This window comes from Streptomyces sp. NRRL WC-3742, from assembly GCF_000720635.1.
GTDB lineage: Bacteria > Actinomycetota > Actinomycetes > Streptomycetales > Streptomycetaceae > Kitasatospora.
Window position 1 is genome coordinate 1 of sequence record NZ_JOCF01000034.1, and the last position, 57257, is coordinate 57257.

At 74.0% G+C, this 57257-nt stretch carries 47 protein-coding genes; 32 read left to right on the forward strand and 15 right to left on the reverse strand.

Annotation, left to right across the window (positions count from 1 at the left end; translation table 11 throughout):
- Positions 1 to 263 precede the first annotated feature (263 nt).
- The 5 genes from IH61_RS43040 to IH61_RS0119605 all read left to right on the forward strand — a co-directional run bounded on the left by IH61_RS43040 (position 264) and on the right by IH61_RS0119605 (position 6042).
- Positions 264 to 920: a hypothetical protein gene (locus tag IH61_RS43040; protein WP_051837468.1), complete on the forward strand. Its 657-nt coding sequence runs from the start codon at positions 264 to 266 to the stop codon at positions 918 to 920.
- Positions 921 to 1012: 92 nt separating this feature from the next.
- Complete coding sequence (locus IH61_RS0119590) at positions 1013 to 2638, forward strand: multicopper oxidase family protein (protein WP_031071522.1); 1626 nt, start codon at positions 1013 to 1015, stop codon at positions 2636 to 2638.
- A 258-nt stretch (positions 2639 to 2896) separates the two neighbouring features.
- Positions 2897 to 4834 carry an amino acid transporter gene (locus IH61_RS0119595; RefSeq protein ID WP_234327249.1) on the forward strand — a complete coding sequence of 646 codons (1938 nt, stop codon included), beginning with the start codon at positions 2897 to 2899 and terminating at the stop codon, positions 4832 to 4834.
- A 256-nt stretch (positions 4835 to 5090) separates the two neighbouring features.
- Positions 5091 to 5621, forward strand: coding sequence for a TetR/AcrR family transcriptional regulator (locus IH61_RS0119600; protein ID WP_031071525.1), 531 nt, complete (start codon positions 5091 to 5093; stop codon positions 5619 to 5621).
- Positions 5611 to 6042, forward strand: coding sequence for a DUF5360 family protein (locus IH61_RS0119605; RefSeq protein WP_234327250.1), 432 nt, complete (start codon positions 5611 to 5613; stop codon positions 6040 to 6042). Before IH61_RS0119600 ends, IH61_RS0119605 begins: the two co-directional genes overlap by 11 nt.
- Before the next feature lie 74 nt (positions 6043 to 6116).
- Here IH61_RS0119605 and IH61_RS49980 read toward each other — a convergent pair whose 3' ends face one another.
- Positions 6117 to 6767: a transglycosylase family protein gene (locus IH61_RS49980; RefSeq protein WP_051837470.1), complete on the reverse strand. Its 651-nt coding sequence runs from the start codon at positions 6765 to 6767 to the stop codon at positions 6117 to 6119.
- A 415-nt stretch (positions 6768 to 7182) separates the two neighbouring features.
- Here IH61_RS49980 and IH61_RS41105 point away from each other — a divergent pair, with 415 nt between their 5' ends.
- The 3 genes from IH61_RS41105 to IH61_RS0119625 all read left to right on the forward strand — a co-directional run bounded on the left by IH61_RS41105 (position 7183) and on the right by IH61_RS0119625 (position 10848).
- The gene (locus IH61_RS41105) at positions 7183 to 8790 is read left to right on the forward strand and encodes a purple acid phosphatase family protein (RefSeq protein ID WP_158845092.1); all 1608 of its coding nucleotides are present in this window, start codon (positions 7183 to 7185) and stop codon (positions 8788 to 8790) included.
- Between the two features lie 126 nt (positions 8791 to 8916).
- The gene (locus tag IH61_RS0119620) at positions 8917 to 9711 is read left to right on the forward strand and encodes an MBL fold metallo-hydrolase (protein ID WP_031071533.1); all 795 of its coding nucleotides are present in this window, start codon (positions 8917 to 8919) and stop codon (positions 9709 to 9711) included.
- A 213-nt stretch (positions 9712 to 9924) separates the two neighbouring features.
- Entirely contained in the window at positions 9925 to 10848 is a 924-nt protein-coding gene (locus tag IH61_RS0119625) for a tectonin domain-containing protein (RefSeq protein ID WP_051837474.1), read from the forward strand.
- A 67-nt stretch (positions 10849 to 10915) separates the two neighbouring features.
- Here the strand turns inward: IH61_RS0119625 and IH61_RS0119630 are convergent, their stop codons facing one another.
- The 3 genes from IH61_RS0119630 to IH61_RS0119640 all read right to left on the reverse strand — a co-directional run bounded on the left by IH61_RS0119630 (position 10916) and on the right by IH61_RS0119640 (position 13420).
- On the reverse strand, positions 10916 to 11338 hold the full coding sequence (locus IH61_RS0119630; protein ID WP_158845095.1) for a hypothetical protein: 423 nt from the start codon (positions 11336 to 11338) through the stop codon (positions 10916 to 10918).
- Between the two features lie 203 nt (positions 11339 to 11541).
- Positions 11542 to 12750 (reverse strand): protein kinase domain-containing protein, encoded by a 1209-nt coding sequence (locus IH61_RS43045; RefSeq protein WP_051837476.1) that lies wholly within the window; start codon positions 12748 to 12750, stop codon positions 11542 to 11544.
- An 85-nt stretch (positions 12751 to 12835) separates the two neighbouring features.
- Entirely contained in the window at positions 12836 to 13420 is a 585-nt protein-coding gene (locus tag IH61_RS0119640) for a TetR/AcrR family transcriptional regulator (protein ID WP_031071540.1), read from the reverse strand.
- Positions 13421 to 13477: 57 nt separating this feature from the next.
- Here IH61_RS0119640 and IH61_RS0119645 point away from each other — a divergent pair, with 57 nt between their 5' ends.
- Together IH61_RS0119645 and IH61_RS43050 are read left to right on the forward strand one after the other, a co-directional pair.
- Positions 13478 to 14359: an alpha/beta fold hydrolase gene (locus tag IH61_RS0119645; RefSeq protein WP_031071542.1), complete on the forward strand. Its 882-nt coding sequence runs from the start codon at positions 13478 to 13480 to the stop codon at positions 14357 to 14359.
- An 82-nt stretch (positions 14360 to 14441) separates the two neighbouring features.
- Positions 14442 to 19430: a glycosyl hydrolase family 18 protein gene (locus tag IH61_RS43050; RefSeq protein WP_078911246.1), complete on the forward strand. Its 4989-nt coding sequence runs from the start codon at positions 14442 to 14444 to the stop codon at positions 19428 to 19430.
- 69 nt (positions 19431 to 19499) lie between these two features.
- Here the strand turns inward: IH61_RS43050 and IH61_RS0119655 are convergent, their stop codons facing one another.
- Both IH61_RS0119655 and IH61_RS0119660 read right to left on the reverse strand, forming a co-directional pair.
- Positions 19500 to 20177 carry a sirohydrochlorin chelatase gene (locus IH61_RS0119655; RefSeq protein WP_051837481.1) on the reverse strand — a complete coding sequence of 226 codons (678 nt, stop codon included), beginning with the start codon at positions 20175 to 20177 and terminating at the stop codon, positions 19500 to 19502.
- Positions 20174 to 21313: a uroporphyrinogen-III synthase gene (locus IH61_RS0119660; RefSeq protein ID WP_031071547.1), complete on the reverse strand. Its 1140-nt coding sequence runs from the start codon at positions 21311 to 21313 to the stop codon at positions 20174 to 20176. Before IH61_RS0119660 ends, IH61_RS0119655 begins: the two co-directional genes overlap by 4 nt.
- 327 nt (positions 21314 to 21640) lie before the next feature.
- Between IH61_RS0119660 and IH61_RS0119665 the strand changes: the two genes are divergently transcribed.
- The 7 genes from IH61_RS0119665 (at position 21641) to IH61_RS0119695 (ending at position 30767) form a co-directional block, all read left to right on the forward strand.
- Positions 21641 to 23701 carry a molybdopterin oxidoreductase family protein gene (locus IH61_RS0119665; RefSeq protein ID WP_051837484.1) on the forward strand — a complete coding sequence of 687 codons (2061 nt, stop codon included), beginning with the start codon at positions 21641 to 21643 and terminating at the stop codon, positions 23699 to 23701.
- On the forward strand, positions 23698 to 25098 hold the full coding sequence (locus IH61_RS0119670) for an NAD(P)/FAD-dependent oxidoreductase (protein ID WP_051837486.1): 1401 nt from the start codon (positions 23698 to 23700) through the stop codon (positions 25096 to 25098). Before IH61_RS0119665 ends, IH61_RS0119670 begins: the two co-directional genes overlap by 4 nt.
- On the forward strand, positions 25095 to 27818 hold the full coding sequence (gene nirB, locus IH61_RS0119675; protein ID WP_078911248.1) for a nitrite reductase large subunit NirB: 2724 nt from the start codon (positions 25095 to 25097) through the stop codon (positions 27816 to 27818). Before IH61_RS0119670 ends, nirB begins: the two co-directional genes overlap by 4 nt.
- A complete protein-coding gene (nirD, locus tag IH61_RS0119680) occupies positions 27815 to 28174 on the forward strand; it encodes a nitrite reductase small subunit NirD (protein ID WP_031071551.1) in 360 nt (119 codons plus the stop codon). The genes nirB and nirD overlap by 4 nt, the downstream gene beginning before the upstream one ends.
- The gene (locus IH61_RS0119685; RefSeq protein WP_031071552.1) at positions 28171 to 29508 is read left to right on the forward strand and encodes a nitrate/nitrite transporter; all 1338 of its coding nucleotides are present in this window, start codon (positions 28171 to 28173) and stop codon (positions 29506 to 29508) included. Before nirD ends, IH61_RS0119685 begins: the two co-directional genes overlap by 4 nt.
- Positions 29509 to 29601: 93 nt before the next feature.
- Complete coding sequence (locus IH61_RS0119690) at positions 29602 to 30042, forward strand: hypothetical protein (RefSeq protein WP_031071553.1); 441 nt, start codon at positions 29602 to 29604, stop codon at positions 30040 to 30042.
- Positions 30043 to 30131: 89 nt separating this feature from the next.
- Positions 30132 to 30767 (forward strand): hypothetical protein, encoded by a 636-nt coding sequence (locus tag IH61_RS0119695; protein ID WP_031071554.1) that lies wholly within the window; start codon positions 30132 to 30134, stop codon positions 30765 to 30767.
- A 57-nt stretch (positions 30768 to 30824) separates the two neighbouring features.
- Here the strand turns inward: IH61_RS0119695 and IH61_RS0119700 are convergent, their stop codons facing one another.
- Positions 30825 to 31268: a hypothetical protein gene (locus IH61_RS0119700; RefSeq protein WP_031071555.1), complete on the reverse strand. Its 444-nt coding sequence runs from the start codon at positions 31266 to 31268 to the stop codon at positions 30825 to 30827.
- A gap of 298 nt (positions 31269 to 31566) precedes the next feature.
- Between IH61_RS0119700 and IH61_RS0119705 the strand changes: the two genes are divergently transcribed.
- Positions 31567 to 32691 (forward strand): alpha/beta hydrolase, encoded by a 1125-nt coding sequence (locus tag IH61_RS0119705; protein WP_031071556.1) that lies wholly within the window; start codon positions 31567 to 31569, stop codon positions 32689 to 32691.
- A 30-nt stretch (positions 32692 to 32721) separates the two neighbouring features.
- Here the strand turns inward: IH61_RS0119705 and IH61_RS0119710 are convergent, their stop codons facing one another.
- Positions 32722 to 33207 (reverse strand): universal stress protein, encoded by a 486-nt coding sequence (locus IH61_RS0119710; protein ID WP_031071557.1) that lies wholly within the window; start codon positions 33205 to 33207, stop codon positions 32722 to 32724.
- Positions 33208 to 33497: 290 nt separating this feature from the next.
- On the opposite strand from IH61_RS0119710, the gene IH61_RS0119715 reads away from it, so the two are divergent.
- The 4 genes from IH61_RS0119715 (at position 33498) to IH61_RS0119730 (ending at position 36519) form a co-directional block, all read left to right on the forward strand.
- A complete protein-coding gene (locus tag IH61_RS0119715) occupies positions 33498 to 33716 on the forward strand; it encodes a hypothetical protein (RefSeq protein ID WP_031071558.1) in 219 nt (72 codons plus the stop codon).
- 27 nt (positions 33717 to 33743) lie between these two features.
- Positions 33744 to 35078 (forward strand): diaminopimelate decarboxylase, encoded by a 1335-nt coding sequence (gene lysA, locus IH61_RS0119720; protein ID WP_031071559.1) that lies wholly within the window; start codon positions 33744 to 33746, stop codon positions 35076 to 35078.
- 101 nt (positions 35079 to 35179) lie between these two features.
- Entirely contained in the window at positions 35180 to 35758 is a 579-nt protein-coding gene (locus tag IH61_RS43055) for a hypothetical protein (protein ID WP_031071560.1), read from the forward strand.
- Positions 35759 to 35994: 236 nt separating this feature from the next.
- A complete protein-coding gene (locus IH61_RS0119730) occupies positions 35995 to 36519 on the forward strand; it encodes an isochorismatase family protein (RefSeq protein WP_031071561.1) in 525 nt (174 codons plus the stop codon).
- Positions 36520 to 36611: 92 nt separating this feature from the next.
- Here IH61_RS0119730 and IH61_RS0119735 read toward each other — a convergent pair whose 3' ends face one another.
- A complete protein-coding gene (locus tag IH61_RS0119735) occupies positions 36612 to 37703 on the reverse strand; it encodes a hypothetical protein (RefSeq protein ID WP_031071563.1) in 1092 nt (363 codons plus the stop codon).
- A 278-nt stretch (positions 37704 to 37981) separates the two neighbouring features.
- Between IH61_RS0119735 and IH61_RS0119740 the strand changes: the two genes are divergently transcribed.
- The 4 genes from IH61_RS0119740 to IH61_RS0119755 are packed head-to-tail and all read left to right on the forward strand — an operon-like array spanning position 37982 to position 42928.
- Positions 37982 to 39322, forward strand: coding sequence for an extracellular solute-binding protein (locus tag IH61_RS0119740; RefSeq protein ID WP_031071564.1), 1341 nt, complete (start codon positions 37982 to 37984; stop codon positions 39320 to 39322).
- Positions 39319 to 40275: a carbohydrate ABC transporter permease gene (locus IH61_RS0119745; protein ID WP_031071566.1), complete on the forward strand. Its 957-nt coding sequence runs from the start codon at positions 39319 to 39321 to the stop codon at positions 40273 to 40275. Before IH61_RS0119740 ends, IH61_RS0119745 begins: the two co-directional genes overlap by 4 nt.
- Complete coding sequence (locus tag IH61_RS0119750; protein ID WP_031071567.1) at positions 40272 to 41099, forward strand: carbohydrate ABC transporter permease; 828 nt, start codon at positions 40272 to 40274, stop codon at positions 41097 to 41099. Before IH61_RS0119745 ends, IH61_RS0119750 begins: the two co-directional genes overlap by 4 nt.
- 2 nt (positions 41100 to 41101) lie before the next feature.
- Positions 41102 to 42928 (forward strand): glycoside hydrolase family 36 protein, encoded by a 1827-nt coding sequence (locus IH61_RS0119755; RefSeq protein WP_234327251.1) that lies wholly within the window; start codon positions 41102 to 41104, stop codon positions 42926 to 42928.
- A gap of 53 nt (positions 42929 to 42981) precedes the next feature.
- Here IH61_RS0119755 and IH61_RS0119760 read toward each other — a convergent pair whose 3' ends face one another.
- Positions 42982 to 43791, reverse strand: coding sequence for a DeoR/GlpR family DNA-binding transcription regulator (locus IH61_RS0119760; protein WP_031071571.1), 810 nt, complete (start codon positions 43789 to 43791; stop codon positions 42982 to 42984).
- Between the two features lie 151 nt (positions 43792 to 43942).
- On the opposite strand from IH61_RS0119760, the gene galT reads away from it, so the two are divergent.
- Both galT and galK read left to right on the forward strand, forming a co-directional pair.
- A complete protein-coding gene (galT, locus tag IH61_RS0119765; RefSeq protein WP_051837488.1) occupies positions 43943 to 45055 on the forward strand; it encodes a galactose-1-phosphate uridylyltransferase in 1113 nt (370 codons plus the stop codon).
- Positions 45052 to 46215 carry a galactokinase gene (gene galK / locus IH61_RS0119770; protein WP_051837489.1) on the forward strand — a complete coding sequence of 388 codons (1164 nt, stop codon included), beginning with the start codon at positions 45052 to 45054 and terminating at the stop codon, positions 46213 to 46215. The genes galT and galK overlap by 4 nt, the downstream gene beginning before the upstream one ends.
- Positions 46216 to 46306: 91 nt before the next feature.
- On the opposite strand, the gene IH61_RS0119775 is transcribed toward galK, so the two are convergent.
- The 3 genes from IH61_RS0119775 to IH61_RS0119785 all read right to left on the reverse strand — a co-directional run bounded on the left by IH61_RS0119775 (position 46307) and on the right by IH61_RS0119785 (position 48536).
- Positions 46307 to 47509 (reverse strand): MFS transporter, encoded by a 1203-nt coding sequence (locus tag IH61_RS0119775; RefSeq protein ID WP_078911249.1) that lies wholly within the window; start codon positions 47507 to 47509, stop codon positions 46307 to 46309.
- A gap of 69 nt (positions 47510 to 47578) precedes the next feature.
- Positions 47579 to 48052, reverse strand: coding sequence for an RrF2 family transcriptional regulator (locus IH61_RS0119780; RefSeq protein WP_031071580.1), 474 nt, complete (start codon positions 48050 to 48052; stop codon positions 47579 to 47581).
- 70 nt (positions 48053 to 48122) lie between these two features.
- Entirely contained in the window at positions 48123 to 48536 is a 414-nt protein-coding gene (locus IH61_RS0119785; protein ID WP_031071582.1) for a Fur family transcriptional regulator, read from the reverse strand.
- 189 nt (positions 48537 to 48725) lie between these two features.
- Here IH61_RS0119785 and katG point away from each other — a divergent pair, with 189 nt between their 5' ends.
- Positions 48726 to 50942 (forward strand): catalase/peroxidase HPI, encoded by a 2217-nt coding sequence (katG, locus tag IH61_RS0119790; RefSeq protein ID WP_031071585.1) that lies wholly within the window; start codon positions 48726 to 48728, stop codon positions 50940 to 50942.
- Positions 50943 to 51059: 117 nt separating this feature from the next.
- On the opposite strand, the gene IH61_RS0119795 is transcribed toward katG, so the two are convergent.
- Complete coding sequence (locus tag IH61_RS0119795) at positions 51060 to 51752, reverse strand: response regulator transcription factor (protein ID WP_031071587.1); 693 nt, start codon at positions 51750 to 51752, stop codon at positions 51060 to 51062.
- A complete protein-coding gene (locus IH61_RS0119800; protein WP_420713971.1) occupies positions 51749 to 52981 on the reverse strand; it encodes a sensor histidine kinase in 1233 nt (410 codons plus the stop codon). Before IH61_RS0119800 ends, IH61_RS0119795 begins: the two co-directional genes overlap by 4 nt.
- A 269-nt stretch (positions 52982 to 53250) precedes the next feature.
- On the opposite strand from IH61_RS0119800, the gene IH61_RS0119805 reads away from it, so the two are divergent.
- The 3 genes from IH61_RS0119805 to IH61_RS0119815 all read left to right on the forward strand — a co-directional run bounded on the left by IH61_RS0119805 (position 53251) and on the right by IH61_RS0119815 (position 57190).
- On the forward strand, positions 53251 to 53955 hold the full coding sequence (locus IH61_RS0119805; protein WP_031071590.1) for an ABC transporter ATP-binding protein: 705 nt from the start codon (positions 53251 to 53253) through the stop codon (positions 53953 to 53955).
- On the forward strand, positions 53952 to 56357 hold the full coding sequence (locus tag IH61_RS0119810; protein ID WP_031071592.1) for an ABC transporter permease: 2406 nt from the start codon (positions 53952 to 53954) through the stop codon (positions 56355 to 56357). Before IH61_RS0119805 ends, IH61_RS0119810 begins: the two co-directional genes overlap by 4 nt.
- A gap of 86 nt (positions 56358 to 56443) precedes the next feature.
- Positions 56444 to 57190: a hypothetical protein gene (locus IH61_RS0119815; protein WP_051837491.1), complete on the forward strand. Its 747-nt coding sequence runs from the start codon at positions 56444 to 56446 to the stop codon at positions 57188 to 57190.
- Positions 57191 to 57257: the final 67 nt, after the last annotated feature.

Genomic DNA, 57257 nt, shown 5'->3' on the forward strand with positions numbered 1-57257 from the left:
GCTCGGACCCGTCGGCACGCCGCCCTGCCCGTGCTCCACGCCCCGGCCGCGGGCCCCCGGCCGGGGGGCGCCGCCCGCTCCGTACCCCGCCCGCCCGCCGCTCGGACCCGTCGGCACGCCGCCCTGCCCGTGCTCCACGCCCCGGCCGCGCGCCCCGGACCGGGGCGCGCGGCATGCTCGGGAGGGCGGCCCCGGGTGGGGGAGGGGTGTGAGGCGGGATACCCTGCGGGGGTACGTGGCCGATAGGGCGAGGAGGTGGGTCGATGGGGCGGGAATCCCGGCTGGTCGGCCCAGCGATGCCCTGGGCGCTGCGGCTGCTGCTGTTGGCCGCGCTGGTGTTGGGCATCGCGACGATGCACACCCTCGGCCACCCCTCCGTCGCGCACGGCGGCCACGGCGAGCCGATGGCGCCCGTTGCACAGTCGGCGGACGGTGAGGGCGTCGCCCCCGCAGCGCTGCCCGCTGCCGTCGTGCAGGAGCGGCCGGTGGCGCCTGTGGCGCTGCCGCCGGGTGGTGGTTTCGTCCGGTCGCTGGCTGCTGCGCACGGCCGGTCGATGCTTTCCGCCGTGCCGCCCGCAGCTGTCGTGCAGGAGCGGCCGGTGGCGCCTGTGGCGCTGCCGCCGGGTGGTGGTTTCGTCCGGTCGCTGGCTGCTGCGCATGACTGGCCGATGCTTTCCGCCGTCGTCGCGCACGACGTGCGGCCCGCCATGCCCGCCCATGGCATGGACCCCATGGTCGTCTGCCTCGCCGTCCTGGCCGGGTGGAGCCTCGTGCTCCTCGCCGTCGGTCCGCTGCTGCTGCGCCGCAGCGGGGACGCGGCCGCCGCTGTGCGGGCCCAGGTGCTGCGGGCCGTGCGGGCGTTGCCGCCGCCCGGGGGTGGGCGGGTACTGCTCAACCGGTTGTCGGTGCTGCGTCAGTAGGCGTGCGCCCGGCCGCTTCGCGCCCCCGCGCGTGGTGCGGCAGATGCGCCCTGCTCGTTCACACCACCACACCGCACGAGGTGCACTCCGTCATGCGTACTCCCACCCGCCGTACCGTCCTCGGTGCGGCGCTCGCCGCCGCGTCCACCGGGCTGCTCGCCGCCTGTTCCTCCGACCCGATGTCGGGAATGAACCACGATGCCGGCGGGGCGAGCAGTCCCGCCGCCGTCCCGCCCGCCGGGTTCCTCGCGCCGAACGGTCCCGAGGTCGCCGCCGCCGAGGCGCGCCGCAACCCCGGGCCGGAGCGTAAGGTCGCGCTCACCGCCACCGAGTCCACCGTCGACCTGGGCGGACGCAGCGTCCGCACCTGGACGTACGGGGACCGCCTGCCCGGCCAGGAGGTCCGGGTCAAGGCGGGCGAGAAGCTCGCGCTCACCCTCGCCAACCACCTGCCGCAGCCCACCTCCCTGCACTGGCACGGCCTCGCGCTGCGCAACGACATGGACGGCGTCCCCGGCGTCACCCAGGACCCGATCAGGCCGGGCGCCTCCTTCGACTACGGCTTCGCGCTCACCCACCCGGGCACGTACTGGTTCCACCCGCACTCCGGCGCCCAGCAGGACCGGGGCCTGTACGCGCCGCTGATCGTGGAGGACCCGAAGGAGCCGCTGGCCTACGACAAGGAGTGGGTCGTCGTCCTGGACGACTGGGTGGACGGCGTGGACGGCAGCACCCCGGACGCCGTGCTCGCCGAACTCGCCAAGGGCATGGGCGGGACGGGAGGCGGGGACCACTCCGGGCACACCATGCCGGGAATGCCGGGAATGCCCGGGATGCAGGGGGCGCCGGGCACGGCCGCAGGCGCGGGCGGCGCCACTCCCGCCACCGGCCCGTCGCGCATGCTGATGGGCGCCCGCAGCGAGCTGCTCGGCGGCGACGCGGGCGATGTCGCGTACCCGTTCCACCTGGTCAACGGTCGGCTGCCCGCCGCCCCCGAGACCTTCGCCGCCAAGCCCGGCGACCGCGTCCGCATCCGGCTGATCAACGCGGGCGGCGACACCGCCTACCGGGTCGCGCTCGGCGGCCACGAGCTGACGGTCACCCACACCGACGGCTTCCCCGTCGAGCCCGCCACCACCCAGGCGCTGCTGCTCGGCATGGGCGAGCGCTACGACGTGCTGGTCACCGTCAAGGACGGCGTCTTCCCGCTCACCGCCCTCGCCGAGGGCAAGAACGCGAGCGCCCTGGCCGTGCTGCGCACCGGTGGCGGCGCCGCGCCGGAGGCTTCCGTCCGCCCGTCCGAACTCGACGGGAGGCTGTTGACCGCCGACCGGCTCAAGGCCCACGCGAGCGTCCGCCTCCCGGCCAGGCAGCCGGACCGCACGGTGAAGCTGGAGATGACCGGCGGCATGGCCAAGGCCGACTGGGCGTTCAACGGCCGCCGCTACGACCCCGCGCAGCGCTACCCGGTGGCGGCGGGGGAGCGCGTGCGGCTGGAGTTCCGCAACGCGACCGAGATGTGGCACCCCGTCCACCTCCACGGGCACTCCTTCGCGCTGCCCGGCGACGGCCCGCGCAAGGACACCGCGATCGTGCTGCCGGGCGCGACGCTCGCCGTCGACTTCGACGCCGACAACCCGGGCCTGTGGATGGTGCACTGCCACAACGTCTACCACGCGGAGACGGGCATGATGACGGTCCTCGGCTACCGAGCGTGACGAGCTGAACCCCCGGGGCGGGAGCGCCCCCGCCCCGGGGCTGGCCCTGACGTGAATCTCACTGACGTTTTCTTAACGCGGGGTGATGACGTGTCCTTAACGCCTGTCGCATAGCCTGTCGCACTGCTGTCGTTCGACGGCGTTTTTACGGGGCCTTTAAACAAGAGGTGCAAGGTGGTTTCGTCGGGTTCGACGGACACGACGACGGCGGAACCGTCGTCGGCGCGAATACGCATTCGCAACTGGCTGCTCGAGGACGTGAGCGCGGAGAAGCCCGCGCCGAAGTCCCAGCGGACCGCGGGCGGCACGGAGCCGGGGGACTCCGCCGCCGACAGCGGGACCGAGGCGCACGGCGCGCACACCGGACAGCGCTGGTGGCGGGTCATGTGCCTGACGGGCCTCGACTACTTCTCCACCCTCGGCTACCAGCCCGGCATCGCCGCCCTCGCCGCGGGCGTCCTCTCGCCGATCGCCACGATCGTGCTGGTGATCGTCACCCTGCTCGGCGCACTCCCGGTCTACCGGCGCGTCGCCCAGGAGAGCCCGCGCGGTGAGGGCTCGATCGCGATGCTGGAACGGCTGCTCTCCTTCTGGAAGGGCAAGCTGTTCGTACTGGCCCTGCTGGGCTTCGCGGCGACGGACTTCCTGATCACCATCACCCTCTCCGCCGCCGACGCCAGCGCCCACCTGGTGGAGAACCCGCACCTCAACAGCCTGCTCGGCGACAAGCAGGTGCTGATCACCATGGTGCTGGTCGCGCTGCTCGGCGCCGTCTTCCTCAAGGGCTTCAGCGAGGCGATCGGCCTGGCCGTCTTCCTCGTCGGCGCCTACCTGGCGCTCAACGTGGTCGTCGTCGCCGTCGGCCTGTGGCAGATCCTCAAGGCCCCGCACGTCGTCACCGACTGGACGGACGCGCTGACCGCCCAGCACGGCAACCCCGTCATCATGGTCGGCGTCGCCCTGGTGACCTTCCCGAAGCTGGCACTCGGCCTGTCCGGCTTCGAGACCGGCGTCGCCGTGATGCCGCACATCGAGGGCGACGCGGGGGACACCGAGGCCAAGCCCACCGGCCGCATCCGCGGCGCCCGCAAGCTGCTCACCACCTCCGCCGTGATCATGAGCGTCTTCCTGATCGCCACCAGCTTCATCACCACGCTGCTCATCCCCGCCGACCAGTTCAAGCCGGGCGGCGAGGCCAACGGCCGCGCGCTCGCCTTCCTGGCGCACGAGTACCTGGGCGGCGCCTTCGGCAGCGTCTACGACCTCTCGACCATCGCCATCCTCTGGTTCGCCGGCGCCTCGGCCATGGCGGGCATGCTCAACCTGCTGCCCCGCTACCTGCCGCGCTACGGCATGGCCCCGCACTGGGCGCGCGCCGTGCGCCCGATGGTGATGGTGCTGACCCTGATCGGCTTCCTGGTCACCTGGATCTTCGACGCCGACGTGGACGCCCAGGGCGGCGCGTACGCCACCGGCGTGCTGGTGCTGATCAGCTCGGCGGCCATCGCGGTGACCATCGCCGCGCACAAGAAGGGCCAGCGCGGCTGGACCGCCGGCTTCGGCGCGATCTCCGCGATCTTCCTCTACACCACCGTGCTCAACGTGATGGAGCGCCCCGACGGCCTCAAGATCGGCGCCTGCTTCATCGCCGGGATCATCCTGGTCTCGCTGCTCTCCCGGCTGCGGCGGGCCTTCGAGCTGCGCGTGACGAACGTGGTGCTCGACGACGTGGCGGAACGTTTCATCAGGGATTACGCCCACCGCCCGCTGCGCCTGATCGCCAACGAGCCCACCAACCGGGACGTCGCCGAGTACCGCGACAAGATCCGCCAGATCCGCGCCGACAACGACATCCCCGGCGAGGACGACCTGGTCTTCGTCGAGGTCACCGTCCGTGACGCCTCCGACTTCGAGGCCGAGCTGACCGTGCGCGGCGAGGTCCTGCACGGCCGCTACCGGGTGCTCACCCTGGAGAGCTCCAGCATCCCCAACGCGATCGCCGCGCTGGCGCTCACCGTCCGCGACCGTACGGGCCAGCAGCCGCACCTGTACTTCGAGTGGACGGAGGGCAACCCCTTCGCCCAGTTCATGCGGTTCTTCCTGCTCGGGCAGGGCGAGGTCGCGCCGGTCACCCGCGAGGTGCTGCGCGAGGCCGAGCCCGACCGCAGCCGCCGGCCGCGCGTGCACGTCGGCTGACGGCTCGCGCCCTCGCCCCCTGGCGCCCTCGGGCCCGTCCGGTCTCCTCGACCGGGCGGGCCCTCCAGTTTTACTACGGATGTAGTGCCACTACATCCGTAGTCCCACCCCTGCGGGCGGGGCGGGACTACTCCAGTAGTGCCACTACTGGAGTAGTCCGAAGGCGCGCCCGCAGGGCCCGCGCCGCTGCTAGGGTGACGACTCGACAGGACCGACCGTCTGGACGGTCCGACGTAGACGAATCGGGTGGGGGCCCATGAGGGATCAACTGCTGGACGCGGTCGAGAGGCTGCTCGTCCGGGGCGGCGTGGACGCCGTACGGCTGGACGCGGTGGCCGCCGAGGCGGGGGTGAGCAAGGGCGGGCTGCTGCACCACTTCCCGAGCAAGCGGGCGCTGGTGGAGGGCGTGGTCGGTCGGCTGGCCGACCGCTTCGAGGCGGTGCTGCCCGGGCCCGGGGCGCCGCCGGGGGCGTTCGCGCTGGCCTGGCTGGACGCGACCATCCCACCCGAGTCCCCGGCCGGGGACACCAGCGGCGTCGACCAGGTGCCCGTCGCCCTGCTCGCCGCCGCCGGCGGGCCCGAGGTGCTGGACGGGCTGCGCGAGCGGTACGCCCGCTGGCAGCGGCGGCTGGAGGAGGACGGGCTCGACCCGGCGACGGCCACCCTGGTGCGGATGGCCGTCGACGGCTGGTGGTCGGCGCGACTGCTCGACCTCAGCCCGCCGCACGACGCACTGCACCGCGAACTGCGGGCCCTGATCGTGGAGCTGGTGCGCCGTGGCAGCTGAGCACGGCGGTTGCGTCCTGCGGTTCACCAAGGTGTCGATGGCCCTGACCGACCTCGGCTTCCTGGCGTACTGGGCGGTCACCGTGACCGCTCTCCTCCCCGCCCGGTACGCGTACCGGGACTACGACAATCCGATCCTCGCCGACTGGAACTACTCGTTCCTGCCGCTGGACCTGCTCGCCGGCCTCACCGGGCTCGCCGCCCTGCTGACGGCCTGTCGGGGCGGGCGCGCCGCCGTCCGGCCGCTGATGCTGATCTCGTTGGTCCTCACCAGCACCGCCGGGCTCCAGGCCCTCGCCTTCTGGGCGCTGCGCGCGGACTTCACGCTCAGCTGGTGGGCGCCGAACCTGTTCCTGCTGCTGTTCCCGCTGCCGGGGATCGTCCACCTGGCCCGGCGCGACCTGGGCTGGTCGGCACCCTGACGGTGCGACGCCGCCCGCGCCCGTCCGGGGCCCGGGCGCGGGCGGCGTCGGTGGGAACCAGGCCCGGACACGGCCTAGTTCGGCGGCGGGACGCGCAGGACGAGCCCGGGTCGGATGAGGTCCGGGTCCTCGCCGACGGCCGTCCGGTTGAGCGCGTAGAGGGTCGGCCAGCCGCCGGGTACGCGCAGGGCGGCGGCGAGTTCGGTGAGGGTGTCGTTCTCGCGGACGGTCCACCGGCCGTTCCCCTCGGCCGGCGCGGCAGCGGAAGCGGCAGGGGCAGGGGCGGCCGGGGTGGTGGCCGGCGGGGGCAGGACGGCGTCCCGGCTGTGGTCGCGGGTGGCGCGCACCCCGCAGACCGGCCAGGGGCTCAGCCCCCGGCGCCCGGCCAGGCGCTGGGCGATGTCGATCTGTTCCTCGCGGCTGGCGAGGTCGGCGCGCGGCGCGTAGTCCAGCCCGCCGTTCTCGCGCCAGGTCGGGGCGTCGAACTGGAGGCCGCCGAAGTAGCCGTTGCCGGTGTTGACGTGCCAGTTGCCGCTGCTCTCGCAGGCCGCCACGTTCTCCCAGTCGTACGGCCCGCCGCGCTGTCCGCCACCGGGCCCGCCTCCCTGCCCGCCGCCGTCGCCGCCCGGGGGTGCGGCGTGGGCCGTGGGGGCGGCGAGGGCCATGGCGATGGCGCACAGCGCGGTGGGGAGGAAGCGGCGGCGGAAGCGAGCGGTGGGAGGCATGGGCGGCTCTCAGGTGAGGGGACAGGGCTTGCGCCGTCCGGAGGCGGCGCACTCCCACCGACGCACGCCGGGTCGGGCGCGCCGCCGACGACACGTCCGACAGGTCACCCGTCCGGCCGCCCGGGACCACCCCGCCGGCCCGCCGCCATCCGGCCGTACCGCATGCCGACGCGGTGCCGACGCGGTGCCGACGCCGTGCCGCCCCGGTACCGATGCCGTACCGACGCCGTGCCGATGCCGTACCGCCGTGCCGACGCCATGCCGAAGCCGTGCCGACGCCGTGTCACGACGCCATGTCGAGGACACGGGCCACCGTTCAACTGCCGTTCGCCGTACGCACGGTCGGGGTTGGTCCGGTCGTGCAATCCGGCTGCGAGCCTCCTCGGCGTTTCTCGGAGCACAGGAGGCAGCAGTGGTGGCACAACCTTCGCGTAGAACGGTCCTTCGGACGGGCACGGCGGTCGGCGCGCTCGCCGCGATCCCCGCGTCCACCCTCCTCTGGACGCAGCCGGCCGTGGCCGGTACGCCCGGCCCGGAGCAGATCCACCTCCAGTGGGGCGACGAGCCCTCCCGTCAGATGACCGTCTCCTGGGCCACCGCCGCCACCGTGCGCCGCCCCCGGGTCCGCATCGGCACCCCGCGCACCGGCGCCGGGCGCAGCGTCGACGCCCGCAGCCGCAGCTACGTCGACGGCCTCAACAAGGTCGAGACCTTCACCCACCACGCCCGCCTGGACGGGCTCACCCCCGACACCACCTACGTCTACGAGGTGCTGCACGACGGCGCCGAGCCCGTGCGCGGCACCTTCCGCACCGCGCCCGCCCGTGGCCGCGCCGCCTTCCGCTTCACCAGCTTCGGCGACCTCGGCACCGGCGACAACGTGTTCAAGAAGTCCTCGATCCACGGCAACGCCGCCGTGCGGCAGGTCGAGCAGTTCGCTCCGCTGTTCCACCTGCTCAACGGCGACCTCGCGTACGCCAACAACAACCCGCAGCTGCAGCCGCAGGCGTGGAACGCGTTCATGAACAACATGGGCAAGTCCGCCGCCAACCGCCCGTGGATGCCGGCCCCCGGCAACCACGAGGTCGAGGCCGGCGGCGGCGACCTCGGGTACGCCTCCTACCTGACGCGCTTCGAGCTGCCCGGCAACGGCACCCGCGACCACTGCGGCAACTGGTACAGCTTCCAGGTCGGCTCGGTGCTGTTCGTCAGCCTCGACGGCAACGAGATCGCGGTCGAGGACGACGCCAGCCTCGACCCGGCCACCGGCCAGTCCATCTACATCAGCGGTTACAGCGAGGGCGCCCAACTGCGCTGGCTGGAGCGGGTGCTGAAGCAGGCCCGGCGCGGGAGCTCGGTCGACTGGATCGTCGTCAACCTGCACCAGTTCGCGATGTCCTCCTCGGCCGCCAGCCACGGCGGTGACATGGGCCTGCGCGAGCACCTGCTGCCGCTGCTCGACCGCTACTCCGTCGACCTCGTCCTCGCCGGTCACGACCACGACTACGAGCGCACCCACCCCGTCCGCGGCACCGAGGCGGGCGGCCTGCTCACCCCGGCCGTCGTGGACGACGAGCTGCGCCAGGTCGACACCTCCGAGGGCACCGTCCACCTCATCCTCGGCGGCGGCGGTACCGCCGGTCACGACGACGTCTACCTTCCCGCCGACGCCGACGGCGTGCGCGAGGCCACCGTCCGCACCCAGCGCCTCACCTTCAAGGCCGACCCGGACGCCAAGGAGAAGGCCCACTGGTCGGCGGTGACGGACCCCGACACCACGTACCCGTACGGCGTCGCCGTCTTCGACGTCGACCCGGGCCTCGTCCCCGGCGGGCGGACGACGATCACCGTCTCCTACTACCACTCGGTTCCGGCCACCGCCGCCAACCCGGTGCCGGTCCCGGTGCTGTTCGACAGGTTCACCCTCTACCGCGACCGCAGCGACGGCTGGTCCGACGACAACGACGACCAGGGCGAGGACGAGCAGTCCGGCGAGCGCGCGAAGGCCCGCGCGGGCCGCTGACGCCCCCTCTGCACAGGAAGTCGGCCCGGCCGACTTCCTGTGCAGAGGGAATCCCTGGGGAGGGAATCCCCCGCCTCCCGGGCCGGTTGCAGCCGACGTCAGGTTGGCAGCGGCGGGAGGGCACGCGTGAAGATCGGCGACATCGAGGTCCTGGCGATCGCGGACGGGGTGGGCACGGAGGTGGCCGCCGAGATCCTCACCCGCCCCGGGGTGGACGACCCGTGGTCCTGCCACGAGCACCACCGGCGGCCGGACGGCAGCCTCGACCTCCCCCTGGGCGGCTTCCTCGTGCGCACCGGGGAGCGGACCGTCCTGGTGGACGCCGGAGTCGGCCCCTTCGACGACGGAAGGTACCGCGGCGGCGGCCTCCTGGACTCCCTCGTGGCCCACGGCGTCACGCCGGAGGAGGTGACCGACGTGGTCTTCACCCACCTCCACTTCGACCACATCGGCTGGGCGACCGTCGAGGGGAAGCCCGTCTTCCCCCGCGCCACCTACCGTGCCCACGAGGCCGACTGGGAGCACTTCGTCACCGGAGCCACGGCAGTCCCGGAGGCTTCCGCCAAGCTCACCCCCCTCGGTGACCAACTGGCCCTGTTCGAGGCCGATTTCACCGTGGCCCCCGGCCTCGACGCCCTCCACGTCCCCGGCCACACCCCCGGCACCACCGTCTTCGTGGCCTCCTCCGGGGGCCGCCGCGCCCTGCTGCTCGGAGACGTCGCCCACTCGGTGGTCCAGTTCGGCGAACGGGACTGGCAGGTCGTCTGGGACGTGGACCCGGCCGCCGCCTCCGCCGCGCGCAACCGCATCGCCGACGAGGCCGCCGACACCGAGGACCTCCTGGTGGCCGCCCACTTCCCCGGTATGCGCTTCGGCCGCGTCCTCGCCGCCGACGGCAACCGCCGCTTCGTCGCGGTCTAGCCTCGCGGAGCCTGGCGAAGCGCTTGACGGGGCGCCTGTCGGAGCGCTTGACGAGGCGCTTGACGGAGCTTGTACCCCGGGGTGGGACGGGTTGGCAATGCGTCATTCGGCGTAGGACAGGGCGTCGGAGGGCGGGGGAGAATTCCGAGCGGCATGCGCACGCCAAGTTCTTCTGCACGGAGCACTCCCACCCCACCCAGAAGGTTGGAAGCGATGATTCTCCGCGCCACCACTCGCAAGCTCTTCCTCGCCGGCCTCGCGCTCGCGCTCGGGACCGCCCCGCTGGTCGCGGTTCCGGCCCAGGCCGACACCGTGACCGTGACCGCCGCCGCGGCCACGTTGCGGCCGGTGAACCCGATCGCGGTGTCCACCGTGCTGTACGGGCTCAGCCCCGACCGCAGCGGTGTCTTCAGCTGGAACGGTGCCACCTGGACGCAGGTCGGCGGCCCGGCCGCCACCATCGTCTCCGGCGGGGGCGCGCTGGTCGCGACCAGCCCCTCCAACGGCGACGTCTACGCGTACGACGGAAGCTCCAACGCCTGGGCGAGGGTCGGTGGCCCGGGCAAGGAGTTCGCCGTCGACGGCAGTCGCCACCTGTACGGGCTCAGCCCCGACGGCAGCGGCGTGTTCCAGTGGCAGGGCGGCACCGACTGGGTGCAGATCGGCGGCCCCGCCGCCCACATCGTCGCGGGCGGCGGCGACACCCTGATCGCCACCAACCCCACCACCGGCGACGTCTGGCGCTACACCGGCACCCCCAACAACTGGACCCGCATCGGCGGCCCCGGCGCCCAGTTCGTCGTCGACGGCTCGGGCACCGTCTACGGGCTGACCCCGGACCGCGGCGCCGTGTTCCAGTGGCAGGGCGGGACGAACTGGACCCAGGTCGGCGGCCCCGCGAGCAGCCTCGTCGCGGGCGGCGGCAGCTTCCTGCTGGCCACCAACCCGACCACCGGCGACGTCTGGCGCTACACCGGCACCTGGGCGCGCATCGGCGGCCCCGGCGCGGAGTTCACCGTCGACGGCGCCGGCACGGTCTACGGCCTGACCCCTGACGGCAGCGGCGTCTTCCAGTGGCAGGGCGGCACCAACTGGACCCAGATCGGCGGCCCGGCCGCCTGGCTCGCGGCCTCCTGACACCCAGTCCGCTGAACACCCCCCCCCGGGCCCGCCGCGCCCGCGCCGACGAGCGCGGCGGGCCCGCTCAGCCGGTCCCGGCCCGGACGTACACGTCCGCACCGCGCGGCGCCCCGGCGCCGGGCAGCAGCACCACGAAGACCTGCCGCCCGGCCCGTCCCTCCGGCAGGAGCACGCCCTCGGTCGGCCGGTCGCCGGGCAGCACGGCCCGCAGGTCCTCCGGCAGGGGTGCGCGGGTTCCCGCGGGCGGCAGGTCGTAGGTGCGGAGGAAGTCGTCGATGTTGTTGTCCTCGGTGGCGCCGGCCCCGTAGTGCAGGTAGGCGACCGGCGTCCCGGCGGGGGTCTTGGCGATCACGGCCCATGCCGGGACGTAGTACCGCCCCTTCCCGGGATGCTGCTGGTAGGACAGGCCCGCCAACCGTTCGGCGCGTACGGCCTCGGTCTCCCGTGCCGCGCGCGCGTTCAGGAACGCGTCCACTCCCCACCACACGCACCCCACGATGACCAGCCCGCAGAACACCTCGAACCCGACGAGAGCCCGACGCCCCCACCCCCGCCGCGCGGACCCACCCGGCGTCACCTCAGAGCTTCCTCGTCCGGGCATCGCTGGCGCCTCCCATGTCGAACTCGCGGGCCAGTCCGGGGCATCGGGGCCGGCCGGCTCCACCTCGACCTTAGAGGGGCCGGGGAGGTTCAGGGGTGTCGGGGGCGGCCCGGGGCGGTGTTGATGAGGCAGAGGAGGGAGCCGGGGCGGACGGCTGTGTCCTCGTCGGCGATGACGGCGATGATGACGCCGGTGACGGGGGAGCGGATGTCGACGGTGTCCTCGTCGGCGGTGATCCTCAGCAGGGGTTCGCCTGCTTGGACGGTCGAGCCGTTCCCGTGGTGCCAGGCGGCGACCCGCAGTTGGCTGCATCCGACGAACCTGGGGAGCCAGACCGGGAACCTGTTCGTCAGGATGGCCGGCCTCAAGGATGTCCGGTGGGGCCCGGGGTCGGTTCGAGCCCGAATGACTGCTCCGGGGAGGGCGGAGGGCGGTGGAGCGGCGCTTGCGGTCGGCACCGGTTCGGCCTCGGGTGGGCCGCACGTGCGGGTGAGGGTGGCGATCGTCTCGGCGACGGTCGGCCGGCCGTCGGGCGTCTTGGCCAGCAGCGCTGCGACCAACTGGTCGACCTCGGCGGGGACTTCGGCCCGGACGGACCGGAGGCTGCGAGGCACCTCCTCCAGGTGCCGGTGCATCAGCGCCCACACCTGCCCGCCGGTGGCGCGGAAGGGCGGTGCCCCCGTGAGCAGGGCGTGGAGGACGCAGCCCAGTGCGTACAGGTCGCACCGGGTGTCGATGTGTTCGCCGCGCCACTGTTCCGGGGCCATGTAGAGCGGGGTGCCGAGCGGCCGGCCGGTGGTGGTGAGCGCGGCCGTGGTGTCGTCGGTGCGGGCGATGCCGAAGTCGCAGATCTTCAGCCGGCCTCCGGTGGTGAGGAAGAGGTTGCCGGGCTTGAGGTCGCGGTGGACGACGCCCTGCGCGTGTGCGGCGGCGAGGGCTTCGGCGGCCTGTCGGGCGAGTGCGAGGGCCCGGTCGACGGGCAGGCCGTCCGGTGCGTCGGCCAGCAGGCAGGCCAGGTCGCGGCCTTGGAGGAGTTCCATCACGATGAACAGTCGGCCGTTGTGCCGTCCGACGTCGTGCACCACGGTGATCCCCGGGTGCTGGAGCCGTGCGCCGATCGTTGCCTCGCGCTGGAAACGCTGGAGCGTCTCCTTCGTGCTGCCGCCGTCGGGCAGCAGTTTCAGGGCGACCGCGCGGCCGAGTACGACGTCGTGGCCCCGCCACACCTGGCTCATGCCGCCGCGCCCGAGGCGCGCGTCCAGCCGGTATCGCTTGGCGAGGTGGTCGCCCTCCCGCACAGTGCCTCCTCGCGGACGATGCCACCATTGTGCCGGTCAACAGCCGTGACGGAGGGGCGAGTTCGGCGGTTCCCGGCATCGGTTTTCAGGCGGGCAGGACGCGGCCGAGGTGGTAGTGGAGGACGGCGGTCGCGTCCTCGGGGGTGCGCTGGCCGAGGAGGACGCTCAGGCCGAGGCCGGCGGAGGTGGCGAGGAGGAGGGCGGCTTCGTGGTGAGGGTCGAAGGTGGGGTCGGCGGGGCGGGCGGCGGTGAGTTGGGTGGTGAGGAAGGCTTCCATCTCGTCGGGGGCGGCGAGGGTGCCGAGGGCGGGGTCGGTGACGGAGAGCACCGCGTACTCGGTGTAGATGAGGTGGAAGGCGCGGCTCTCCTCGGTGGTGGGGACGGCTTCGAGGAGGACGGCCTCGATGATGCCGCGTGGGGCGCTCGCGGTGCCCGTCGCGCGCAGCCGGTGCTGGATGCGTTCGCCCATGCGCGCGCCCAGGCGGGTCATGGCGGCGAGGAGTAGCTGTTCCTTGGTGTCGAAGTAGTACTGGACGAGCCGTACGGAGACGCCCGCCTCCACCGCGACCGACCGCATGGTGACGGAGTGCAGGCCGCTGTTCGCCGCCGAGCGGAGCAGGGCGTCGATGATGTGGGCCCGCCGTTCCTCGTGATCCACCAGCTTCGGCATCGGGTTCCTTCCGGATATTTTTGTGGTACAACCATACCATCAAAACCGGGAGGGATCATGACCAGGACCAGCGTCGGACACTTCGTCAGCGAGGCTTCTCGCGCGAAGTTCCTGGAGGCGTACGACCGGGCGATGGAGCTGTGGCCGAGCCCGCGCGAGGAACTCGACGTCGAGACCGCGTACGGGACGGTGCACGTCCACCGCTACGGCGCGGCGGCCGGCGAGCCGGTCGTGCTACTGCACGGGCACGCCGGGCACCCGTCCAACTGGTACCCGCAGGTCGCCGCGCTGGGGGAGCACCACCCGGTGTACGCGGTCGACACCCTGGACGACCCCGGGCGCAGCGTCCAGCGCGTCGTGGCCGAAGGGTCGGAGGAGAACGCGGCCTGGCTCGGCGAGGTCCTGAGCGGCCTCGGGCTGGAGCGGGTGCACCTGGTGGGCGTCTCGTACGGCGGGTGGCTGGCCCTGAACCAGGCGATCCACCACCCGGAGCGCGTGGCCTCCGTCACGGCCCTCGACCCGGGCGGGATCGAGAAGGTGCCCGCGCGGTTCTACGCGCACATGGTGGGCGGGCTGTTCGGGATGCTCGCCCCGAGGCGCTACCGCCCGGCGCTCGGGCGGCTGTTGGCGAACCCGGCGCTCAGCGCGCCGCCCGAGATGATCGCCCCGCTGATGCTCGCGATGCGCAGCTACAAGCCCGGCTCGCGTCCGCCCGCACGGCCGTTCACGGACGAGGAGTTGGCCTCGATCGCCCTGCCGGTCCTGGTGCTGGTCGGCCGCCGCAGCGCGCTGCTGCGCCCGCGTCAGGTGGTGGAGCGGGTGACGGGGCTCGTCCCGGGCGTACGGGCGGAGATCGTGGAGCGGGCGGGCCACGGGCTGAACCTGGAGCGCCCGGAGCTGGTCAACGAGCGGCTGCTGGCGTTCGCCGCCGGGCGTTGACGCGGCGTGTATCCGGCGTCGACGCGCCGTTCCTAGCGTGGCCGGGCCCGTGGTGCGGGCGGTGACGCGAAGGAATGTGGAGATGCGAACAGTCAGGTTCCCCTCGGCACGCCCCCGGTGGCGGTGGCCGATGAGGGTGGCGGCGATCGGGATGGCGGTGCTGCTGGCGTTCACGGCGATGCCCACGCTGAGCGCCGTGGCGGCGGACGGGACGGACGAGGACAGGCTGTACGCGACCCGGTACAGGGAGTTCATCGACCAGCTGCGGGCGGACACGAGCGCTTCGCTGATCGCGGCCCAGGACGCGGTGGAGCACGACGTCACCAGCATCAATGCGACGACGGCGGGATACATCCAGGTGCCGCTCACGAAGCTCGAACGGCTCGACCCGACCATGGGTGACGTGCCGCCCATTCTGGTGATGCGCCGGAGCGACCTGTACATCATGGGCTTCCTGCGGCCGGCCCAGCACAACAGGCCCGCGCTGTTCTTCCGCATGCGGGGGACGGACGCTCCGGACCAGGAGGGCTACAGGACCGTCGACCTCGGGTACAGCGACAGGTACAACGACAAGCAGGGCCTCCTCGATCCGAACGACGTGAGGATCGACCAACAGGCGCTTCATGAGGCCCTGGACGCTCTACGCGGGGCGAGGGAGGACTACAACTCCCGTCAGGCCCTGAAGGGGGCGCTCACCATGCTGGCCACGGCCGCGTCCGAAGCGGCCCGGTTCCAGGTGATCCGGGACAACATCCTTCGCGCGCTGGCGACGCGTACGTCGGACGGCCATCCCTCGGTGTACGACGCCCGGGACAGCGTGGTGCCGAACGACCTCACGCTCACACCGGAGATACGGAGCAGAATCACCGGGGGCTGGCTCGTCAACCGCTGGGATGCGCTGAGCGAGCGAGTCCTCGCCTGGAACGACGACAATCCGGAGGGCGATCTCAGGTCCGCGTTCGACGCAGGGCCCCTCGACCAGAGGTTGACCAACGTCCCCTTCACCATAGGCAGGGCCCTGTCCTTCCTCGCGGTCGTGCACGTCGGGGCGGCCGGCTGCGGAGGGCGGACCCTCCAGCTGACCTCCGGCACGACCGGCACCGCCTCGGGCGTGTGCACCACCCACCCGAAGGCCATCGACGCCGCCGTGTCCATCGACGACGTGAGCGCCCACGCGATCCTGTTCAAGGGGCCCAACTACCAGTACATGACGGGCGACCGCGGCATGCGGGACTGGCCGTGGGCGCTGGAGGGCAAGCCGCGCAGCACGGTCCAGGACTGCCCGGCCCTGCGCGGCACGGGGTTCGCCACCGGAGTGGACGCGGCGCTGCGCCTGCCGGACTACCCGGACGACCTGCTGCTGTTCCGGGGCGACCGCTACCTGCGCCTGCGGCTCGGCAAGAACGCCCAGGGCCGGACGTTGCAGGGCTGTTCCGTCCAGACCGGCCCGATGCCGATCGGGGACGCCTTCACGCCGTTGAAGGGCACGGGTTTCGCGAACGGTCTCGACACCGCCGTCTCCGTCACCGGCAGCCAGGCGTACCTCTTCAAGGGGGACCAGTACCTCCTCCTCCAGGTCGCCGTCGGCGGCTCCGGGGACAGGATCGTGAACGGCCCGAAGCCCATCAAGGACAACTGGTCCCAGTTGGCGAGGGCCCGCCTCACGTCGGACCTGGATGCGGCCTTCTCGCCGCCCCAGTCCCAGATCGGTGACAACGCACCGCCCCTGGAGACGGTGTTCATCAAGGGCGGCGCCTACGTCAGCATGGTGGTCCGTCCCGGGACGGTGGACGACGACCCCATGTCGGCCGGCATGATCGAGGACGACTGGTACGGCTTCCGGAACTCGATCTTCTCCTCGAGGGACTCCGTCATCCGGATCCCCCAGGAGATGCACCGCCCGCCGGGCGGCCTGCCGCCCGGGCCGGTCAAGGGACTGAGCGGGAGGTGCCTGGACGTCAAGGACGGCGCGACGGCGCCGGGCACCCCGGTCCGGCTCCAGGACTGCAACGGCGGCGACGCCCAGAAGTGGTCGGTGCCGGGCGACGGCACCCTCCGGGCCCTCGGCACGTGCCTTGAGGCGGCGGGCGCCGGGAAGGACTGGGGCACCAAGGTGCAGCTGGCGGCCTGCGACGGCTCCGCCGCCCAGCGCTGGAACCGCACCGCGGCACGGGAGTTGAGGAACGCCAACGCCGACCTGTGCCTGGACGTCCCGGGCTCGGTGGTCGACGACGGGCGGCAGCTGCAGCTGTGGGGCTGCAACGACAGCGGCGCGCAGAAGTGGACGGTCAACGACCCGTCCGTGCCCGCGCCCACGCCCGTGAGCGGTGACGCCGGCTCCCCGTTCGACGACTCGGCCGACGACCGGGGCGGCAAGCCCGCCTCCTCCGGCGACTGCCGCCCCGAGGGCATGGCGGTCACCCCAGGTGTCACGGCGCGCTACTGCGACGTGTACGACGGCAGCGGCCGTGAGTGGGTCGGCAACAACCGCACCCGCCGTACGGTCGGGTACTTCAACGCGGGGCGCACCGGGGCGGACGGCACCCCCGGGTACCTGGTGTCCAACATCCCCTGGTCGAAGGTGAGTCACATCAACTACGCCTTCGCCCACGTCACGGACAACCGGATCTCCGTCGGCGACCCCAACGACCCGAAGAACCCGGCCACCGGCCTGACCTGGGAGGGCGACCGGAACGCGATGGACACGTCCCTCCCGTACCGGGGGCACTTCAACCTCCTGAACACGTACAAGAAGAAGCACCCGGCGGTGAAGACGCTGATCTCGGTCGGCGGCTGGGCGGACACCCGCGAGTTCTACGCGATGGCCACCAACGCGGACGGCTCGGTGAACCAGGCGGGGATCGACACGTTCGCCGACTCCGTGGCGGACTTCCTCGACCGGTACGGGTTCAACGGTGTCGACATCGACTACGAGTACCCCACCGCCCTGCCCAGCACCGGCAACCCCAACGACTGGGACGTCTCCGACCCGCGCCGCAAGGGCCTCCAGCAGGGCTACACCGCGCTGATGAAGACCCTGCGGCAGAAGCTGGACAGGGCGGGCGCCGACAAGGGCCGCTACTACCTGCTGAGTTCGGCCGGGTCCGCCTCCGGCTACCTGGTGCGCGGCCTGGACGCCGGGCAGGCGCTCCAGTACCAGGACTACGTCAACGTCATGAGCTACGACCTGCACGGCTCCTGGAACCAGTACGTCGGCCCGCAGGCCCCGCTGTACGACGACGGACGGGACAGCGAGCTGGCCGCCGCCGGGATCTACAACGACCAGGACCCGAACACCAAGGACTACCAGAAGAACGGGTACTTCAACCTCGACTGGGCCTACCACTACTACCGCGGCGCCCTCCCGCCCGGCCGCATCAACCTCGGCATCCCCTTCTATTCCCGGGGCTGGCAGAGCGTGCAGGGCGGCACCGACGGCCTGTGGGGCACCTCGGTCATGGCGGACCAGTCCAAGTGCCCGAAGGGGGTCGGCGGCCGGGGCCCGGCCAACGCCCCGGCGTGCGGGCTCGGTGCGACCGGCGTCGACAACGTCTGGCACGACACCGAGGACGGCCGCGAGATCGGCGCCGGGTCCAACCCGCTGTGGCACACCAGGAACCTCCAGGCGGGCACCGTGCCCGGCTACCTGCGCTCGTACGGGATCGACCCGGCCTCTGACGCGGGCAAGCTGACCGGCGCCTACGCCGAGAAGTACTCCGACGCGCTGCAGTCCTCCTGGCTGTGGAACGACGCCAAGAAGGTGTTCCTCTCCACCGAGAACGACCGGTCGATCGACGCCAAGGCGAAGTACATCGCCGACAAGGGCATCGGCGGCGCGATGATCTGGGAGCTGTCGGGCGACTACACCAAGCGCCCCAACGGCGAGTGGGGGATGGGGTACGACCTGACCACCCGGCTCGACACCGCGCTCCGGGGCGCCGGGGCGTCCGGCAACTCCACGGGCGGCGGCAAGGCCCTGCCGGCCCAGGTGATCGACGTCAAGGCCGAGTTGGTGGACTTCCCCACCGACACCAAGGACATGTGGCCGATGCAGCCGAAGCTGCGGATCACCAACAACACGAAGACGGCCCTCGCCCAGGGGACGGAGATCTCCTTCGACCTGCCCACCTCCACCCCGCCGGTGCTGAAGGACGGGGCCTTCAAGGCGATGAGCGGCCTCGTCCCGGGCCACACCGGGCCGAACGCGGGCGGGCTGAAGGGCGACTTCCACCGGGTGACCGTCAAGCTCGGCTACTGCGAGGACGTGCCGGCCGGAAAGTCCAGGGACATCGACGTCAAGTACTACCTGCCCGTCACCGGCCCGGCGAACGTCACCTTCCGCATCGGCGGCCAGGAGTACGGGTCGACCGGCGACCTGCGGCGCGCGGTGACGACGGTCGACCCGCCGGCGGCGGACCCGGCGGCGCAGTGCCGGGCCGCAGCCTGGCAGGCCCACGCGTACAACCCGAACCCCTCGTTCGCGTTCTGGCAGACCGGTGACAAGTGGATCATCGAGGACCGCAACAGCGGCAACGTCCTCGACCACCCCGGCGACTGGACCGACGCCCACCTGGTGGACAAGCAGAGCGGCAACGCCAACCAGCTGTGGACGGTGAGCGAGGACGCCCAGGGCTGGTACCACGTCAAGTCCGCGTCGAGCGGGCACGACCAGTGCCTCGGCGCCACCACGGCCAGGGGCGCCCTCACCGTGCGGGACTGCGACGGAAAGGTGGACCAGTGGTGGCGGCTGGTGCCGCTGAGCACGGACCAGGCCACGGCGGGCAGGCCGCTTCTGGACCAGTGGGTCACCGGCGGGCCCAAGCACGGCGCGTCGTACGCGCTGGGCGGTTTCGCGGACGGCGCCGACTGGTGGCGGACCCCGGCCTACCTGGCCGCGCCCGAGAACAGCGGCACCGACGCCGGTACGAGGATCATCGCCGGTGACACCGACGGGGCCTGGGCCTCGACGGTGTCGTGGAACGGCTTCTACTGGCGGGCCAAGTGGTGGAACAAGGCGGCCGACGAGCCGGGCAAGGGCGACGCCTGGCAGAAGCTCGGACCGACCCCGTGACCGGTCCCTGACCGGCGACAGCCAGGGCCCCGGCGGATTCGTCATTCCGCCGGGGCCTTCGGCGTCCCCTCAGGCGGCGGCCGGGAGGAGGGCGCGGGCGCGGGCCTCGTCGTAGCGGTGGAGGACGAGCCGGGCGAGGGCCGGGTGGGCGCCGAGCGGGGCGCTGGTCCAGGTGGCGGGGGTGTCGGCGGCGCGGCGGGCGAAGTGGCCGGGGGCCAGGAGGTAGGTGGCGAGGGCCGTTTCGGGGTGGGCGGCGGCACGGTGGGCGGCGAGGGCCTGGTGCGGGGTGGGCCCGTGGCCGGAGAGGTACGCGGGGGTGACGGGGCGGCCGAGGCGGGCGGCCAGCAGGTCGGCCGTGCGGGCGGTGTCGGCGCGGGCGGCCGGGTCGGAGGAGCCGGCGCCGGCGAGGACGACGGGGGCGTGGGACGGGGCTCCGGCTTCGGCGAGGCGGTGGGCGAGGGCTTCGGCGAGCAGCGGGTGCGGGCCCAGGGCCCGGGCGAGGGGCAGGCCCGTGGCGGCGAGGTCGACCTTCACGTGGTAGCCGGTGGAGAGCAGCAGCGGGACCACGACGGGCCGCGGGCCGTCGAGTTGGGCGAGGGTTCGGGAGAGCGACGGCTCCGCGTGGTCCAGGAAGCAGAGGCGGATGTCGAGTTCGGGCCGCATCGAGCGAACCAGGCGCACCAGCGCACGAGTTGCGGCGAGAGCCCGGGGATCGCGGCTGCCGTGCCCGACGGCGAGCAGTGTCACCCCGCCGCCAGCCGGTAGCCGCGCTTGGGGACGGTGCGGATGAGCGAGGCGTGCGGGCCGAGGGCGGCGCGCAGCCGGCCGATGGCGGCTTCGACGGCATGTTCGTCGGGGGCGGCGTCGGGCCAGGCGGCGCGCAGCAGGTCGGTGCGGCTGAGGACGCGGCCGGGGCGTTCGGCGAGGGCGCGCAGGACGGCGGCGCCGCGCGGGCTGAGCCGGTGGGTGGCGTCGCCGACCAGGGCGGCGTTGCCCTGGAGCGTCAACACGACGCCCTCCAGGGGGATTTCGCGCCGGGAACGCCCGGGGAGGGCGTCGGCGAGGAGGCGTACGAGGGAGCCGAGCCGGCCCCGCTCGGGGTGGACGGCGGTCAGGCCGAGCTCGGTGAGCGGGCGGGCGCACAGGCTGCCGACGCAGACCGGCAGGACGTCCGAGCGCAGCGCGTCCACCAGCGCCTCGTACAGGCCCTCCTCCTCGGCGGCGGCGAGCAGCGCGGTGATGGCGGGGGCGCTGGTAAAGGTCAGCGCGTGCACCTGGCGGCGGACGGTCTGGTCGAGGAGGCGGCGCACCGCGCCAGGGTCCTCGGACGGCGCCCAGCGGTAGACGGGCACGGAGACGACCTCCGCGCCGCGCTCGCGCAGGGCCGCGGCGAAGGCGTCCAGGCGTACCCCGTGCTCCTGGACGGCGATGCGGCGCCCGGCGAGGGGGCGGGCGAGCAGCCAGGTGAGCAGTTCGTCGGTGGCCTCGGTGGCGGGGGAGTAGCCCTCGCCGAGGCCGCTGGCGCGGACGGCGCCGGTGGCCTTGGGGCCGCGGCTGAGCACGACCGCGCCCCGGCAGGCTTCGGCGAGGGCGGCGCCCCGGCCCCAGCCCTCGGCGGCGCTCATCCAGCCTCGCCAGCCGACGCCGGTGGTGGCGACGACGTAGTCCAGCGGCGCGGCGAGGCAGCGTTCGGTGGCCTCGCGCAGCGCCCGGTCGTCGGGGAGGGGGAGGATGCGCAGCACGGGCGCCTCGACCACCTCGGCGCCGCGCCGGGTGAGCAGCGCGGTGAGCTCCTCGCGGCGGCGGGCGGCGGTGACGCCGATGGTGAAGCCGGTGAGCGGGCCCGGCGGCGCGGGGGGCTTCGGCGGGGTGGGGGTGGCCATGCGGGTCAGCCTCCGCCGCGCGTGTTTCGGGGTCATTGCCCGGCCGTCACCTGGCGGTAAGCGAGAGCGCCGCTGCGGTTACGGCGGATGTCCGTTGCCGCACCCCGGTCCCCGGGCGGTGTGAGCGAGGCGTACCGCGCCCGCAACACGGGGGACCCGGCGGCGAAACGGCGGACGGCGACCTTACTCGGCATGACCGGCACGACACGAACCGCCGCCGCCCCGGGGGCCGGCACTGCCCCGGGATCCGCCGCCGCCCCGGGATCCGCCACTGCTCCGGGGTCCGCCACCGACACGCACTGCCCGTACTGCGCGCTGCAGTGCGGCATGCGGCTCGACCCGGCCCGCCCGGGCGAGGTGCTGGAGCGCCCGGAGTTCCCGGTGAACCTCGGCGCGCTCTGCGGCAAGGGCCGGACGGCGCCGGCGCTGCTCGCCCGCGACGTCCGCCTCACCGGGCCGCTGCTGCGCGACGCGCCCGGTGCCCCGCTGCGCTCGGCGTCCTGGCCGGAGGCGCTGGACCGGGTGGCCGCCGCTGTGGCGAGCACCCGGGCCGAGCACGGGCCGGACGCGGTGGGCGTCTTCGGCGGCGGCGGGCTCACCAACGAGAAGGCGTACCTGCTGGGCAAGTTCGCCCGCGTCGTGCTGGGCACCGCCAACATCGACTACAACGGCCGGTTCTGCATGTCCTCGGCCGCCGCCGCGCACCGCAGGGCGTTCGGCCTGGACCGGGGGCTGCCCTTCCCGCTCGCCGACATCCCGCACACCGGCTGCCTGGTCCTGGTCGGCGCCAACCCGGCCGAGACGATGCCGCCCGCTGTGCGGTACCTGCGCGAACTGAAGGAGAACGGCGGCCGGTTGATCGTCGTCGACCCGCGCCGCACCCGCACCGCCGAGCTGGCCGACCTGCACCTTCAGACCCGCCCCGGCGGGGACCTCGCACTGGCGCTGGGCCTGCTGCACCTGGTGATCGCGGACGGCCTGGTGGACGAGGAGTTCGTCGAGAGCCGCACCACCGGCTTCGAGGCCGCCCGCGCCTGCGCGATGGCGCACTGGCCGGACCGGGTCGAGCGGATCACCGGCGTCCCCGAGCACCAACTGGGGCGAGCGGCCCGGATGTTCGGCGAGGCTCCGAGCGCCATGGTGCTCACCGCGCGCGGCCCCGAGCAGCACAGCAAGGGCACCGACACCGTCGGCGCCTGGATCGACCTGTGCCTCGCCACCGGCAACAGCGGCCGCCCGTACGCCGGTTACGGCTGCCTGACCGGCCAGGGCAACGGGCAGGGCGGCCGCGAGCACGGGCAGAAGGCCGACCAACTGCCCGGCTACCGCTCGATCGAGGACCCGGCCGCGCGTGAACACGTGGCCGCCGTCTGGGGAGTCGAGGCCGACAGCCTGCCCGGCCCCGGCCGCTCCGCCTACGAGCTGCTGGAGAGCCTCGGGCAGCCCGGAGGCGTCCGGGCGCTGCTGCTGGCCGGCTCCAACCCGGCCGTCTCCGCGCCCGACGCGGCGCACGTGAGCCGGCGGCTGCGCTCCCTCGACCTACTGGTGGTCGCCGACGTGGTGCTCTCCGAGACCGCCCGCCTGGCCGACGTCGTCCTGCCCGTCACCCAGTGGGCCGAGGAGGACGGCACCACCACCAACCTGGAAGGCCGGGTGATCCTGCGCCGCCGCGCCTTCGACCCGCCCGAGGGCGTGCGCAGCGAACTGTGGGTGCTGCGCGAACTCGCCGCCCGCCTGGGCGTGCCGGAGGGCTTCCCGGCCGAGGCCGAGGCGGTCTTCGAGGAGCTGCGCCGCGCCTCGGCGGGCGGCGACGCGGACTACGCGGGCATCGACTACGCCCGCATCGCCGCCGAGGACGGGGTGTTCTGGCCCTGCCCGACACCTCGGCACCCGGGCACGCCACGGCTGTTCCTCGACCGCTTCGCCACCCCGGACGGCCGGGCCCGCTTCGCCGCCGTCACCCACCGCCCGGCCGGGGAGGAGCCCGACGAGGCGTACCCGCTGTACCTGACCACCGGCCGTGTCCTCGCCCAGTACCAGAGCGGCGCGCAGACCCGGCGCGTCCCCGAGCTGAACGCCGCCGCCCCCGGCCCGTACGTCGAGCTGCACCCCGGCCTCGCCGCGCGCCTGGGGGTCACCGACGGCGAGGCGCTGGCCGTCACCAGCCGGCGCGGGCGGGCCGTCGCCCCGGCGCGGATCAGCGACGCGATCCGGCCCGACACCGTCTTCATGCCCTTCCACTGGGCGGGCGCCGGCCGGGCCAACAGCCTCACCAACCCGGCGCTGGACCCGGTGTCGCGGATGCCCGAGTTCAAGCTGTGCGCCGTCCGCGTGGAGCGGGCGGAGCCCGCGCCGCGTCACGCGACGCCCGAGGAGGCGGCGTCATGAGGATCGCCGTGGTCGGCGCCGGTATGGCCGCCGCCCGCTTCGCCGAACGCTACGGCGCCCTCGGCGGCCCGGGCACCGTCACCCTGTACGGCGCCGAGCCGCGCGGCCCCTACAACCGGGTGCTGCTCGCCGAGGTGCTCGCCGGGCGCTACGACGCCGAGTCGATCGCCCTGCCGCTCGGCGCGGCGCACGCCCGCCCCGGCTGCGAGGTGGTGGCCCTCGACGTGGAGGCCCGCACCCTGCGGCTGGCGGACGGCGGCACCGAGGAGTGGGACGAACTCGTCCTCGCCACCGGCGCCAACCCGGTGCTGCCGCCCGTAGGCGGACTGCGCCGCTCGGACGGCCGGGGCCTGACCGAGGGCGTGCACACCCTGCGCACCCTGGAGGACGGCACGCGGCTCGCCGAGGAGGCGCTCGGCGCGAAGCGGGCCGTGGTGATCGGCGGCGGGGTGCTCGGAGTGAGCGCCGCCCGGGCGCTGGCCGCGCTCGGCGCCCGCACCGAAATCGTCCACCAGGCACCGTATCTGATTGAGCGTCACCTCGACGCGGAGGCCGCCGAGGTGCTGCGCGGGCAGCTGCGCACCCTCGGCGTCGACTGCTACCCCGGCAACCGGGCCCGCGCCGTGCACGGGCGATCCCGCGTCGAGGCCGTCGAGTTGGCCAACGGCTACCGGCTCGACTGCGACCTCGTCGTCCTCGCCTGCGGCACCCGCCCGCGCACCGCGCTCGCCCACGCCGCCGGACTCGCCGTCGCCACCGGCGTGCTGGTCGACGACGCCCTGGGCACGAGCGCCCCGCACGTCCACGCCGTCGGCGACTGCGCCGAACACCTGGGCCCTGTCCGGGCGATCTTGCCGGGCGCGCGACGCCGGATCATCCCGGCTGGACGCACGGCCGAACCGCCCAAGTACGTCCAGTACGAGGACGGTCCGGCCGCACGCCCAGCCGGGCGCCCGACGTCGCGCGCTGATCCGACAAGGTCGCCCGGACAGGGCCCAGGCGCCGTCACCGGGTTGGCCGCCCCCGCCTGGGACCAGGCCGACGTCCTGGCCCGCCGCCTCTCCGGCGCGGACCCCGACGCCCGCTACCCGGGCTGGCGCCCCCGCGCTCGGCTCAGCACCGGGGGCCTCGAGTACGCGGCCTTCGGCGCCGTCGACGAGACCCTCGACCCGGGCCTGGACGTGCTGCGCCTGACCGACGCCACCCGAGGCAGCTACAAGAAGCTCGTCCTGCGCGGGGACCGCCTCGTCGGCGCCATCCTGCTCGGCGACCTCGCCGCCGTCGACGCGCTGGCCGTCGCCTTCGCCGGCGACGGCCTCCTCACCGGCCACCCCCTGCACCTGCTCACCCGAGGAGCCGCCATGACCGGAGCCACTTCGACTGGAGGCCCGCGATGACCCCCGACGACCTCGCCGTCCGCGACCCCGCCGTCCGTGACGTCACCGTTCGCGACCTCGCCGTTCGCGACCTCGCCGTCCGCGACCTCGTCCTGGTCGGCCACGGCATGGTCGGCCAGCGCTTCCTGGAAGCCTGGGCCGCGCAGCCCGCCGCGCGCACCTGGCGGGTCACCGTGCTCGCCGAGGAGCCCCGGCCCGCGTACGACCGCGTCCACCTCAGCTCCCTCTTCGACGGCAGCACCCCCGAGGACCTCGCGCTCTGCCCGTCCGGCTTCCTCGCCGAGCACGGCATCGACCTGCGCCTGGGCGACCCGGTCACCGCGATCGACCGCGCCGCGCACCTGGTGCGCACCGCCTCCGGCGCCGAGGTCCGCTACGACGCCCTGGTGCTGGCCACCGGCTCGGTGCCCTTCGTGCCGCCCGTGCCCGGCACGGACGCGCCCGGCTGCCACGTCTACCGCACCGTCGAGGACGTCGACGCCATCCGCGCCGAGGCTGCCACCGCCGCCACCGGCGTGGTGGTCGGCGGCGGGCTGCTCGGCCTGGAGGCCGCCGGGGCGCTGCGCGCCGGGGGCCTGGCCACCCACGTGGTCGAGTTCGCGCCCCGGCTGATGGCCGTCCAGGTCGACGAGGGCGGCGGCGCCGCTCTGCGCCGCAGGATCGAGGACCTGGGCGTCACCGTGCACACCGGCGCCGGTGCCAGCGGTGTCCTCACCGGCCCGGACGGGCGGGTGCGCGCCCTCGCCCTCTCCGACGGGCGCGAACTGCCCGCCGACCTGGTCGTCTTCTCCGCCGGGGTCCGCGCCCGCGACCAGCTCGCCCGGGACTGCGGACTGCCCGTCGGCCCGCGCGGCGGCGTCGTCGTCGACGCGTCCTGCCGCACCGAGGACCCGGCCGTGTTCGCCATCGGCGAGTGCGCCCAGGCCGTGGACGGCCGGGTGTACGGGCTGGTCGCCCCCGGCTACCAGATGGCCGAGGCCGCCGCCCGTACGGTCGCGGGCCTGGACGGGAAGGGCTTCACCGGCGCCGACCTGTCCACCGAGCTCAAGCTCCTCGGCGTCGACGTCGCCAGCTTCGGCGACCCGCACGGCACCGCCGAGGGCGCCCTCGACGTGCTCTACAGCGACAGCCGCACCGGCGTCTACCGCAAGCTCGTCATCGGCGCGGACGGCGCGCTGCTCGGCGGCGTCCTCGTCGGCGACACCGAGGGGTACGGGGCGCTGCGCCCGCTCGCCGTCGCGGGCAGGCCGCTGACCGTCGCCCCCGAACAGCTGGTGCTGCCCGCCGGGTTCGCGGGTTCGGCCGGGCCCGTCGCCCTGCCCGACGAGGCGGTGCTCTGCTCCTGCCACAACGTCACCCAGGGCGCCGTGCGCGCCGCCGTCCGCGAACAGGGTGCGGAGAGCGTCGCCGCCGTCAGGAAGTGCACCCGGGCCGGCACCGGCTGCGGCAGCTGCCTCAAGCAGCTCGGCACCGTCGTCGCCGAGGAGCTGGAGGCTTCCGGGGTCTCCACCCTGAAGGGCCTGTGCGAGCACTTCGCCCACAGCCGCGCCGAGTTGTACGAGATCGTCCGGGTCACGGGCCTGGCGACCTTCTCCGAACTGCTCGCCGCGCACGGCAGCGGCGGCGAGGGCTGCGAGGTCTGCAAGCCCACCGTCGCCTCCATCCTGGCCAGCCTCGGCAACGGCCACATCCTCGACGGCGAACAGGGCGCCCTCCAGGACTCCAACGACCACTTCCTCGCCAACCTCCAGCGCAACGGCTCCTATTCGGTCGTCCCCCGGGTGCCCGGCGGCGAGATCACCCCCGAGGGCCTCATCACCATCGGCGAGATCGCCCGCGACCACGGCCTCTACACCAAGATCACCGGCGGCCAGCGGATCGACATGTTCGGCGCCACCGTCGACCAACTGCCGGTCATCTGGCGCAAGTTGGTAGACGCCGGGTTCGAGTCCGGACACGCCTACGGCAAGTCGCTGCGCACCGTGAAGTCCTGCGTCGGCGAGACCTGGTGCCGCTTCGGCGTCCAGGACTCCACCACCCTCGCCATCGAACTCGAGCTGCGCTACCGGGGGTTGCGCTCCCCGCACAAGCTCAAGGCCGCCGTCTCCGGCTGCGCCCGCGAGTGCGCGGAGGCGCAGAGCAAGGACTTCGGCATCATCGCCACCTCCGCCGGCTGGAACCTCTACGTCGGCGGCAACGGCGGCATGACCCCGCGCCACGCCGACCTGCTCGCCGCCGACCTCGACCGCGACACCCTCATCCGCACCATCGACCGCTACCTGATGTTCTACATCCGCACCGCCGACCGGCTGGAGCGCACCTCCGTCTGGCTCGACCGCCTCGAAGGCGGCCTCGACCACCTGCGCGCCGTCGTCCTCGACGACTCCCTCGGCATCGCGGCCGAGCTCGACGACCTGATGGAGCGTCACATCGGCGGCTACCGCGACGAATGGGCCGAGACCCTCGCCGACCCCGACCGGATGCGCCGCTTCTCCTCCTTCGTCAACGCCCCCGGCGCCCCCGACCCCGCCGTGACCTTCGTCCCCGAACGCGGCCAGATCCGCCCCGCCCGCCCCGGCGAGGCGGGCCGCACCCTCGACGCCCTCGAGGCCCGCGGCACCCGCGGCACCCACGGCACCCACGGCACCCACGACACGCTCGAAACCTACGACGCCCCGGTGCTCGTCGCCGGAGCCCGACCGGAGGTGCTCACCCCGTGACCGTACAGATCCACGACGGCGACCGCTGGCGAGACGTCTGCACCCTCGCCGAACTCCAACCAGGCCGTGGCGTCGCCGTGTTGATGCCCGACGCCGCCCAGGTCGCCCTCTTCCGCGACCGCGCCGGAGTGCTCTACGCCGTCGACAACCTCGACCCGTTCAGCGGCGCCCCCGTCCTCGCCCGGGGCCTGCTCGGCAGCCGGGGCGAACGGCCGACCCTCATCTCCCCGATGTACAAGCAGGTCTACGACCTCACCGACGGCCGCTGCCTCGACGAGGACACCACCCCCGACGGCGCCCCCGCCGTGCTGCGCCGCTGGCCGGTGCGCCTGGCCCCCGAGGAGACTGCCGCATGAGTACCGTGCTCGCCGCCAAGCCATCCGCCGCGCTGGAGAGTTGGGACCCGGAGGACGAGGAGTTCTGGGCCCGCACCGGCGCCCGCGTGGCCCGGCGCAACCTGGTCCTCTCCGTCCTCTCCGAGCACATCGGCTTCTCCGTGTGGAGCCTCTGGTCGGTCCTGGTGCTCTTCCTCGGCCCCGAGTACCACCTCACCCCCGCCGACAAGTTCACCCTCACCGCCCTGCCCACCGCCCTCGGCGCAGTGCTGCGGCTGCCCTACACCTTCGCCGTGGCCCGCTTCGGCGGCCGCACCTGGACGGTGATCAGCGCCCTCCTGCTGCTCCTGCCCACCGCACTGGCCGCCCTCGTGCTCGAACCCGGCGTCTCCTACGGCACGCTGCTCGCCGTGGCCTGCGTCGCGGGCGTCGGCGGCGGCAACTTCGCCTCCTCCATGGCCAACATCAACGCCTTCTACCCGCACCGGCTCAAAGGCTGGGCCCTGGGCGTCAACGCCGGCGGCGGCAACCTCGGCGTGCCCGCCGTACAGCTCCTCGGCCTGCTGGTGCTCGCCACCGCCGGCGCCGCGCACCCCCGGCTGCTGCCGCTGCTCTACCTGCCGCTGATCGTCCTCGCGGCGGCGGGCGCCTGGTGGCGGATGGACGACCTGCCCGTGCGGCGCGGGAGTTCGGGGGAGCGGCGGATGCTGCGCGAGGTCGCCCGCGACCCGTACGGCTGGGCGGTGTCCGCCCTGTACGTCGGCACCTTCGGCTCGTTCATCGGCTTCGGCTTCGCCTTCGGCCAGGTGCTCCAGGTGCAGTTCCACGAGCGCTTCGACACCCCCGTCAAGGCCGCCGCCCTCACCTTCCTCGGCCCGCTGCTCGGCTCGCTGCTGCGCCCCGTCGGCGGACGGCTCGCGGACCGGTACGGGGGCGCGCGGGTGACGCAGTGGGCCTTCGTCGGGATGGGCGCCGGGACGGTCGTGGTGATCGCCGCCTCCCGCGCCGGATCGCTGCCGCTGTTCCTCGCCGGCTTCGTCGCCCTGTTCGTCCTCAGCGGGATCGGCAACGGCTCGACGTACAAGATGATCCCCGCCCACTACCGGGCCCTCGCCCAGCGCGCCGTCGCGGCCGGAGCCGACCCCGACGCCACCGAGGCCGACGCCCGCCGCCGCACCGGCGCGCTCATCGGGCTCGCCGGGGCCGTCGGGGCCTTCGGCGGTGTGCTGGTGAACCTCGCGTTCCGGCAGAGCTTCCAGTCCGGCCACGACGGGGAGGCCGCGTACCTGGGCTTCCTTGTGGCGTACGTCCTCTGCTCGGTGCTCACCTGGGCGGTGTGGCTGCGGCGGCGCTGAGGCGCCCGTACGACGATCGGACGGCCCGGCGCGCGGCAGCGGGGCCGTCCGGTTAGCGTCGGCGCAAACCGTTCCCTGACCTCGGAGGTCGCAGTGCAGCGCTGGATCACCCTCACGCTTCTCACCGCCTCCCTCGCCGCGCTGACCGCCCCCGCCGGGGCCGTGGACGACCCGCCCCCGGCGACCACCACCGTCACCCTGGGCGAGGCGCGGATCGACCCGAAGGTGCCCGGAAAGGTCCGGGTCGACGTCGACTACGTGTGCACCGTCGCGGACGAAGCCCGCTCCCTCACCGTCGCCGTCGAACAGAAGGACCCCCAGGACACCTCCTCCATCGGCTTCGGCTCCAGCCGCACCGCCGAGGCCGACATCCTCTGCGACGGCACCCCCCAGCACCGCCAGATCGCCGTCCAGTCCAAAACCGTCAACTGGATCCCCGCCACCGACGCCGTCCTCACCGCCACCGTCACCAACATCGGCGCCACCCCGCCGGCCTCCGCCGACGCCCGCCGCGCCAAGCTCGCCGCCCCCTGACCCCGCAGCGGGGCTGCTGGCGCCCGGCCCTGTGTTCTACAGTTCTGTAGAGCATTGGCTCGCAGGTGATCAGCGAACGGGGACGCACCATGGACAGGCCGCTTCGACTGCCGCAGCAGGACCGGGCCGACTTCGAGACCGAGCTCGGGCGGGCACTCGCCGGCCCGCAGGTACGGGCGGCGCTGCGCGAGGGCGGCGACGACGGGCACGGCGTCGAGGGGCTGCGCCGCAGCGCGCGCGAGAACGCCGAGTTCGTGCTCGCCGCCGCCGCGCCCGAGTACGAGCGCTACGCGATGCTGCGCGCCGACGCGGACGCGGTGGCGCGGCTGCCCGTGGACGCGCCGGGCGGGGGCCGGGTGTCGGGCCTGTGGGGCGTGGTCGGGGTGATAGTGCCGATCATCGCGGGGGCCGCCGCCGTGATCTTCCTGCTGCTCGGGTACGCGATGGGCCTGGCCGAGGACCTGGAGGTGCTCGGGGACGCCCTGGTGGCGGCCGGCTGGATCGCCGCGGGCGTGGCGGCGGCGGGACTGCTGGTGGGCGGCCTGGGCCTGCTGAACACGGCCTCCCGGGCGCGGAGCGGCGAGGCCGCCGAGGCGGCGGGCGGCGCGGGCGGCGCGGGCGAGTTGGCGCGGGCGCGCGAGGACTGGCGGCTGGCACTCGCCGAGCGCGGCCTGGTGCCGTACCTGGTGGCCCAGGCCACGGGCCTCCCGGGCCGGAGTCGCTGAGGGGAGCCACAGGGGCCTGAGGGCCGCAGGATGGGCTCCCCCGTGCCGCGTCCGCCCTCAGTCCCGTGCCGCCTCGGCCAGCAGTTGCGCCACGGCCCGCGGGATGCCGAGGCGGCGGGCGATCCAGGGGGCCGGGTGGCCGGCGCGGGCCAGTATCCAGGCGGAGTACAACTGGCCGAGCTGGGGGGCGTGTTCGCTCAGGAGGAGGGGGCGGACGGCGTCCATCGGGAAGTCCTCGAGGGCGCGGGCGCTGAATTCGCGGCCGTTGGGGCCGGGCGGGGGCAGGGGGAGGGGGCGGCGGATGTCGAGCCAGCGGTGGAGGAGCACGGCGGCGGCGATGAGGAGGCCCGTGGCGGAGGCGGCGACGAGGAAGGCGCCGATGATCGGGCGCTGCTCCTCCTCGGCGAGGCCGAGGGCGATTTCCTCCGTCAGGAGCAGTCCGAGTGCGCTGATCAGCGCCAGTGCTTCGCCGGGCCGCGGACGGAACCGGGATGTGGACATACGGGACCTCTTCCTCGGCCGGCGTGCCGGTGGCTGCGGACGGGTTCGGCGACTCACCTCCGGTACAACGGCCGTGGGCGGCCCGGGGCACGTGGAGACACGCGGGGAGTTGACGCGGCGTCAGGACGGCTGTGCGGGCGGCGGCGGAGAGTGCGGTCGGGAGCGCCTGGGCGCGGCGCTGCGCCTCCGAACAGCATAGCTCCGGGCCGGCATGAGCTCGACAGTCGTGTAGAAGTCGGGCCGGGCGGGAGGGCCGAAACCGCGGGCGTGGTCCACCCTGGTAGGGGAGGCCGGACCGATGGGACTCACCAGTCACAAGCTGATCGCCCTGGTGGCGCTGCTCGCGGTGTTCACGGTGCTGGGCACGCTGTGGGTCTGGCCCCGGCTGGCCGTCCGCAGCTGGCCGGCGATGTTCCTGCGGCTGGGCACGGTCCTGGTGACCCAGGTGGTGCTGCTGGCCACGCTCGGTCTCGCCGTCAACGACTACTTCGTGTTCTACAGCAGCTGGTCGGACCTGTTCGGCCGCGAGCACGGCGCCGCCGTGATCCAGGGCGCGGGTGCGGGCGCCCCGCCCGGGGTGCGGGTGCTCGGTACGGCGGAGGTGACCGGCGCCGGGTCCGTCGGCCGCGATCCGGCGCAGGTGGGCCGGCTGGACCGGGTCCGGCTGCCCGGCACGACGACGGGGCTGAGCACCGACGGCTACGTCTACCTGCCGCCGCAGTACTTCCAGCCCGGCAACGAGGCGCGGCACTTCCCGGCGGTCCTGGCGCTCACGGGCTTCCCCGGCGACGCCGCCAACCTCGTCGGCAAGCTCCGCTACCCCGCGCACGAACTGGACCTGCTGCGCCAGGGCGCGATGAAGCCGACCGTCCTCGTGCTGATGCGCCCCTCGCCCTCGATGCCCCGCGACAGCGAGTGCGAGGACGTTCCCGGCGGCCCGCAGGCGCAGACCTACTTCGCCACCGACGTGCCCGCCGACCTGCGCGCCTCCTACCGGGTCCTCGACGGCGGCGCGGGCCTCGGCATGATCGGCGACTCGACCGGCGGCTACTGCGCCGTCAAGCTCGGCATGACGCACCCGCAGACGTTCGGCGCCGTGGTGTCCCTGTCCGGGTACTTCAGGGCGGCCGAGGACGTGACCACCGGGGACCTGTTCGGCGGCAGTGCCCAGCGGCGCCAACTGGCCGACCTGAACTGGCGGTTGGCCCACCTGTCGATGCCCGCGCTGTCCGTCCTGCTCGCCGACAGCAAACAGGACGGCAGCACCTACGCCGACTCCGGGGCGTTCGCGGCGGCCGCCCGTCCGCCGCTGACCGTCGAGCAGGCGACGGTGGACAGCGGCGGCCACAACTTCACCACCTGGAACCGGCTGCTGCCGCCCTCGCTGAGCTGGCTGAGCGCACACCTGGGCGACCCGGCGTGAACCGGGCCCGGGCCGGTAGTGCCCGCCCCCTCAGCGGGCCAGCAGCGGCAGGGGAGCCCCCGTGCGGGCGGGCAGTTCGAGCCGGGTGAGCAGCGCCGAGGGCGACACCTCGACCACCCGGCAGCCCGCGCGGTGGCGGCAGTGCCGGGCGACGGTGCTGTGGCGCAGCCGGTCGAGGCGGCGGCGGGTGGCGGTGCCGATGACCAGCAGGTCGTCCGGGCCGGTGACGGCGGAGACGAGGGCGCGCCCGGGGTCGGCGTTGACGACGACCGGGTGGATGACCAGGCCGGAGGGGAAGCCGCCGTACGCCTGCTCGAAGGCGATGTCGAGGCGGCGGCGGGCGGCGTGCTCCAGTTCGGAGAGCGGGCGCAGCCCGTCCCGTTCGCCCGCCGTCCACGCGGCGACGGGCACCAGGACGGCGTCGTGGCGGGCCGCCTCGCCGACGGCGTGGTAGAGGGCGGCCAGACTGCTCAGTGATCCGCTCAGGCCGACGATCACGCGGGTGGTCCCGGTCATGGCCGTTCGCCTCCGTCTCTCCGGTCGGGTTTCTCCGGTTCGGGTGGGTGCTCCTCGCTTCGGATGAGTCCAGTGAACCCCGGAACGCCCCCGTCCGTACCTGTGCTGACACCACCATGACGCCGTCCGCGCACTTCTTGACGGCCCCCTGACAGCGGTGGGGAGGGGGCATATCAGGGAGGCGTCAAGGTGCGGCCCCGATCCGTAGACCCTGCGTCAAGGCCCGCTCCGAGCGGCCCCGGGCGCGCTCCACTGGGAACGGAAACGCCCCCGCACCCGAGGAGCCCGTCGTGACCACCACCGCCGCCGCAACCGCCGCAACCGCCGTCGACCGCCCGCTGGGCCGCGCCGTCCGCCTCGTCCCCGCCGGACCCACCGGATTCACCGGATTCGCGGGATTCGCCGGATCCGCCTCGGAGGACACCCACGACCGCGCCGCCGAAGCGGACCCCGACCTGGCCCGCACCCGCCCGGCCCACTGCCGCTTCGCCCTGCACCTCGAGGACTGACCCAACCGCCCCCCGGGAGAACCCGACATGACGCAACTGATCGCCCCGCTCGCCCCCGCCGACGCGCTGGGCGGCCCCTGGCCCGCCTCCGCCCGATCCGGGTCGTCCGGCGAGGTGCTGGTCGGCGGGGTCGGACTGGCGGAGGCCGCCGAACGGTTCGGCACCCCGCTGTACGTCCTGGACGAGGCGGAGGTCCGCCGCCGCGCCCGCGCGTACCGGCGCGCCCTGCCGCACGCCGAAGTCCTGTACGCCGCCAAGGCGTTCCTGTGCAGCGCGATGGCCGACTGGGTCGCCGAGGAGGGCCTGGGCCTGGACGTCTGCTCCTCCGGGGAGCTGTGGCTGGCCGTCTCGGCGGGCTTCCCGGCGGAGCGGATCCTGCTGCACGGCAACGCCAAGTCCCCGGAGGAGCTGCGGCTGGCGCGCCGCCTGCGGGTCGGGCGGATCGTGATCGACGGGCCCGCCGAGATCGCCCGCCTGGCGGCGCTGGTCGCCGCCGACGTCCCGCAGAAGGTGCTGGTCCGGGTCGTCCCCGGGATCGCCGCCGGGCACCACGCGGCGGTGCGGACCGGCGTCGGCGGGCAGAAGTTCGGCTTCCCCGTGGAGGGCGGGGACGCAGCCGACGCCATCGCCCGCGTCCTCGACCAGCCGGGCCTGGAACTGGCGGGCCTGCACTGCCACCTGGGCTCGCAGATCACCTCCGCCGAGCCGTACCTCGAGGCCGTCGACACCCTGGTGCGCCTGCTCGCCCAGGTGAGGGAGCGCCACGGCGTCGAGCTGCCCGAGCTCGACCTCGGCGGCGGGCACGGCATCCGCTACCTGCCCGGTGACGAGGAACTGGACCTCGCCGCCTTCGCCGTCGGGCTCACCGACCGCCTCGCCGTGCGCTGCGCGGAGGCGGGCCTGGAGGTGCCGCGCCTGATCGTCGAGCCGGGGCGGGCGATCGCGGGCCCGGCGGCCGTCGCGGTGTACCGGGTGCTGTCGGTCAAGCACACCGCGGACGGGCACGGCTTCGTGGCCGTGGACGGCGGCATGAGCGACAACCCGCGCCCCGCTCTGTACGGCTCCCCGTACGCGGTGCGCCTGGTGGGCCGCCGTTCGGAGGCGGGTACGGCCCGGGTGGACGTGGTCGGCCGTCACTGCGAGGCGGGGGACGTACTGGTGCGCGACGCGGTGCTCCCGGCGGACCTGCGCCCCGGGGACCTGCTGGCCGTTCCTGCGGCGGGCGCGTACCAGCTGTCGATGGCCTCCGGCTACAACCTGGTGGGCCGTCCGGCCGTGGTGGCGGTGCGGGACGGGCGGGCGCGGCTGCTGCTGCGGCGGGAGACGGTGGAGGACTTCCGGCTGCGGGAGGTCGGGCGGTAGGCTCCGTTCCGTTTTCGGACCGTTGCGCGATCGGGACGAAGCGGAGGGGAATTGGGGAACGTCCTGTCACACGAAAGCATTACAGTCTCACCATGATTCGAATGACCCGCGTTGGTGCCGTCGCGCTCGTTGGCGCCTCCGCCTTCCTGCTCACCGCCTGCAACGACGACGCCAAGAGCGACACCGCTGCCCCGACCTCGGCCGCCGCCGCGCCCACCAGCGCCGCTGCCGCCGCCCCGACCACCGCCGCCGCGGCTCCCACCACTCCCGCTGCTGCCGCCACCACCCCGGCGGCCCCCGCGGCCCCCGCGGGCGGCGCCGCCGGCACCAACACCGTGACCGTCACGGGCAAGGGCGGAGCCACCTACACCTTCGCCGAGGCCAACTGCCTGGGCGCCAAGGCCGCCAGCGGCAAGCTCGTGCTGACCGCGGAGAACAAGGGCGCCAAGAAGGGCGGCGTCATCGTCACCTTCGACGGCGCGGGCAAGATGAGCATGGTCCTGACCGACGGTGAGGACTCGAGCGCCACCGTCTGGACCGCCCAGGGCGACGTCGGCGCCTCGGCCAGCCGCACCGCCGACACGGTGAAGTTCACCAACCTGCCGGCGGCCCAGGTGACGGGCGCCACGGGCACCGCCAGCGGCTCCTTCAAGTGCGAGAGCCAGGACGCCCTGCTCTGACCCCACCGGTCGCGTAGCCACCGAGCCGCGCGGGAGGTCGGCCCGTCCGACCTCCCGCGCGGCCGTGTGTCGTGACCCGTCGCACCCCTCGTGACCCGTCGCACCCGTCGTCACCGGTCGCACCTCAGGAGCGGACGGATCCGTTCGGGTGAACTGTCGGGTCGCCGCTTCGTCTACGCTCGGTCAACCCGTCAAGCTGGGCCCGCCATTCACCTCCGGAGAGGGAGAGCCAGCCGATGACGCGTGCACTGGTCGTGGTCGACGTGCAGAAGGAGTTCTGCGAGGGCGGAAGCGTTCCCGTGGGCGGCGGGGCCGAACGGGCCCGCGCCATCGCCGAGTTGATTCGGTTGATCCAGGGCCCCGAACGGGAGGGCTGGACACGGGTGGTGGCCGGCAGCGACGGCACCGACTTCCATCCCGCCTTCGCGACCGCCGTCGAGGCCGGAGCCGTCGACGAGGTGTTCCTCAACGGCGACCGCAGCGCCTCCCAGAGCGGCTTCGAGGGCTTCTCCGAGGACGGCACCCCGCTCGCCGACTGGCTGCACGACCGGGGCGTGGACGCGGTGGACATCGTCGGCGCCGCCGTGGACCACTGCGTGAGGGCCACCGCCCTGGACGCCGTACGGGCGGGCTTCTCCACCCGCGTCCTGCTCGACCACACGGCCGGCTGCACTCCGCGCGGCATGCTCGCCGCGATCAGCGAACTGGGCGACGCGGGCGTGGAGTTGACGGGAACACCGGTGGTCGCGGTCGCGACCTGAGCCGGACCGTACCGGAACGAGCCGAACCAGGCCGAACCAGGCCGCTCAAACCGCCTCACCCGCCGAAGCCGCCTCGCCCGCCGAAGCCCGCCTCACCCGTCGAAGCGCCGCCACTCGAACCCCCGGTCGGCCAGCGGCGTCAACACGGCGCGGTGAAGAGCACCGAAGGTGACGACGGCCTCCCGCCCGTCCCCGCTGACACCCGCGATCAGTCCCGGCGCCACGTGGAAGCGCACCGCGTGGTGCGCCGGCAGGTGCGGGCTCAGCGGTACGGGCCGCAGCAGCCGCAGCAGCGGGGCCAGCAGCCCGGCCGGCGCGTTCGGCGCCCAGGCTTGGTACGGCGCCGAGTTGAGCGCCTCGTACAGGGTGAACTGGAGCAGGAAGCGGCTCAGCGGCTCCGCCTCGACGCTGCTCTCCGGCTCCCCGTGCGGGTCCTCGGTGTGCCAGACCCGGGGGTCGGCCTTGGCGGGGCCCTCCGGCGGCCAGGGGACGGACCAGTCCATCCCGCCGCCGAGCCACTCGGCGAACACCAGCCGGCCCCCGAGCGGACCGGAGGCGCGGCGCGGGCGCTCCAGCACCGGGTCGGTGAAGTCCAGCAGGGCCGGGCGCAGCCGCGCCAGCCGGTGGAAGGCTTCCAACGCCGGTGGCACCGGCCCGAGTTCGGCCGCCTCGCGGGTCGGCTCGCGGGCGGGGAACCAGCCGAGGGCGAAGGACTCCAGTGCCCGCAGCGGCAGTGCCTCCACCTCGTCCACCCAGTCGACGTCGGGCATCGGGCCGGGTGCCGGGACCGGCCGGACGAGGTCCAACAGGGCCCGGCCGAGCGGTCGTTCGAGTTGGAGGGCGACCAGTGCGGACGCGGGCGGTTCGGGCTCGGCCCTCGCCGCGACGGCCCGGCCGAGCGGCAGGCAGGCCCCGTCGAGGCGGGTGTAGACGTGGATCGGCGGCGCGGCGGAGCGGACGAACCGCGCATGCAGCCCGGTCACGGGCGCGCCGCGCAGCAGCACGGTGGCCGCGTCCTGCACGCCCTCGATCCCGGGGCCGTGGTCCCCGGCCTCGACCAGGACGACGGTCGCGTCCGCCCCGGCCGCGACCAGCGCCGTGCCCAGTGCGTACCGCTGGGCCCCGTCGCCGGCGACGGACAGCGCGGCCGCCTCGGTGATCGGGGACGGGAGCGTCGTTGTCATGCCGAGCAGAGTAGCGCCGCGCCGGGACGGGGACCGGCGCTTCGGCGGTTCGGTCGCGGACCGCCGTGGCGGGGAGGTATGCGCGGCTTCCCGGCCGCAGGGGCGGTCTTGACGGAGGGCCAGCGGCTGGCGTTTGCTGTCTCCCGCCCCGTTGGAACCTGTTCGGTTCTGGGCCTTTTTGTGTGTTTGAACGCTCGCGTGCCCTGCTCGAAGCTCCGCCCGGCGCTCACCCCCATCGCGTTCCACCCGACGCGCGCCGTTTCGTAGAGAGGAATACAATGTCACACCTTTCTCGCCGCGACCTGCTCCGATCCTCCGGAGCGGGCCTGCTCGCCCTGGCCGCCGGCGGAGCCCTCGCGGCCTGCGGCTCCGGCTCGGACGGCGGCTCCGGCGGGGACGCCGAGACGGGCACCGTCACCGTCTGGTCCTGGGCGACCGCCGCCGCCGCGCTGCGCTCGCTCGTCCCCGCCTTCGAGAAGGACAACCCGGGGATCAAGGTCGAGGTCCAGGACATCGGCGAGCCCGCCATCTGGGACAAGATCACCGTGGGCCTCGCGGCCGGCGGCCAGGGCCTCGGCGACGTCCTGCACATCGGCTGCGACTACCTGCCCGGCTACCTGGACAAGTTCCCCGGGGGCCTCGCCGACCTCTCCGCCCTCGGTGCGGATGCTCACCGGGACAAGTTCGCCAAGGGCCTGTGGCCCGTCGTCACCGGCAAGGACGGCCGCGCCCGCGCCCTGCCCTGGGAGACCAACCCGCTCGGCTTCTTCTACCGCAAGGACTACTTCGACAAGGCCGGGATCGACCCCACCACCTTCGCCACCTGGGACGACTTCATCGCCATCGCCGACCGCTTCAAGGCGGCGAACCCCGGCATCGCCCTGCTCGGCCTCAACAAGGCCGCCAACCCCGACCCCGACCTGGACTTCGTGCAGTCCCTCATGCAGCTCCAGGGCGCCTTCTACTTCGACCTCCAGGGGAAGATCACCCTCGGCTCCGAACCCGCCGTACGCGCCCTGACCATCGTCAAGCGCCTGGAGGAGGCCGGAGTCGTCACCGACACCCCCGGCGCCCACGGCTGGGTCGACCTGATGAAGACCGGCAAGCTCGCCGTCTCCCCGATGCCCGCCTGGGCCGCCCACTACATGGAGGTCAAGTTCCCGGACCAGAGCGGCAGTTGGCGCCTCGCCGAACCCCCGGCCGTCACCCCGGGCGGCAGGCGCACCGCCCTGGTCAACTCCACCCACCTGGCCGTCGCGGCCTCCAGCCCCCGCCGCCGAGCCGCCTGGAAGTTCGTCGAGTACGCGCTCACCCGGCCCGCCTCCGTCAACGCCATGTTCACCGCCGGCGGCGTCTTCCCGGCCCTCACCGAAGCCTTCGCCGACCCGATGTACTCCAGGCCCAGCGCCTACTACGGCGGCCAGCCCGTCCTGAAGACCTTCGCGGGCCTCGCCAGCGCGGGCGGCGACCCCACCAACTACTCCGGCGACTACGCCCGCGCCCTCAAACTCGCCAGCGACGCCCAGACCAAGGTCCTCCTCCGCAAGGCCGACCCGGCCGCCGTTCTCCAGGACGCGGCCAGGCAGCTCGCCCAGCAGACCGGACGCACCACCGCATGACCGCCGCCACCGCACCCGCCACCGCCACGCCCGCCGCAGGGAGAGGCGCCGCCGGGAGAGGCACCGGCAGGAGAGCCGCCGGGAGGACCGCCCGGTGGCGGCGCACCGCCCTGCCGTACCTGCTGCTCGCCCCCGCCCTCCTCACCTTCGGCGTGTTCAAGGCGTACCCGGTCGTCGACTCGCTGCTGATCTCCTTCACCACCGCGCCGGGCAGTCCCGGCCAGGGCGACGGCCTCGCCAACTACCGCCGCCTGCTGGACGATCCGCTGTTCTGGACGGCCCTGCGCAACACCGGCGAGATGCTGGTCGTCCAGGTGCCGCTGATGCTCGCCCTCGCCCTGCTCATCGCCGTCGGCCTCAACTCCGCCCTGGTGCGCTGGCGCACGGTGTGGCGCCTCGGCGTCTTCATGCCCGCCGTCACGGGCCTGGTCGCCACCGGCGTGATGTTCTCCTTCCTGCTGCGCACCCGGGACGGCGCCGTCAACCGGCTGCTGGAGGCCGTGGGCCTGCCCGCCGTCGACTGGCTCGGGCAGCCGTTCTGGGCCCGGATGGCCGTCGTCCTCGTCCTCACCTGGCACTACACCGGCTACAACGCCGTCATCTACCTGGCCGGGCTGCAGTCCATCCCCCGCGAGCTGTACGAGGCCGCGATGGTCGACGGCGCCGGACCGCTGCGCCGCTTCTCCGCCGTCACCGTCCCCGCGCTGCGCCCCGTCCTGCTGTTCACGGTCGTGCTGTCCACCATCGGCACGCTCCAACTCTTCGACGAGCCTTACGTGTTGACCGGCGGCGGCCCCGACAACGCCACCCTGACCGTCTCCATGTACCTGTACCAGAACGGCTTCCGCTACTTCGACTTCGGCTACGCCTCCGCCATCGCCTACGCGCTCACGCTGCTGGTGTCGGTGCTCGGCGCGGCCCAGATGCGCCTGATGGGGGAACGCGACCGATGAGACCGAGCAAACTGCGCGGCTGGCCGCTCACCTTCCTGCTGGCGGCCGCCACGGGCCTGTCCGTCGCCCCCTTCACCTGGCTGCTGCTCTCCACCACGCGCACGGAGAACGAGATCTTCGACTGGCCGCCCGGCCTGACGCCCGGCGGCAGCCTCGGCGACAACCTGAGCCGGCTCGACCACCGGATCGGACTGCTGCGCGTCCTCGGCAACTCCCTTCTGGTGGCGGGCTCCCAGACCCTCGGCGCCCTCATCGTCGCCCTGCTCGCGGGCTACGCCTTCGCCAAGTTCCGCTTCCGGGGCCGGAGTCTGCTCTTCGCGCTGCTGCTGTCCACCCTCGTGGTGCCCGAACAGGTCATGCTGGTACCGCTGTTCAAGATGATGATGAGCTTCGGCCTGCTCGACACCTACCAGGCGCTCATCCTGCCCGGGCTCTGCGTGCCCTTCGCGATCTTCCTGATGCGCCAGGCGCTCAGCGGCCTGCCCGACGAACTCCTCGACGCCGCAAGGGTCGACGGCGCGGGGGAGTTCCGGGTGCTGTGGAGCGTGGTCGTCCCGGTGATGCGCCCGGTGCTGGCGGCCCTCGCGATCTTCCTCTTCCTCGGGGCCTGGAACCAGTTCGTCTGGCCCCTGGTCGCCCTGCGCAGCCCGAGGATGCACACCCTGCCCGTCGCCCTCGCCACCCTCCAGGGCAACCAGAACGCCACCGACTTCGGCGCGATCCTCGCCGGAACGGCGCTCTCCACCCTGCCGATGATGGTCCTCTTCCTGGTCCTGCAACGGCAGTTCATCTCCGGCCTGCTGGCCGGCGCCACGAAAGGCTGAGCATGACCGAGCCGAGCACGACCGGGCCAGACCCGACCGGGCCGAGCACGCCCGAGCCGAGCACGACCGGGCCGAGCACGACCGGGCCCGACACCACCGACGTGGCCGAGCCCGACCTGACGGACGTCTGGGAGCCGCACGGCTCCGCCCCCGCCGACGGACTGCGCCCGCTGTACGCCGAGGGGCTGGACCTGCGGGTCAGCGGCGCGGGCACCGCGCGGTCGGTCGCGGACGGCGTCGTCGAGGTGAGCGCCGAGGGCCCCGGACAGGTGCGCATCGAATGGCGGCTGCCCTGCGTCGACGCCACCGCCCTCTGGACGCCCGAGCCGCGCGGCACCGGCTGGCTCCCCGCCGCCTGGAGCGCCCCGCGCCGCACGGGCCTGGCGGCGGGCGCCCCGATCGCCGCCCTGGTCGGCACCGGGGACGTCGCGCTGTGCGCCTTCGCCGCCGACCGGCCCGACGTCCTGGCCGGGGCCGGAGTCGTCGAGGAGACCGGCGAGTTCCGCTTCTGGGCGCAGGCCGAGCGCCGGCTCACCGTACGGATCGACACCTCCCGCCGCCACTTCGCCCGCTGCCTCGCCGACCTCACCGCCTGGTGGGGCGACGGCCGCACCGCCCGCATCCCCGACGCGGCCCGCCTGCCCGCCTACTCCACCTGGTACGCGATGCACCAGGACGTCACCCCCGAGCGCATCGAGGCGCAGGCCGCGCTCGGCAAGCCCCTCGGCCTGGACGTGGTCATCGTGGACGACGGCTGGATGACCGCCGACCGCACCCGCGGCTACGCCCACTGCGGCGACTGGGAGCCCGTCTCCCTGCCCGACACCGCCGCGCACGTGCGCCGGGTGCGCGAACTCGGCGTGCGCTACCTGCTCTGGTTCGCGCTGCCGTTCATCGGCACGGACAGCGCCGCCTACCGGAAGCTGGACGGCTACGCCCTCGCCGAGGAGCCCCAGCTGGGCGCGATCGTCGCCGACCCGCGCTACCCCGAGGTCCGCGAGTTCCTCACCGACCGGCTCGCCCGCGCCGTCGAGGAGTGGGGCGCGGACGGGCTCAAGATCGACTTCATCGACCGGTTCGCCCGCGCGGACGCGCCCACGGCGGGCCCGGAGGCGGACTGCACGAGCGTCGACGAAGGCGTGGAACTCCTGCTCGCCGCCGTCCGCCGACGGATCACCGCCGCGAACCCCGAGGCGATGGTCGAGCACCGCCAGCCGTACACGGGCCCGGGCCTGTGGCCGTACGTCACCATGGTCCGCGCCACCGACTGCCCGCTCAGCCCGCAGGAGAACCGGCAGCGCACCGTGGACCTGCGCCTCGCCGCCGGGCCCGTCCCCGTCCACTCCGACATGCTGATGTGGCACCCGGCCGAGCCGCCGGAGCAGATCGCCTGCCACCTGATCAACGTGCTCTTCTCCGTCCCCCAGGTCTCCGTCGACCTCGCCGCGCAGAGCGACGCGCAGCGCGAGGCGATCGCCTTCTGGCTCGGCATCTTCCGTGAGCACCTCGCCACGCTCCAGCTCGGCGAGCTGCGCCCGGCCCGGCCCGACCTCGGGTACCCGCTGGTGACGGCGGACCGGGAGGGGACGCGGGTGGTGGCCCGGTACGCGGCGCTGCCGGTGGACGCCTCCGGCAGCGGCTGGCACACCCTGCTGGTGGCCAACGCCGACGCCGACCCGGAGGTGCGGCTGACCGGCGGGGGCGGGGCGGCGGAGGTCACCGTGCGGGACGCCCGGGGGCGGGTCCTCCGGGAGGGTGAGGTCGAGCTGGCCCTCGCCGGGGCGATCCCGGTGCCGCGCGGAGGGCTGCTGACCGTGCGCCGCCGCTGAACGCGGTCTGGGCGCGGTCAGTGCGCGGTGCGCGGTGCACGGTCAGGGCTCGGTCAGTGCGCGGCCGGTGCGACGATCAGCTCGCCGACCAGCCGGGCGGAAGCCTCCCGCTGCTCGGCCGGGAGCCCGTCGTCGGTCACCAGGACGTCCAGTTGGTCCAGCCTCGCGAAGGAGGCCAGCCCGACCGCGTCCCACTTGGTGTGGTCGGCCACCACGACCACTCGGCGCGCGGACTGCAGGAAGCTGCGGTTGGTCTCCGCCTCGGCCAGGTTCGGGCTGGTCAGCCCGGTTTCGGCGGACAGGCCGTGGCAGCCGAGGAACAGGAGGTTGACGTGCAGCGAGCGGATCGCCTGGTCGGCCACCGGCCCGACCAGCGCGTCCGAGGGCGTGCGGACCCCGCCGGTGCGGATCACCGTCGCCGTGGCGGGGGAGCCGTCCTCGTCGGGCTGTTCGAGCAGCTCGGCGATCCGCAGCGAGTTGGTGACCACGGTGAGCCCCTCGACGGCGCGCAGGTGACGGGCGACCGCGTGCGTGGTCGTCCCGGCCGCCAGCGCGACCGCCGAACCGGGCGGGACGAGCGCGGCCGCCGCCCGGGCGATCGCCTCCTTGGCGGGCAGCTCCCAGCCCGCCTTGGTCTCGAACCCGGGCTCGCGGCTCGCCGGGGCCTCCATCCGCACGGCGCCGCCGTGCACCTTGTGCACCAGGCCCCGCCGGGCCAGCGCGTCCAGGTCCCGGCGGACGGTCATGTCGGACACGCCCAGCTCCCGGACCAGCTCGGTCACCCTCACCCCGCCGCGCGTACGGACCTGCTCCAGGATCAGCGTGCGGCGCTGCTCGGCGAGCGGTTGGGCGCTGTCGGTCATCGGAGACCCCTCCTCGGTGCTTTTCTTGTTCTATCTTGATGGATAATGTTTGGGATTGTAGCTTTTCGCTGATCATTCGGCCGTTGAGTGCCGCCGAGTGGTGTCGAGCGCCATCGAGTGCCGTCGAGGCGTCACGCAGAGGAAGAAGACCATGCGCGGGACGACCCTGCCCCAGCCCACCCCCACCGCCAGGACCGTGACCGCCCTCGCGGACGGCCGACGGCTCCTCTACTACGACCGGGGCGCCGCCGTACCCCGCGAGAGCGTCGACCGGCGGCCCCTCGACCCACCCTCCCACGGCTCCGAGGTACGCCTCGACCCGGCCACCGGCGACTGGGTCACCATCGCCGCCCACCGCCAGGCCCGCACCTACCGGCCCCCGGCCGAGGAGTGCCCGCTCTGCCCCTCCCGCGACGGCCGGCACAGCGAGATCCCGGCGGCGGACTACCAGGTGGCCGTCTTCGAGAACCGCTTCCCCTCCCTCGCCGGGCCACCCGCCGAACCCGCCTCCCGTACGGATGAGCTGTGGCGCAGCGGCCCCGGCACCGGCCGCTGCGAGGTCGTCTGCTTCACCGCCGACCACGACGCATCCTTCGCCGACCTCACCCCGGCGCAGGCCCGCCTCGTCCTCGACGCCTGGACCGACCGCACCGCCGAACTCTCCGCCCTGCCCGGCGTCCAGCAGGTCTACTGCTTCGAGAACCGCGGCGCCGAGATCGGCGTCACCCTCGCCCACCCCCACGGCCAGATCTACGCCTTCCCCTTCACCACCCCCCGCACCGCCAAGGCCGTCGCACGCGCCGCCGAACACCGCGCCGCCACCGGCCGCAACCTCTTCGAGGACCTCCTCGCCGCCGAACGCGCCCACGGCGAACGGGTCGTCCTCAGCGGAGAGCACTGGACGGCCTTCGTCCCCTTCGCCGCCCGCTGGCCCTACGAGGTGCACCTCCACCCCCACCGCCGGGTGCCCGACCTCACCGCCCTCGACGAGGCGCAGCGCGCCGAATTCCCGCACCTCTACCTCGAGTTGCTGCGCCGCTTCGACCGCCTCTTCGGCACCGGCCGCACCCCGTACATCTCCGCCTGGCACCAGGCCCCGGCCGTGGCGGGGGAGGAACTCGCCCTGCACCTGGAGCTGTTCACCATCCGGCGCGCCGCCGACAAGCTCAAGTACCTGGCCGGCGTGGAATCCGGCATGGACGCCTTCGTCAACGACGTCACCCCCGAGGACGCGGCCCGACGGCTGCGGGAGGCCACCGCATGAACAGCTTCACCGAGCTCCACGGCCACGCCCCCGAAGGGGAGTGGGCCGCCCCCGGCCGGGTCAACCTGATCGGTGAACACACCGACTACAACGGCGGGTTCGTCCTGCCCATCGCCCTCCCGCAGACCTGCCGCGCCCAGGCCCGGCGGCGCCCGGACGGGCTGCTGCGGCTCTGGTCCGCCCAGGGCGGCGGCCCGGTCACGGAACTGCGCGTCGCCGACCTCACCCCGGGCGAGGTCCCGGGCTGGGCCGCCTACCCGGCCGCCGTGGTGTGGGCCCTGCGCGAGGCCGGGTACGAGGTCGGCGGCGCTGACCTGCGCCTGGAGAGCGACGTGCCCTCCGGCGCCGGGCTCTCCTCCTCCGCCGCCCTGGAGTGCGTCGTCGCCGCCGCGTACAACGACCTGTACGGGCTGGGCCTTTCGGCGCCCGACCTGGCCCTGATCGCCCAGCGGGCGGAGAACGCCTTCGTCGGCGTGCCCTGCGGGATCATGGACCAGATGGCCTCGATGTGCTGCCGGGAGGGCTCCGCGCTCTTCCTCGACAGCCGGGACCTGACGAGCCGACAGGTCCCGATCGACCTCGCGGACGCGGGACTGGCCCTGCTCGTCATCGACACCCGCGTCAAGCACGACCTCGCCGACGGCGCCTACGCCGCCCTGCGCGCCGGCTGCGAACGCGCGGCCGCCCTCCTCGGACTGCCCGCCCTGCGCTCCCTGGCCCCCTCCGACCTGCCCGCAGCCCTTCCCCGACTCCCCGAGGACCTGCGCCCCTTGGTGCGCCACGTGGTCACCGAGAACGCCCGCGTCGAGACCGCCGTCGCCCACCTCGACACCGGAGACCTCACCGCCCTCGGCCCGATCCTCACCGCCGGCCACGCCTCCCTCCGCGACGACTACCGCGTCTCCTGCCGCGAAACCGACCTCGCCGTCGAAGCCGCACTCGCCGTCGGAGCCCATGGCGCCCGCATGACCGGCGGCGGCTTCGGCGGCTCTGTCATCGCCCTGGTCGCCGCCCCCGAGGCCGCCCGCATCGCCGCCGAGGTCACCGCGGCCTTCCACCGCGCCGCCCTCACCCCGCCCCACATCCTCACCGCCACCCCCGCCGAGGGCGCCCGCAGGATCGTCGGCTCGACCAAATCACGTGTGGTGAACGCAGGTTGATCATTTGACGGGTGCACGGGAGAGGGGCATCCGCCGGGTGGCGGATGCCCCTCCATGTCGGGCGCCCCCGTGCGTGACGCCAGACGCGGCGTCAGGAGCCGTTCGGGCGCGACCACCTGAGGCTCACCCGCAGGAACACCAGCGCCACCGCCGAGAGCCCCGCGGCCAGCCCGTAGACCGGTCCGGCGCCGGAGCCGAGCGTCGCGCCGCCGAGCAGCGAGCCCAGGCCGATGCCCGCGTAGATGCCGGAGGAGTTGAGCGAGACCACCAACGGCGCCTCCTGCGGGGCGACTTCGATCAGCCGGTGCTGCTGCGGCGGGGTCTGGCACCAGCAGCTCGCGCCCCACAGCAGGACCAGCAGGCCGACCAGCGGGACGGCGTCGGTGTCGGAGGCGGCGAGCCAGGCCAGCCCGCCGAGGGCGAGGGTCATCGCCGCGTAGCCGGTGGTCAGGACGGTGGAGGAGCCGAGGCGGTCGGTCGCCCAGCCGGAGGCGAGATTGCCGGCCACCGCGCCCAGCCCGTACAGGAAGAGCATCCACAGCACGGAGCGCTCGGGCACGTGGACGGCCGTCAGTACCGGGACGCTGTAGGCGTACGCGACGTACCCGGCGGCCATGCCGAGCACGGTCAGCGGCAGCACGGCGAGGACGGCCGGGCGGCGCAGCACGGCGAGCCGGGCGCGCAGCGGCACCCGGGGGCTGCCGGGCACCGGCGGCATGATCAGGGTCAGCACCGCCGCGACGAGCAGGCACAGGCCCGCGACGGCGCCCAGTGCGGTGCGCCAGCTCGACCAGTGGCCGGCCGCGTTGCCCAGCGGCACGCCGACGGCGGTGGCGACGGTGAGCCCGCCGACCACCACCGCCAGGGCGCGGGCGCGCTGCTCGGGGCGGACGAGGGAGGCGGCGGCCGCTCCCGCGTTGGGGGTGTAGGCGGCGGCGCCGACGGCCGCGAGCACGCGGGTGGCGAGCAGGACGGCCATCGAGGGGGCGAGCGCGGAGCCGAGGTTGGCGAGGCCGAGGACGGCGAGGGCGGCGATCAGCAGGGTCCGGCGGGGGAGCCGGGCGAGGAGGGTGGCCAGGACGGGGGAGAGGACGGCGTAGGCGGCGGCGAAGACGGTGACGGACCAGCCGGCGGTGGCCGTGGTGACGCCGAGGTCCTCGGCCATGGGCGGCAGGAACCCGGCGACCACGAAGGCGTCGGTGCCGACGGCGAAGGTGCCGAGGGCGAGGGCGAGGGTGGCGGAGAGCCTTGCAGGGGAAGCGGTTGGGGTGGACCTAATCGAGACATTGGACATCCAGGTTCTCCCGAGAACTCCGTGCGGGGGCGTGGTCGACTACGGAAGTAGTGCCACTACAGAAGTAGTTCAGGTGCGGAAGTAGTGCCGCCGGGTCCGCTCCGCGGCGCCCGCGGGTGCGGCGGCCATCAGGTCGGCCACCGTCTGGGCGGCGAGTTCGCGGCGCCAGGCGAGTTCGGCCCTGCGCATCGCGGTGGCGACGCCGCAGGGGAGGCGGAAGTCGCCGCCGGCCGCCGCGGCGCCCTCCGTGCGCTGCCGGATCTCGGTGCAGCGGAACGCCTCCTCCGTTCCCTCGATGGCGGCGACCACGTCCATGAGGGTGATCAGCTCGGGGGCCCGGCCCAGCCGGAAGCCGCCCTTGGCGCCGGGGGTGGAGGTGAGGATGCCGGCCCGGACGAGCGCCTGCAGGCGCTTGGTCAGGTAGGCGGGCGGCAGGTCGAACCAGGCCGCCAGCCGGGCCGTGGGTACGGGGTGCTCGTCGCCCAGCCAGGCCAGGGTGAGGCAGCAGTGCAGCCCCCACTCGACGCCTTCGCCCATCCTCATAACCAGGACACTACACGTCCCGGTTCACGGTCGGAAGACCGGAGGAGCGGTCCGGCGAGTGCCCGCCCGGTCAGCCCGCGCAGGTCGGGCAGAGCCCCCGGTAGGTGACCTCGGCGCCCGAGACGGCGAAGCCGAAGCGCTGCTCGGAGGGCAGCTCGGCGAGCGGGTCGCCCGTGGTGTGGACATCGCGGATGGTGCCGCAGCCCGTGCAGATCAGGTGGTGGTGGGGGTGGTGCGCGTTGGGGTCGTAGCGCTTGGCGCGCCCGTCCGTGGAGACCTCGATGACCTCGCCCAGGGTGACCAGCTCGCCCAGGGTGTTGTAGACCGTCGCCCGGGAGATCTCGGGCAGGCGCACGGCCGCCCGGGCGTGCACCTCGTCGGCGGTCAGGTGGACGTGGTCGCCGTCCAGGACCTCGGCCACGACACGCCGCTGGGAGGTCAGGCGCCAGCCGCGCCCGCGCAGCCGTTCCAGCAGGTCACTCATATCGGTTCACCTATTCAGGTCAATGGGAAGAACGGATTTTACCAACGGAGTCCGAGGTCATCCGGTTCCCGACCGGATAAGAGTTTGGTGTCGTTCTTGACCTGGATTACGTCCATCGTAGGATCAGCTCCGGCGATAGCCTAGGTAGCAGAGAAGACACCGTGATCCGCCTTGTACGGAAGGATTCCCATGTCTGACAACCACGATGCAACCGGCGAGGCGGCGAAGGCGGAAGGCTGCCCGGTGAACCACGGCCGGGCCCCGCACCCCACGCAGGGCGGCGGGAACCGCCAGTGGTGGCCGGAGCGGCTCAACCTCAAGATCCTCGCGAAGAACCCCGCCGTGGCCAACCCGCTCGGCGGCGACTTCGACTACGCGGCCGCGTTCAAGAGCCTCGACCTGCCCGCCGTCAAGCGGGACATCCAGGAGGTGCTGACCGCCTCCAAGGACTGGTGGCCGGCCGACTTCGGGCACTACGGCCCGTTCATGATCCGCATGGCCTGGCACAGCGCGGGCACCTACCGCATCAGCGACGGGCGCGGCGGCGCCGGCGGCGGGCAGCAGCGCTTCGCGCCGCTCAACAGCTGGCCCGACAACGCCAGCCTGGACAAGGCCCGCCGGCTGCTCTGGCCGGTGAAGAAGAAGTACGGCCGCGCCCTCTCCTGGGCCGACCTGATCGTCCTCACCGGCAACGTCGCCCTCGAGGGCATGGGCTTCGACACCTTCGGCTTCGGCGGCGGCCGCGTCGACGAGTGGGAGCCCGACGAGGACGTCTACTGGGGCCCCGAGACCACCTGGCTCGGCGACGAGCGCTACACCGGCGACCGCGAGCTGGAGAACCCGCTCGCCGCCGTCCAGATGGGCCTCATCTACGTCAACCCCGAAGGCCCCAACGGCAACCCGGACCCGATCGCCGCCGCCCGCGACATCCGCGAGACCTTCGCCCGGATGGCCATGGACGACGAGGAGACCGTCGCGCTGATCGCCGGCGGCCACACCTTCGGCAAGACCCACGGCGCCGGCCCGGCGGACAACGTCGGCCCCGACCCCGAGGCCGCGCCGATCGAGCAGCAGGGCCTCGGCTGGAAGAGCACCTTCGGCACCGGCGTCGGCGGCGACGCGATCACCAGCGGCCTCGAGGGCACCTGGACCGCCACCCCGATCACCTGGGACAACAGCTTCTTCGAGACGCTGTTCGGCTACGAGTGGGAGCTCACCAAGAGCCCCGCCGGCGCCAACCAGTGGAAGCCCAAGGACGGCGCCGGCGAGGGCACCGTCCCGGACGCCCACGACCCGTCCAAGCGCCACGTGCCGATCATGCTCACCACCGACCTGTCGCTGCGCTTCGACCCGGTCTACGAGCCCATCTCCCGGCGCTTCCTGGAGGACCCGGCGGCCTTCGCCGACGCCTTCGCCCGCGCCTGGTACAAGCTCACCCACCGCGACATGGGCCCGGTCGTGCGCTACCTCGGCCCCGAGGTCCCCGCCGAGCAGCTGCTCTGGCAGGACCCGCTGCCCGCCGTCACGTACCAGCAGATCGGCGCGGCCGAGGTCGCCGACCTCAAGCGCCGCATCGCCGCCACGGGCCTGTCCGTCTCCGAACTGGTCTCCACCGCCTGGGCCGCCGCCTCCTCCTTCCGCGTCAGCGACAAGCGCGGCGGCGCCAACGGCGGCCGCATCCGGCTCCAGCCGCAGATCGGCTGGGAGGTCAACGAGCCCGACCGCCTCGCGGGCGTGCTGCGCGCCCTCGAGGGCGTCCAGCAGGAGTTCAACGCGCAGTCCGGCGACATCCAGGTCTCCCTGGCCGACCTGGTGGTGCTGGCCGGCGGCGTCGGCGTCGAGCAGGCCGCCCGCGCGGCGGGCCTGGCCGTCGAGGTGCCGTTCGCGCCCGGCCGCGTGGACGCCCCGCAGGAGCTCACCGACGTCGAGTCCTTCGCCGCCATGGAGCCCAGGGCGGACGGCTTCCGCAACTGGGTCGGCAAGGGCAACCGGCTCCCGGCCGAGTACCTGCTGCTCGACAAGGCGAACCTGCTGAACCTCAGCGCGCCCGAACTGACCGTCCTGGTCGGGGGCCTGCGCGTGCTGGGCGCCAACCACCAGCAGTCCTCGCTCGGCGTGCTCACCGACACGCCCGGCGTGCTGACGAACGACTTCTTCGTCAACCTGCTGGACCTGGGCACCAGTTGGAAGGCCACCAGTGAGGCGGCCGACACCTTCGAGGGCCGGGACGAGTCGGGCAAGGTCCGCTGGACCGGCAGCCGGGCGGACCTGGTGTTCGGCTCCAACGCCGAACTGCGGGCCGTGGCCGAGGTGTACGCCTCGGACGACGCCAAGGAGCAGTTCGTGACGGACTTCGTCGCGGCCTGGGTCAAGGTCATGAACGGGGACCGGTACGACCTGGTGTGATCCGCTGCGGTCGATCGTGACGGCGGGAGCCCGGCTCGGGCTCCCGCCGTCACGGCGTTCTGCGTCTGCGTTCCACGCCTGCGTCTGCGTTCTGCGCCTGGGTTCTGCGCCTGGGTTCTACGCCTGGGACGAGCCCACGCTGACCAGCCCCGTCTCGTAGGCGGCGACCACCACCTGGGCGCGGTCGCGCAGGCCGAGCTTGGCGAGGATGCGGGCGACGTGCGTCTTCACCGTCGCCTCCGACAGGCCCAGCCGGGCGGCGAGTTCGGCGTTGCTGAGCCCGCGCGCGAGCAGCGTGGTCACCTCCAGCTCGCGCGGGGTGAGCGTGGCCAGCTCCCGGTGCGGGGCCGAGGCCGCGTCGGGGCCGGTGTCCGGGCGGGCGAAGCGCTCCACGAGCCGGCGGGTGATCGCGGGGGCGAGCAGCGCGTCCCCGGTGCGCACCAGGCGGACGGCGGCGGCCAGGTGCTCGGGGGTGACGTCCTTGAGCAGGAAGCCGCTCGCCCCGGCGGCCATCGCCGCGTACACGTAGTGGTCCAGGTCGAAGGTGGTCAGCATGATGATCCTCGGCGGCTCCTGGCCCGCGGGTCCGGGGTCGGCGAGGATGCGCCGGGTGGCCTCCAGCCCGTCCAGGCCGGGCATCCGGATGTCCATCAGCACCACGTCCGGCCGGGTGCGCCGCACCGCCGCCACGGCCTGCTCGCCGTCCTCGGCCTCGGCCGTCACCTCGATGCCCTCGGACTCCAGGATCAGCCGGAACCCAGTGCGGACCAGGGCCTGGTCGTCGGCCACCACCACGCGCAGCGCGCTCATGAACTCTCCAACGGGATCAGGGCTTTGACGCGGTAGCCGCCGCGGGTGCGGGGGCCGGTGTGCAGGGTGCCGCCGTAGACGGCGAGGCGTTCGCGCAGGCCGAGCAGGCCCCTGCCGTTGCCGGTGGAGGCGGCGCCGGTGCGGCGTCCGCCGGTGTCGGTGACCTCCACCCGCAGCCGGTCGGCGGCGTACTCGACCGTCACGGAGGCTTCGGCGCCGCCCGCGTGCTTGACGGTGTTGGTCAGGGCCTCCTGGACGACGCGGTAGGCCGTCAGTCCGACCCCGGGCGGGACGGGCCTCGGCTCGCCTCGGACGGTCAGGGCCACCGGCAGACCGGCCCGCCGGACGCCCTCGACCAGGGCGTCGAGCCGGTCGAGGCCCGGCTGCGGGCTCAGGTCCGCGCTGCCCGCCGGGTCCTCCTCCGAGCCCGCCTCGATCGTCAGCAGGCCCATCACGTGCCGCAGTTCGGTCATCGCCGCCCGGCCTCCGGCCTCCACCGCGGCCATCGCCTCGCGGGCCCGGTCCGGCGCCGTGTCCAGGATCTTGCGCGCGGCGCCGGCCTGGATCGTCATCATGCTCACGTTGTGCGTCACCACATCGTGCAACTCCCGCGCGATGCGCGCCCGTTCGAGCTCCACCGCGCGCTCCAGGGCCGCCAGCTGGGCGCCCTCCAGAGCGGAGCGCCGCTCCCGTTCCTCCTCCACCCGGCGCCGCCACATCCGCAGCTCCCAGGCCACCGCGAACACCGGCACCAGTACCAGGACGGCGATCACGCCGTTGGGGAAGTGCGGCAGCTTCGCCGACGTGAACAGCAGGACCAGGGCGGCGGTGGCGGCGGCCAGTCCGGACAGCACCGGCCAGAGGCGGCGCCCGTACGCGGCGGCGCTGTACGCGGCGATGATCACCGCCTCGCCCATCGTGTACGCGATGTCCTCGGAGGTGTGCCGCACCAGGAGCGCGCCCGCCACCACCGCCACCAGCACCGCCAGCGGGTGGCGCCGCCTCAGCACCAGCGGCAGCGGCACGAACGGGACCAGCAGCCGCAGCCAGGTAGCCTCCCCCGGCCCGTGCACGATCGAGGCGTAGCGGCCGCCGACCGTCGCCAGGAACAGCGCCACGGCCGCGTCGAAGGCGAAGCCGCGCGCCGTCACGGGCCGGGGCGCGGGGGCCATGTCGGGGTCGGGGCGGGCGGCCGCCAGCAGCCGTCGCACCGTCGGATGGTTGATCACCGGGACATTGTGGCGGTCCGGCCGCGCCCGGCACAGCCCGGCGGTCGGCGGCGGCCCGTACACCCGGCGACTACATCGCAGGGATGACGGCGCGCGGCGTACCTCCGGCGCGGTACGGAATGTGCCGACGGCGGCGGACGCGGGGGCGGGCCGTCCGTCCGTACCTTCGTCCTCGTCGAGTGGAGACGGGTCGAGACGGGCCGGGCCGGATGGGCCCGGGTCAGCTGAGGAGCGGGGACATGAGCAGCGGGGACATGAGGAGCGGGGACATGAGCAGCGAGCCGGTGATCGAACTGAGCGGCGTCAGCCGCCACTACGAGGGGGCGCGGGCGGCACTGGACGAGGTGTCGCTGACGGTGCGGGCGGGGGAGTCGGTGGCCGTGCTCGGGCCATCCGGCAGCGGGAAGTCGACCCTGCTCAACCTGGTGGCCGGGCTGGACCGGCCGAGCGCGGGCACGGTGACCGTCGCCGGGACGCGGGTGGACCGGCTGGGCGAGGCGGGTTCGGCCCGCTTCCGGCGCGGGACGATCGGCATGGTGTTCCAGTTCTTCAACCTGCTGGACGACCTGACGGTGGCGGACAACGTGGTGCTGGCCGGCGAACTCGCCGGAGTCCCGCGAGGCGAGGCCCGGCGGCGGGCGGGGGAGCTGCTGGAGTCCCTCGGCATCGAACGCCACGCCCGCGCCCACCCCGGGCGGCTCTCCGGCGGCGAGCGCCAACGCGTCGCGGTGGCCCGGGCGTTGATGAACGACCCGGCGCTGCTGCTGGCGGACGAGCCGACCGGGGCACTGGACTCCGCCTCCGGCGAGGACGTCAAGGAGCTGCTGCGCGAGCTGCACCAGGACGGGCAGACGATCCTGCTGGTCACCCACGACCTGGCGCTGGCCCGGGACTGCGCCACCCGCACGGTGCGGATGCGCGACGGCCGGGTGGAGTCGGACTCCTCGGAGGACTCCTCGGCGGTGGCGGCATGAGCGCGCTGGGGAGGGTCGTGCGCGCCGGGGTGCGCAGGCGGCGGACGCAGTCGGTCGCGGTGGGGCTGGCCGCCATGGTCGCCACCACCTGCTCGGTGCTGGGTGGTTCGCTGCTGGTCGCCTCGCAGGCGCCCTTCGACCGGGCCTTCGACGGGCAGCACGGCGCCCACCTCACCGCCCGCTTCGACGGCTCCCGGACGAGCGCCGAGAAGCTCGCCGCCACGGCCCACGCGCCCGGCGTGGCGCAGGCGGCGGGCCCGTACCGCACCGTCACCGTCGACCCGGAGCCGGTCGCGCCGAAGATCCCGATCCCGGCCGGGATGTCGATGTCGCCGATGACGGTCGCCGGCCGGGCCCAGCCTGCCGGAGAGGTCGACAACGTCACCCTGGACCAGGGGACTTGGCCGAAGGGCCCGGGCGAGGTGGTGATCGACCTCGGGTACCGCGACCTGAACGTGGACCTCGGCGACCTCCTGCGCGTGCCCGGCCTGCCGGGCGCGCCCACCCTCAGGATCGTCGGCTTCGCCCGGTCCGTCAGCCGCACCGCCGACGCCTGGGTGCGACCGGAGGGCCTCGCCGCCCTCACCGCGCCGGGCACCACCCCCGGCTACGAGATGCTCTACCGCTTCACCGACGCCTCCACCGCCGCCGCGATGGACGCCGACCGCGCCGCCGTGACCGCCGCCGCCCCCGCCGGGGCGCTGGCCGGCGCGCAGTCCTGGCTCGACGCCAAGCAGGGCTCGGACCGCAACACCGCGCTGTTCCTGCCGTTCATGGTCGCCTTCGGCCTGCTGGGCCTCGCGATGTCCGTCCTGGTCGCGGGCAACGTGGTGGCCGGCGCCGTCGGCACCGCCACCCGCAGGATCGGCGTACTCAAGGCCCTCGGCTGCACCCCCGCCCAGGTGGTGCGCGCCTACGTCGCCCAGGCGCTGGTCCCGGCGGCGATCGGCACCGGGCTCGGGGTCGTGGCGGGCAACCTGCTCACCATCCCGGTCCTCGCCACCACCGGCCGGCTGTACGGCACCAGCGCCTCGGCCCTGTCCCCCTGGGTGGACGCGGCCGTCGCGGGCGGCACCCTCGCCCTCGTCGCGCTGGTCGCCTGGGCGGCGGCCGCCCGCGCCGGACGGCTGCGCACCGTCGACGCGCTGGCCGTGGGCCGTACGGCGGGCGCCACCCGGCGGGACGCGTTCGCCCGGTGGGTGGCGGCGCTGACCGCACGGCTGCCGCTGCCACGGCCGGTGGGCCTCGGCCTGGCCCAGCCGTTCGCCCGACCGGCCCGCGCCGCCGGGATGCTCGCGGCCGTGCTGTTCGGCACGGCGGCGGCGACCTTCGCGGTGGGCATGGGCGGCACGATGTCCTGGGTGCAGGGGGCCAAGAACCACGGCACCGAGGACGTGGTCGTCCAAGCCGTCCATTCGCACGGGGCGCCCGGTTCGCAGGCTCCCGGTTCGGAGGCGCCGTCGAAGCTCCCGTCGGACCCGGCCGCCGTGAACGCTGCCGTGAACGCCGCCCTGGCCGCCCAGCCCGGCACCGGCGCCACCTACAGCATCGCCACCGAGGACGTCCTCGTCCCCGGGGTCGCCGGGGCCACCACCGTCACCGCCTTCGCGGGCGACTCCTCCCGGGCGGGGTACAAGATCGTCTCCGGCCGCTGGTTCCAGGGCCCCGGCGAGGCCCTCGCGCCCTCCACCTTCCTCACCGAGGCCGGGCTGAAGGTCGGCGACCGGGTCGGCTTCACGGACCACGGGCGGACCGTCACCGTCCGCCTCGTCGGCGAGGTCTTCGACCCGCACACCCAGACCAACGAGCTGCTCACCGACGCCGCGAGCTACCCCGTCGGGACGGCGCCCGCGCCGCACCAGTGGTTCGTCCAGCTCAGGCCCGGCACCGACCAGGCCCGCTACACCGCCGCCCTGCGCGAGGCGCTGGCCCCGCAGGGCCTGACCGCCGGAACGGGCGAGACGCACTCGGCGGACTCGATCATGGCGCTGAACTCCCTCACCGCGACGCTGACCGTCCTGCTGGTCCTCGTCGCCGGGCTCGGGGTGTTCAACACCGTCGTCCTGGAGATCCGCGAACGCACCCGGGACATGGGCGTCACCAAGGCCCTCGGCATGACCCCGGCGCAGACCGCCGGCGTCGTCCTCTCCTCCGTGCTGCTGGTCGGCGCCGTGGGCGGAGCCGTCGGCCTGCCCGTCGGGCTGCTGCTGTACGGGCTCACCGCGCCCGCCATGGGCCACTCCGCCGGGCTGAACTTCCCGGCCGAAGCCCTGGACGTGTTCGGCACCCCGCTGCTGACCGCCCTCGCCCTCGGCGGGGTGCTGATCGCCCTGCTCGGCGCCCTGCTCCCGGCCGTACGGGCGGCGCGCTCGCGGACGGTGGACGCGCTGCGGGCGGAGTGAGGGCGCGTCCTCGGGCATGGCGGGGCGGGAGGCGGGTAGGCGACCCGAAGGGGGGACGCCACCCGCCTCCCGTCCGTGGAGCGATCATGCAGTTCGAACTCCTCAACCCGAACTCCGCCTACCCCCGGGCGACCCTGGTCGACCCGCCGCCGAACGGCTACCTGCACCTGGCCGGCGCGGTGGCCCCGCCGAGCGGGCCGCCCCTCGTCCGTACCGTCCCCGCACGCAGCGCCCTGCTCGACCGGCTCAAGCCGCTGGCCACCGCCCTGCAGGGGCACCCGGCGGTGCGGCGGGTCACCGTCTACCGGGCGCTGGTGGTGCCGCCGCCCGGCGGCTACGCCCGCCAGCCGCGCTTCCACCCGGCGCGCTTCGACGTGGCCGTCCTCGTCGAGACCGACACCCCCGAGGACCTCGGCCCGGTCGCCGACGGCGAGGCGTACGGGGAACTCCGCGCCACCCTCACCGCCGCCGCCTCCGACACCCACGAACTGCGGGCCCGCTGCACCCGCTCGCTCGGCGAGGTGGACCACAGCCGGGCGGGGCTGTTCCTGTTCAACCACTTCGTCGCCGAGGACCGCGCGGTGGCGCTGGAACTGTGGGACCACCTGGCCGGCTGGTACGTCAGCAAGACGGGGCTCGACAACTCCACCCTGCTCGAACCGCTGGACGGTGCCGACTCGGACTACGTGTTCGTCAACCACGCCCGCTGGGACACCAGCACCCTGGGACTGCTGCTGCGGCAGGTGAGCCGGCCGAGCTTCCGGTGGTACGTGCAGCAGAACCTGCTGGTCAACCGGGTGGGCTCGATGCCCGTGCTGTACCGGATGACCTGAGGGTTCCGGGAGGGCGGGGAGGCTTCAGGGCGGGCTCAGGGCGGGCTCGGGGCGGGCTCGGGGCGTG

Excerpts from the sequence above, each read along its gene's own strand:
- IH61_RS0119685 (WP_031071552.1), top strand. The coding sequence starts at position 28,171 with ATGAGTACCGTGCTCGCCGCCAAGCCATCCGCCGCGCTGGAGAGTTGG.
- IH61_RS0119695 (WP_031071554.1), top strand. The coding sequence starts at position 30,132 with ATGGACAGGCCGCTTCGACTGCCGCAGCAGGACCGGGCCGACTTCGAG.
- IH61_RS43040 (WP_051837468.1), top strand. The coding sequence starts at position 264 with ATGGGGCGGGAATCCCGGCTGGTCGGCCCAGCGATGCCCTGGGCGCTG.
- IH61_RS0119760 (WP_031071571.1), bottom strand. The coding sequence starts at position 43,791 with ATGACCGACAGCGCCCAACCGCTCGCCGAGCAGCGCCGCACGCTGATC.
- IH61_RS0119745 (WP_031071566.1), top strand. The coding sequence starts at position 39,319 with ATGACCGCCGCCACCGCACCCGCCACCGCCACGCCCGCCGCAGGGAGA.
- IH61_RS0119750 (WP_031071567.1), top strand. The coding sequence starts at position 40,272 with ATGAGACCGAGCAAACTGCGCGGCTGGCCGCTCACCTTCCTGCTGGCG.
- katG (WP_031071585.1), top strand. The coding sequence starts at position 48,726 with ATGTCTGACAACCACGATGCAACCGGCGAGGCGGCGAAGGCGGAAGGC.
- IH61_RS0119625 (WP_051837474.1), top strand. The coding sequence starts at position 9,925 with ATGATTCTCCGCGCCACCACTCGCAAGCTCTTCCTCGCCGGCCTCGCG.
- IH61_RS0119665 (WP_051837484.1), top strand. The coding sequence starts at position 21,641 with ATGCGGCTCGACCCGGCCCGCCCGGGCGAGGTGCTGGAGCGCCCGGAG.
- IH61_RS0119780 (WP_031071580.1), bottom strand. The coding sequence starts at position 48,052 with ATGAGGATGGGCGAAGGCGTCGAGTGGGGGCTGCACTGCTGCCTCACC.
- IH61_RS0119805 (WP_031071590.1), top strand. The coding sequence starts at position 53,251 with ATGAGCAGCGAGCCGGTGATCGAACTGAGCGGCGTCAGCCGCCACTAC.
- IH61_RS0119590 (WP_031071522.1), top strand. The coding sequence starts at position 1,013 with ATGCGTACTCCCACCCGCCGTACCGTCCTCGGTGCGGCGCTCGCCGCC.
- IH61_RS43055 (WP_031071560.1), top strand. The coding sequence starts at position 35,180 with ATGACCCGCGTTGGTGCCGTCGCGCTCGTTGGCGCCTCCGCCTTCCTG.
- IH61_RS0119710 (WP_031071557.1), bottom strand. The coding sequence starts at position 33,207 with ATGACCGGGACCACCCGCGTGATCGTCGGCCTGAGCGGATCACTGAGC.
- nirB (WP_078911248.1), top strand. The coding sequence starts at position 25,095 with ATGACCCCCGACGACCTCGCCGTCCGCGACCCCGCCGTCCGTGACGTC.
- IH61_RS0119775 (WP_078911249.1), bottom strand. The coding sequence starts at position 47,509 with ATGTCCAATGTCTCGATTAGGTCCACCCCAACCGCTTCCCCTGCAAGG.
- IH61_RS0119730 (WP_031071561.1), top strand. The coding sequence starts at position 35,995 with ATGACGCGTGCACTGGTCGTGGTCGACGTGCAGAAGGAGTTCTGCGAG.
- IH61_RS0119700 (WP_031071555.1), bottom strand. The coding sequence starts at position 31,268 with ATGTCCACATCCCGGTTCCGTCCGCGGCCCGGCGAAGCACTGGCGCTG.
- IH61_RS0119795 (WP_031071587.1), bottom strand. The coding sequence starts at position 51,752 with ATGAGCGCGCTGCGCGTGGTGGTGGCCGACGACCAGGCCCTGGTCCGC.
- IH61_RS0119640 (WP_031071540.1), bottom strand. The coding sequence starts at position 13,420 with ATGCCGAAGCTGGTGGATCACGAGGAACGGCGGGCCCACATCATCGAC.
- IH61_RS0119705 (WP_031071556.1), top strand. The coding sequence starts at position 31,567 with ATGGGACTCACCAGTCACAAGCTGATCGCCCTGGTGGCGCTGCTCGCG.
- IH61_RS0119670 (WP_051837486.1), top strand. The coding sequence starts at position 23,698 with ATGAGGATCGCCGTGGTCGGCGCCGGTATGGCCGCCGCCCGCTTCGCC.
- galT (WP_051837488.1), top strand. The coding sequence starts at position 43,943 with ATGCGCGGGACGACCCTGCCCCAGCCCACCCCCACCGCCAGGACCGTG.
- IH61_RS0119755 (WP_234327251.1), top strand. The coding sequence starts at position 41,102 with ATGACCGAGCCGAGCACGACCGGGCCAGACCCGACCGGGCCGAGCACG.
- IH61_RS0119815 (WP_051837491.1), top strand. The coding sequence starts at position 56,444 with ATGCAGTTCGAACTCCTCAACCCGAACTCCGCCTACCCCCGGGCGACC.
- IH61_RS0119740 (WP_031071564.1), top strand. The coding sequence starts at position 37,982 with ATGTCACACCTTTCTCGCCGCGACCTGCTCCGATCCTCCGGAGCGGGC.
- galK (WP_051837489.1), top strand. The coding sequence starts at position 45,052 with ATGAACAGCTTCACCGAGCTCCACGGCCACGCCCCCGAAGGGGAGTGG.
- IH61_RS0119600 (WP_031071525.1), top strand. The coding sequence starts at position 5,091 with ATGAGGGATCAACTGCTGGACGCGGTCGAGAGGCTGCTCGTCCGGGGC.
- IH61_RS49980 (WP_051837470.1), bottom strand. The coding sequence starts at position 6,767 with ATGCCTCCCACCGCTCGCTTCCGCCGCCGCTTCCTCCCCACCGCGCTG.
- IH61_RS0119735 (WP_031071563.1), bottom strand. The coding sequence starts at position 37,703 with ATGACAACGACGCTCCCGTCCCCGATCACCGAGGCGGCCGCGCTGTCC.
- IH61_RS0119785 (WP_031071582.1), bottom strand. The coding sequence starts at position 48,536 with ATGAGTGACCTGCTGGAACGGCTGCGCGGGCGCGGCTGGCGCCTGACC.
- IH61_RS0119810 (WP_031071592.1), top strand. The coding sequence starts at position 53,952 with ATGAGCGCGCTGGGGAGGGTCGTGCGCGCCGGGGTGCGCAGGCGGCGG.
- IH61_RS43050 (WP_078911246.1), top strand. The coding sequence starts at position 14,442 with ATGCGAACAGTCAGGTTCCCCTCGGCACGCCCCCGGTGGCGGTGGCCG.
- lysA (WP_031071559.1), top strand. The coding sequence starts at position 33,744 with ATGACGCAACTGATCGCCCCGCTCGCCCCCGCCGACGCGCTGGGCGGC.
- IH61_RS0119660 (WP_031071547.1), bottom strand. The coding sequence starts at position 21,313 with ATGGCCACCCCCACCCCGCCGAAGCCCCCCGCGCCGCCGGGCCCGCTC.
- IH61_RS0119645 (WP_031071542.1), top strand. The coding sequence starts at position 13,478 with ATGACCAGGACCAGCGTCGGACACTTCGTCAGCGAGGCTTCTCGCGCG.